At 66.4% G+C, this 56680-nt stretch carries 51 protein-coding genes (2 of these 51 running past the window's edge); 35 read left to right on the top strand and 16 right to left on the bottom strand.

All coding sequences use genetic code 11. The annotated features are described in order from the left end of the window. The 3 genes from RAM80_RS01790 to RAM80_RS01780 form a co-directional block, all read left to right on the top strand. Window positions 1–2327, top strand: partial view of a glucose/quinate/shikimate family membrane-bound PQQ-dependent dehydrogenase gene (locus RAM80_RS01790; RefSeq protein WP_416424521.1) — the 3' portion only. Its footprint begins 67 nt before the window's first position; 2327 of the gene's 2394 nt are visible here — the last part of the coding sequence; its start codon lies off the left edge, out of view; its stop codon occupies window positions 2325–2327. Between the two features lie 206 nt (window positions 2328–2533). Continuing rightward, complete coding sequence (locus tag RAM80_RS01785) at window positions 2534–2770, top strand: DUF2790 domain-containing protein (RefSeq protein ID WP_416424520.1); 237 nt, start codon at window positions 2534–2536, stop codon at window positions 2768–2770. A gap of 49 nt (window positions 2771–2819) precedes the next feature. Beyond that, complete coding sequence (locus RAM80_RS01780) at window positions 2820–3701, top strand: LysR substrate-binding domain-containing protein (RefSeq protein WP_416424519.1); 882 nt, start codon at window positions 2820–2822, stop codon at window positions 3699–3701. Here the strand turns inward: RAM80_RS01780 and RAM80_RS01775 are convergent. Beyond that, window positions 3695–4525 (bottom strand): oxidoreductase, encoded by an 831-nt coding sequence (locus RAM80_RS01775; RefSeq protein ID WP_416424518.1) that lies wholly within the window; start codon window positions 4523–4525, stop codon window positions 3695–3697. The genes RAM80_RS01780 and RAM80_RS01775 overlap by 7 nt on opposite strands. Before the next feature lie 259 nt (window positions 4526–4784). On the opposite strand from RAM80_RS01775, the gene RAM80_RS01770 reads away from it, so the two are divergent. The 5 genes from RAM80_RS01770 (at window position 4785) to RAM80_RS01750 (ending at window position 12232) form a co-directional block, all read left to right on the top strand. Continuing rightward, a complete protein-coding gene (locus RAM80_RS01770) occupies window positions 4785–5957 on the top strand; it encodes a GGDEF domain-containing protein (RefSeq protein ID WP_416424517.1) in 1173 nt (390 codons plus the stop codon). A gap of 543 nt (window positions 5958–6500) precedes the next feature. Beyond that, on the top strand, window positions 6501–7115 hold the full coding sequence (gene lexA / locus RAM80_RS01765) for a transcriptional repressor LexA (RefSeq protein WP_416424516.1): 615 nt from the start codon (window positions 6501–6503) through the stop codon (window positions 7113–7115). Continuing rightward, a complete protein-coding gene (gene imuA, locus RAM80_RS01760) occupies window positions 7115–7732 on the top strand; it encodes a translesion DNA synthesis-associated protein ImuA (RefSeq protein WP_416424515.1) in 618 nt (205 codons plus the stop codon). Before lexA ends, imuA begins: the two co-directional genes overlap by 1 nt. Window positions 7733–7739: 7 nt before the next feature. After that, window positions 7740–9155, top strand: a complete 1416-nt coding sequence (locus RAM80_RS01755) for a Y-family DNA polymerase (protein WP_416424514.1) — start codon at window positions 7740–7742, stop codon at window positions 9153–9155. Next, on the top strand, window positions 9131–12232 hold the full coding sequence (locus RAM80_RS01750) for an error-prone DNA polymerase (RefSeq protein ID WP_416424513.1): 3102 nt from the start codon (window positions 9131–9133) through the stop codon (window positions 12230–12232). The genes RAM80_RS01755 and RAM80_RS01750 overlap by 25 nt, the downstream gene beginning before the upstream one ends. A gap of 12 nt (window positions 12233–12244) precedes the next feature. Here RAM80_RS01750 and RAM80_RS01745 read toward each other — a convergent pair whose 3' ends face one another. Next, window positions 12245–13693 (bottom strand): NCS1 family nucleobase:cation symporter-1, encoded by a 1449-nt coding sequence (locus RAM80_RS01745; protein ID WP_416424512.1) that lies wholly within the window; start codon window positions 13691–13693, stop codon window positions 12245–12247. A gap of 358 nt (window positions 13694–14051) precedes the next feature. On the opposite strand from RAM80_RS01745, the gene RAM80_RS01740 reads away from it, so the two are divergent. Continuing rightward, the gene (locus RAM80_RS01740; RefSeq protein WP_416424511.1) at window positions 14052–14750 is read left to right on the top strand and encodes an AzlC family ABC transporter permease; all 699 of its coding nucleotides are present in this window, start codon (window positions 14052–14054) and stop codon (window positions 14748–14750) included. After that, complete coding sequence (locus RAM80_RS01735) at window positions 14747–15058, top strand: AzlD domain-containing protein (protein ID WP_416424510.1); 312 nt, start codon at window positions 14747–14749, stop codon at window positions 15056–15058. The genes RAM80_RS01740 and RAM80_RS01735 overlap by 4 nt, the downstream gene beginning before the upstream one ends. Window positions 15059–15277: 219 nt before the next feature. On the opposite strand, the gene RAM80_RS01730 is transcribed toward RAM80_RS01735, so the two are convergent. From RAM80_RS01730 to RAM80_RS01720, 3 genes are all read right to left on the bottom strand, one after another. Further along, entirely contained in the window at window positions 15278–15757 is a 480-nt protein-coding gene (locus RAM80_RS01730) for a DUF2938 family protein (protein WP_416424509.1), read from the bottom strand. Between the two features lie 58 nt (window positions 15758–15815). Then, on the bottom strand, window positions 15816–17771 hold the full coding sequence (locus RAM80_RS01725; protein WP_416424508.1) for a DNA topoisomerase III: 1956 nt from the start codon (window positions 17769–17771) through the stop codon (window positions 15816–15818). Between the two features lie 219 nt (window positions 17772–17990). Then, a complete protein-coding gene (locus tag RAM80_RS01720; RefSeq protein ID WP_416424507.1) occupies window positions 17991–18572 on the bottom strand; it encodes a TetR/AcrR family transcriptional regulator in 582 nt (193 codons plus the stop codon). A gap of 112 nt (window positions 18573–18684) precedes the next feature. Between RAM80_RS01720 and RAM80_RS01715 the strand changes: the two genes are divergently transcribed. Continuing rightward, window positions 18685–19845: an MFS transporter gene (locus RAM80_RS01715; RefSeq protein WP_416424506.1), complete on the top strand. Its 1161-nt coding sequence runs from the start codon at window positions 18685–18687 to the stop codon at window positions 19843–19845. Window position 19846: 1 nt separating this feature from the next. Here RAM80_RS01715 and RAM80_RS01710 read toward each other — a convergent pair whose 3' ends face one another. After that, window positions 19847–20896 (bottom strand): FUSC family protein, encoded by a 1050-nt coding sequence (locus RAM80_RS01710; RefSeq protein ID WP_416424505.1) that lies wholly within the window; start codon window positions 20894–20896, stop codon window positions 19847–19849. A gap of 532 nt (window positions 20897–21428) precedes the next feature. Here RAM80_RS01710 and RAM80_RS01705 point away from each other — a divergent pair. Continuing rightward, window positions 21429–21905 (top strand): Bro-N domain-containing protein, encoded by a 477-nt coding sequence (locus RAM80_RS01705; protein ID WP_416424504.1) that lies wholly within the window; start codon window positions 21429–21431, stop codon window positions 21903–21905. 240 nt (window positions 21906–22145) lie between these two features. Further along, window positions 22146–23072, top strand: coding sequence for a LysR family transcriptional regulator (locus RAM80_RS01700; protein ID WP_416424503.1), 927 nt, complete (start codon window positions 22146–22148; stop codon window positions 23070–23072). Here the strand turns inward: RAM80_RS01700 and RAM80_RS01695 are convergent. The 3 genes from RAM80_RS01695 to RAM80_RS01685 all read right to left on the bottom strand — a co-directional run bounded on the left by RAM80_RS01695 (window position 23063) and on the right by RAM80_RS01685 (window position 26041). Further along, complete coding sequence (locus RAM80_RS01695; protein WP_416424502.1) at window positions 23063–23506, bottom strand: GlcG/HbpS family heme-binding protein; 444 nt, start codon at window positions 23504–23506, stop codon at window positions 23063–23065. The two genes, RAM80_RS01700 and RAM80_RS01695, sit on opposite strands and share 10 nt — an antisense overlap. Then, entirely contained in the window at window positions 23503–24852 is a 1350-nt protein-coding gene (locus RAM80_RS01690; protein WP_416424501.1) for an amidohydrolase family protein, read from the bottom strand. The genes RAM80_RS01695 and RAM80_RS01690 overlap by 4 nt, the downstream gene beginning before the upstream one ends. A 265-nt stretch (window positions 24853–25117) precedes the next feature. Then, the gene (locus tag RAM80_RS01685; protein ID WP_416424500.1) at window positions 25118–26041 is read right to left on the bottom strand and encodes a LysR family transcriptional regulator; all 924 of its coding nucleotides are present in this window, start codon (window positions 26039–26041) and stop codon (window positions 25118–25120) included. Window positions 26042–26265: 224 nt separating this feature from the next. Between RAM80_RS01685 and RAM80_RS01680 the strand changes: the two genes are divergently transcribed. The 19 genes from RAM80_RS01680 (at window position 26266) to RAM80_RS01590 (ending at window position 46902) form a co-directional block, all read left to right on the top strand. Continuing rightward, window positions 26266–27204: a VOC family protein gene (locus RAM80_RS01680; protein WP_416424499.1), complete on the top strand. Its 939-nt coding sequence runs from the start codon at window positions 26266–26268 to the stop codon at window positions 27202–27204. A gap of 3 nt (window positions 27205–27207) precedes the next feature. Then, on the top strand, window positions 27208–27540 hold the full coding sequence (locus RAM80_RS01675) for a Rieske (2Fe-2S) protein (RefSeq protein ID WP_416424498.1): 333 nt from the start codon (window positions 27208–27210) through the stop codon (window positions 27538–27540). 108 nt (window positions 27541–27648) lie between these two features. Next, window positions 27649–28656: a fumarylacetoacetate hydrolase family protein gene (locus tag RAM80_RS01670; RefSeq protein ID WP_416424497.1), complete on the top strand. Its 1008-nt coding sequence runs from the start codon at window positions 27649–27651 to the stop codon at window positions 28654–28656. A gap of 32 nt (window positions 28657–28688) precedes the next feature. Then, window positions 28689–29819, top strand: coding sequence for an FAD-dependent oxidoreductase (locus RAM80_RS01665; protein WP_416424496.1), 1131 nt, complete (start codon window positions 28689–28691; stop codon window positions 29817–29819). 78 nt (window positions 29820–29897) lie between these two features. Continuing rightward, complete coding sequence (locus RAM80_RS01660; RefSeq protein ID WP_416424495.1) at window positions 29898–31571, top strand: DUF1302 domain-containing protein; 1674 nt, start codon at window positions 29898–29900, stop codon at window positions 31569–31571. A gap of 24 nt (window positions 31572–31595) precedes the next feature. Further along, window positions 31596–32945 carry a DUF1329 domain-containing protein gene (locus RAM80_RS01655; RefSeq protein WP_416427396.1) on the top strand — a complete coding sequence of 450 codons (1350 nt, stop codon included), beginning with the start codon at window positions 31596–31598 and terminating at the stop codon, window positions 32943–32945. 1 nt (window position 32946) lies between these two features. Next, a complete protein-coding gene (locus RAM80_RS01650) occupies window positions 32947–33990 on the top strand; it encodes a WD40/YVTN/BNR-like repeat-containing protein (RefSeq protein WP_416424494.1) in 1044 nt (347 codons plus the stop codon). Between the two features lie 4 nt (window positions 33991–33994). After that, window positions 33995–36460 carry an efflux RND transporter permease subunit gene (locus tag RAM80_RS01645; protein WP_416424493.1) on the top strand — a complete coding sequence of 822 codons (2466 nt, stop codon included), beginning with the start codon at window positions 33995–33997 and terminating at the stop codon, window positions 36458–36460. Next, a complete protein-coding gene (locus tag RAM80_RS01640; RefSeq protein WP_416424492.1) occupies window positions 36450–37634 on the top strand; it encodes an MFS transporter in 1185 nt (394 codons plus the stop codon). Before RAM80_RS01645 ends, RAM80_RS01640 begins: the two co-directional genes overlap by 11 nt. Continuing rightward, window positions 37631–38401, top strand: coding sequence for an SDR family NAD(P)-dependent oxidoreductase (locus RAM80_RS01635; protein ID WP_416424491.1), 771 nt, complete (start codon window positions 37631–37633; stop codon window positions 38399–38401). Before RAM80_RS01640 ends, RAM80_RS01635 begins: the two co-directional genes overlap by 4 nt. Window positions 38402–38416: 15 nt before the next feature. Further along, window positions 38417–38980, top strand: a complete 564-nt coding sequence (locus tag RAM80_RS01630; protein WP_416424490.1) for a cupin domain-containing protein — start codon at window positions 38417–38419, stop codon at window positions 38978–38980. After that, window positions 38977–39960: a fumarylacetoacetate hydrolase family protein gene (locus RAM80_RS01625; RefSeq protein WP_416424489.1), complete on the top strand. Its 984-nt coding sequence runs from the start codon at window positions 38977–38979 to the stop codon at window positions 39958–39960. Before RAM80_RS01630 ends, RAM80_RS01625 begins: the two co-directional genes overlap by 4 nt. A gap of 10 nt (window positions 39961–39970) precedes the next feature. Then, window positions 39971–40960, top strand: a complete 990-nt coding sequence (locus RAM80_RS01620; protein WP_416427395.1) for an NAD-dependent epimerase/dehydratase family protein — start codon at window positions 39971–39973, stop codon at window positions 40958–40960. Then, window positions 40950–41732, top strand: a complete 783-nt coding sequence (locus tag RAM80_RS01615; RefSeq protein ID WP_416424488.1) for a cyclase family protein — start codon at window positions 40950–40952, stop codon at window positions 41730–41732. Before RAM80_RS01620 ends, RAM80_RS01615 begins: the two co-directional genes overlap by 11 nt. A 9-nt stretch (window positions 41733–41741) precedes the next feature. Next, window positions 41742–42476, top strand: coding sequence for a glutathione S-transferase family protein (locus tag RAM80_RS01610; protein ID WP_416424487.1), 735 nt, complete (start codon window positions 41742–41744; stop codon window positions 42474–42476). A 434-nt stretch (window positions 42477–42910) separates the two neighbouring features. Beyond that, window positions 42911–43480 (top strand): hypothetical protein, encoded by a 570-nt coding sequence (locus RAM80_RS01605; protein ID WP_416424486.1) that lies wholly within the window; start codon window positions 42911–42913, stop codon window positions 43478–43480. Window positions 43481–43792: 312 nt separating this feature from the next. Beyond that, window positions 43793–44383, top strand: coding sequence for a hypothetical protein (locus tag RAM80_RS01600; protein ID WP_416424485.1), 591 nt, complete (start codon window positions 43793–43795; stop codon window positions 44381–44383). A gap of 130 nt (window positions 44384–44513) precedes the next feature. Next, on the top strand, window positions 44514–45869 hold the full coding sequence (locus tag RAM80_RS01595; protein WP_416424484.1) for a hypothetical protein: 1356 nt from the start codon (window positions 44514–44516) through the stop codon (window positions 45867–45869). Window positions 45870–45945: 76 nt separating this feature from the next. Continuing rightward, window positions 45946–46902, top strand: a complete 957-nt coding sequence (locus RAM80_RS01590) for a DUF2971 domain-containing protein (protein WP_416424483.1) — start codon at window positions 45946–45948, stop codon at window positions 46900–46902. 37 nt (window positions 46903–46939) lie between these two features. Here RAM80_RS01590 and RAM80_RS01585 read toward each other — a convergent pair whose 3' ends face one another. After that, window positions 46940–47071, bottom strand: a complete 132-nt coding sequence (locus RAM80_RS01585) for a hypothetical protein (RefSeq protein WP_416424482.1) — start codon at window positions 47069–47071, stop codon at window positions 46940–46942. A 213-nt stretch (window positions 47072–47284) separates the two neighbouring features. On the opposite strand from RAM80_RS01585, the gene RAM80_RS01580 reads away from it, so the two are divergent. Then, window positions 47285–48340, top strand: a complete 1056-nt coding sequence (locus tag RAM80_RS01580) for a diguanylate cyclase (RefSeq protein WP_416424481.1) — start codon at window positions 47285–47287, stop codon at window positions 48338–48340. Window positions 48341–48410: 70 nt separating this feature from the next. Here the strand turns inward: RAM80_RS01580 and RAM80_RS01575 are convergent, their stop codons facing one another. Further along, window positions 48411–50114 carry an amidase gene (locus tag RAM80_RS01575; protein ID WP_416424480.1) on the bottom strand — a complete coding sequence of 568 codons (1704 nt, stop codon included), beginning with the start codon at window positions 50112–50114 and terminating at the stop codon, window positions 48411–48413. 312 nt (window positions 50115–50426) lie between these two features. Between RAM80_RS01575 and RAM80_RS01570 the strand changes: the two genes are divergently transcribed. Next, window positions 50427–51776 (top strand): MFS transporter, encoded by a 1350-nt coding sequence (locus tag RAM80_RS01570; RefSeq protein ID WP_416424479.1) that lies wholly within the window; start codon window positions 50427–50429, stop codon window positions 51774–51776. Window positions 51777–51844: 68 nt separating this feature from the next. Here RAM80_RS01570 and RAM80_RS01565 read toward each other — a convergent pair whose 3' ends face one another. From RAM80_RS01565 to RAM80_RS01545, 5 genes are all read right to left on the bottom strand, one after another. Further along, window positions 51845–52168, bottom strand: a complete 324-nt coding sequence (locus tag RAM80_RS01565) for a hypothetical protein (protein ID WP_416424478.1) — start codon at window positions 52166–52168, stop codon at window positions 51845–51847. Then, window positions 52161–52409 (bottom strand): helix-turn-helix domain-containing protein, encoded by a 249-nt coding sequence (locus RAM80_RS01560; protein ID WP_416424477.1) that lies wholly within the window; start codon window positions 52407–52409, stop codon window positions 52161–52163. Before RAM80_RS01560 ends, RAM80_RS01565 begins: the two co-directional genes overlap by 8 nt. 24 nt (window positions 52410–52433) lie before the next feature. Then, window positions 52434–53588 carry a cysteine desulfurase family protein gene (locus tag RAM80_RS01555; RefSeq protein WP_416424476.1) on the bottom strand — a complete coding sequence of 385 codons (1155 nt, stop codon included), beginning with the start codon at window positions 53586–53588 and terminating at the stop codon, window positions 52434–52436. Window positions 53589–53759: 171 nt separating this feature from the next. Continuing rightward, window positions 53760–54917, bottom strand: coding sequence for a lactonase family protein (locus RAM80_RS01550; RefSeq protein WP_416424475.1), 1158 nt, complete (start codon window positions 54915–54917; stop codon window positions 53760–53762). A gap of 172 nt (window positions 54918–55089) precedes the next feature. Further along, a complete protein-coding gene (locus RAM80_RS01545) occupies window positions 55090–56073 on the bottom strand; it encodes an aldo/keto reductase (RefSeq protein WP_416424474.1) in 984 nt (327 codons plus the stop codon). Between the two features lie 156 nt (window positions 56074–56229). Here RAM80_RS01545 and aroA point away from each other — a divergent pair, with 156 nt between their 5' ends. Further along, window positions 56230–56680: the beginning of a 3-phosphoshikimate 1-carboxyvinyltransferase gene (aroA, locus tag RAM80_RS01540; protein ID WP_416424473.1), read on the top strand. Its footprint extends 809 nt past the window's final position; 451 of the gene's 1260 nt are visible here — the first part of the coding sequence; the start codon lies at window positions 56230–56232; its stop codon lies off the right edge, out of view.

Here is a 56680-nt window from a genome sequence, read left to right as displayed (position 1 = left end):
TGATGGGCCTGGCCCTGCTGGCGGGCGGCGTCAAGCTGGCCAGCCTGGGCGGGTCGTTGTATTACCTGTTGAGCGGCATCGGCATCGCCTTCACGGGCCTGTTGCTGCTGGCCGGCCGCCGCGCCGCCTTGCCGCTGTACGCGCTGGTGCTGTTCGCCAGCACCCTGTGGTCGTTGTGGGAAGTGGGCCTGGACTGGTGGCAACTGGTGCCGCGCCTGGCCCTGTGGTTCGTGCTGGGCCTGGTGCTGTTGCTGCCCTGGTTCCGCCGCCCGCTGCTGCAAGGTGCGCCGTATGCCTTGGGCAATGGCAGCTTGACCGTGGCCGTGGTGCTGGCCGGCGCTGCCGCCGTGGCCAGCCAGTTCACCAGCCCCGGCGAGATCAAGGGCGAGTTGAACCGCGAAACCGCCGGCACCACCAGCGCCGCCCCGGCCATGCCCGACGGCGACTGGCAGGCCTATGGCCGCACCGCGTTTGGCGACCGCTATTCGCCGCTGGCGCAGATCACCCCGGCCAACGTCGCCAAGCTGCAGCCGGCCTGGAGCTACCGCACCGGTGACATTCCCGGCCCGAACGACCCGGGCGAGACCACCGCGGAGAACACCCCGCTGAAGGTCAACGGCATGCTCTACGTGTGCACCCCGCACAGCAAGGTCATTGCCCTGGACCCCGACACCGGCAAGGAAATCTGGCGCTACGACCCGCAGATCAGCACCCAGAACGCTGCCAACTTCAAGGGCTGGGCGCACATGACCTGCCGTGGCGTGTCGTACCACGATGACGCCGCCTATGCTGCCAGCGAGCAAAGCCCGGCCGCCGCGCCGAACGCCTGCCCGCGCCGGCTGTTCCTGCCCACCGCCGACACCCGCCTGATCGCCCTGAACGCCGACACCGGCAAGGTCTGCGAAGGCTTCGGCGACAAGGGCCAGGTCGACCTGCGCGCCAACATCGGCAGCTTCACCGCCGGTGGCTACTACTCCACCTCGCCACCCGCGGTCACCAAGGACCTGGTGGTGATCGGCGGCCACGTCACCGACAACGTCTCCACCGACGAGCCGTCGGGCGTGGTGCGTGCCTATGACGTGCACGACGGCCACCTGGTGTGGAACTGGGACAGCGGCAACCCCGACGACACCACGCCCATCGCCCCGGGCAAGACCTACACGCGCAACTCGCCGAACATGTGGTCGCTGATCAGCGTCGACGAAAAGCTGGGCCTGATGTACCTGCCCATGGGCAACCAGATGCCTGACCAGTGGGGTGGCAACCGCAGCGCGGCCGCGGAGAAATACAGTGCCGGCGTCACCGCGCTGGACATCGCCACCGGCCACGTGCGCTGGACCTACCAGTTCACCCACCACGACCTGTGGGACATGGACGTGGGTGGCCAGCCGAGCCTGATGGACATCAAGACCGCCGACGGCCTCAAGCCTGCGGTAATCGCGTCCACCAAGCAGGGCAGCGTCTACGTGCTGGACCGAACCAACGGCCAGCCCATCGTGCCTATCGACGAGCTGCCGGTACCGGGCGGCACCGTGCCGGATGACCACGCCGCGCCGACCCAGCCCAAGTCGCAGCTCAACTTCATGCCGCCGGTGATGACCGAGCGTGACATGTGGGGCGTGACGCCGTTCGACCAGATGCTGTGCCGCATCGACTTCAAGAAGCTGCGCTACGACGGCCCGTTCACGCCGCCGTCGCTGCAGGGCTCGCTGGTGTACCCGGGCAACTTCGGCGTGTTCGACTGGGGCGGCGTGTCGGTGGACCCCGAGCGCCAGATCATGTTCGTCAACCCCAACTACATGGCCTTCGTCGACAAGCTGGTACCGGCCGCGGACGTGGCCGCCATGCCCGCGCGCAAGAGCGAGACAGAGGGCATCCAGGCCAACAAGGGCGCGCCCTATGGCGTGATCATGAACGCCTTCCTGTCGCCCATGGGCCTGCCGTGCCAGGCACCTGCCTGGGGCTACGTGGCAGCGGTGGACATGACCACCCACCAGGTGATCTGGAAACACAAGAACGGCACCGTGCGTGACAATTCGCCAGTGCCGCTGCCACTGACCATGGGCGTGCCCGCGCTGGGCGGCACCTTCATGACCAAGGGCGGCGTGGCGTTCCTGAGCGCCACCCTGGACCAGTACCTGCGCGCCTATGACGTGCGCAACGGCCGGCAACTGTGGGAAGCGCGCCTGCCTGCCGGCGCCCAGACCACGCCCATGACCTACACCGGCAAGGATGGCCGCCAGTACGTGCTGGTGGTCGCCGGCGGCCATGGCTCGCTGGGCACCAAACAGGGTGACTACGTGATGGCGTACGCGCTGCCGAAGTAACCCACCATCCCGTAGCAACAACTGTCCTGTGGGTGCTGGCTTGCCAGCGAGCTGTTGAGGCCCGAAAAGCTCGCTGGCAAGCCAGCTCCCACACAGCAAAGTTGCTGCTACGGGGTTTGTGTATGGGTCATGACTTTTTCGGTCATATTCGCAGCCCGGCCCGCTGCTTACTCTGTCTCCAAGGAAAAACCACTTGGAGAACAATCATGAACAAGCTGCTGACCCTCGCCGCCCTGACCCTGGGCTTCGCCGCCACGGCTGCCCACGCCGACCCCGCGCAAACCTACCGTTACGGCCAACAGCTGGACATCGCCAAGGTCATCGATGCCGGTGACATTCCCGACGTGTGCGCGGTGGTACCGGTGACCATGACCTACGAAGACAGCCAGGGCCAACGCCACTCGCTGGTGTACCGCGTGATGGGCAAAGGCTGCTCCAACTAATCCAGCGCTTCCGTTATTCTTGGCGCATTCCCCTAGCGCCGAGCCCTGCATGAATTTACGCCACCTGCTGTATTTCAAGACCATCGTCGAGCGTAAATCCATTGCCGCCGCTTCCGAGGCGCTGCACATCGCCCAACCGCCGCTCAGCCAACACCTCAAGGCCCTGGAGGCCGACTACGGCCTGCAACTGTTCGAGCGCCAGGGGCGCGGGCTGCTGGTGACCGAGGCGGGGCAACACCTGTACCGGCGCGCCTGCGAGCTGCTGAACCTGGCGGATGAGATCGACGGCGAAATGCGCGGCCTGGCCCAGGGCGTCAGCGGCAAGGTCAGCATCGGCACGGTGACTTCGGGCGCCGCCTTCCTGGCGCGGGTGGTGGGCCAGTTGCGGGTGCAACTGCCGGGCGTGCTGTTCTCGATTTACCACGCTGAGCCTGCGGTGCTGGAGGACATGCTGCAGACCCGCCAGCTGGACTTCGCCCTCAGCCAATGGCCGGTGACCAACCCGCTGCTGCACACCGAAGCCTTGCAGGCCCTGACCCTGGCTGCCGTGGAGGCCACGCCGGGGCTGTTGCCGGACGCCGACGCCTGCACCCTTGCAGACCTGGCCAAGGTGCCGCTGATCGTGGTGCGCCGGCGCCAGGGCCACGGCTTCTACGAGCGCGTGCAACAGGCGTTCAGCGAGGCGCAGCTGCGCCCCGAGGTGGCCTTCGAATGCTCCGACATTTCCGCCGCCCTGGCCTTGGCCAAGGCCGGGGCAGGGGTGGCGTTGCTGCCGGTGTGGCCGGGCGACCAGGCGCTGGAAGGGCTGCGCCAGCGGCGGGTCAGTGGTCTTGCCAGCGACGAGCGCCTGGTGCTGGCCTGGCTGGCCGAGCGCGACCGCCTGCCGGTGGTGGCGCAGGCGGTCAAGGCCTTCCAGCAGCTGCCTCAATAGCCGGTGCTGGCCGACAGGCTTTCCCACTCATCGATCTCCGCCTGCAACGCCTTGAGCTTGGCGCGCACCAGTTGCAGGGCGTCTGCACCCAGTAGCAGGTGGCGCGGCGGCTTGTCGGCGTTCACCAGGGCCAGCAGCGCCTGCGCGGCCTTGTCCGGGTCGCCCGGCTGGTGGCCGCTGCGCGCCTCGCGGGTCTGGCGGATGGGGTCGAACAGGGCGTCATAGTCTTTGATGCTGCGGTGCGTGCGCACCATGGAACGGCCCGCCCAGTCGGTGCGGAACGAGCCCGGCGCCACGGCTGTCACCTTCACCCCCAGCGGCTCCACCTCCTGGGCCAGGGATTCGGAGATGCCCTCCAGGGCGAACTTGCTGCCGTGGTAATAGGAGATGCCCGGCAGGGTCATCATGCCGCCCATGGACGTGACGTTGATGATGTGCCCGCTGCGCCGCTCGCGCATGCCCGGCAACACCGCCTTGATCATCGCCACCGCGCCGTAGACGTTGACGTCGAACTGGCGTTGCAGCTCGCTCAGCGGCGACTCCTCCAGCGTGCCCTCGTGGCCGTAGCCGGCGTTGTTGACCAGCACGTCGATGGCGCCGTGGCGGGCCAGCAGGCCGTCGACGATGGGCTCGATGGCGGCGAAATCGCTCACGTCCAGCACTACGCCGTGGGCGTTGTGCGCATGCAGGCGCTCGAAATCGGCCACCGCGTCGGCGCGGCGCAAGGTGCCGATCACGGTGTGCCCGGCGGCCAGCGCGGCCTGGGCGAAGGCACGGCCGAAGCCGGAACTGACGCCGGTGATCAGAAAGGTTTTATGGCTCATGGCAAGGCTCCTTCAGGGGGTTGCAACAGCCTAGCCCGACGCGGGCGGCCTGCGTAGCGCCAAAACTCCTGCGCTTTTGCCTGATCCTGCGGTGTAGCCGCTGCCGCAGGCTGCGCTGGACCTGCGCCGCACTGAAGATCCGGCCAGCGCAGCCTGGCGGCAGCGGCTACAGTTAGCTAAGTGCTTGCAAGCGTGATGGCTTCTTGCTATCTGTCGGTGAGGGATCCCCATCGAGGTACGTGTGAACCGGTTTGAAAGCTTGACCCAACTGGTCGACAACAATGACAACGTCTACACCCGGCAACGGCTGCGCGGGTTTCCCTGGTTGCGCTTCGAGCCGGCGCTGGAGCAGGAATACCGCGAGCTCAACTACCAGGGCTTCCAGCGCACCCGCAACGGCTCGGCGCTGTTGCTGATGGTGGCGTTGCTGGGCTTCCTGGCCCTGGACGTGTGGTACGGCTACACCGCGCATTTCCCGCCCGCGTCGTTCTTCGCCATTGGCGCGCGGCTGGCCACGGTGCTGTTCACCTGCCTGGGCTACCGCAAGGTGCGCCAGCAGTCCCAGGTGGCGGCGGGGCAGCGCTGGGTGGTTGCGGTGCTGGGCGTGACCTGTGTCAGCTCCATTACCATGATGCTGCTGTATGCCCGCTACCACAGCGAGTTCCAGCTGCCGTTGCTGCTGGACGCGGTGATCCTGCTGTTCATCACCGTGCTGTTCCCGGTGGGGCTCAGCGTGCACGTGGCCATGGCCATGGCGCTGCTGATTGCCCTGGCCAGCTGGAGCCTCACGCCCTGGGTGGCGGGCGACCTGCTGGACCAGCAGTTCGCCGCGTTCATGCCGTTCCAGGTGTCGTCGCTGGTGGCGCTGTTGGCGTTGCGCTACTACCACGAGCGTTCGTTCCGCACGCTGTTCCTGCTGCGCGGCTCGCTGCACGCCATGGCCAGCACCGACGCCCTGACCGGCCTCTACAACCGCCGCGCCTTCGAGATGCTCGGCCGCCGCGCCCTGGCCCAGGCCACCCGCGAGGCGCAGCTGTGTGCGCTGATGCTGGTGGATGTCGACCATTTCAAGCGCTACAACGACCTGCACGGCCACCCGGCCGGCGACCGCGCGCTACAGGCCATCGCCAGCCGCCTGGGGCGTTTCCCGCGCCGGCCGCTGGACCTGGCCGCGCGCCTGGGTGGCGAGGAATTCGTGCTGCTGTTCGCCGGCGTCGACCGCGACTTCGCCGCGCGCATCGGCGACGAAGTCCGCGCCGCTGTCCAGGCCCTGGGCATCGCCATCGACAGCGACGGCACGCCGCTGACCGTCAGCGTCGGCGTGGCCCTGGGCATCCCCGGCTGCGACCCGGACGAGCTGTACCAGCGCGCGGACCAGGCGATGTACAAGGCCAAGCGGGAAGGGCGGAATCGGGTGTGCGTGGGGGTTTAGGAAGGAGGGCTACGGTGTTGTGCCATACCACCAAGGCTGGCAACGCCAATCCATCAGGCAAACGCACAAAGGCTGGCAACGCCTATCTATCAGGCCATGGCACGGTGCAACAAATGTAGCACCGGCCGTGAGGCCGGGTCGCGCCGTGCGGACGGCGCTCGATCTCAAGGGCGCCACACCTCTCCCGACATGCACCTGCGCGCCGTGACGCAATCTTCATCCGAACCCACCGAACCCACCGAACCCAACCCGAAACCCGAAACCCGAAACCCGAAACCTGAAACCTGAAACCCGAAACCCGCGTAGCCGCTGCCGCCAGGCTGCGCTGGCCCAAACGTGCGCTGAAGATCTTCAGCGTGGCTTGCAGGTGCATGCCTGAAGCCTTGCAGCGCTTCCAAAATCGAGCGCCGCCCGCGCGGCGCGACCCGGCCTAACGGCCGGTGCTACATTTGTCGCACCGTGCCATGGCCTGATGGATAGGCGTCGCATCCCCCCCACCATTCGCCGGCCCACGCTTGCAGCCACCCTGCGCATAGAGTACAAATGTACTCCATGACTACTCTATCCCCCAAACGCAGCGCCATCCTCACCTTTATCCGCGATCGCATTGCCGATCACGGCCAGCCGCCGAGCCTGGCGGAAATCAGCGAGGCCTTCGGGTTTGCCTCGCGCAGCGTGGCGCGCAAGCATATCGTGGCCCTGACCGAGGCCGGTTTCATCGAAGTCACGCCCAACCAGGCGCGCGGCATTCGCCTGGCGCGTAGCCAGCGCCGGCCCGAGCTGCTGGAAATACCGGTGCTGGGCCGGGTGGCGGCGGGGCGGCCCATCGACCCCGACGTGGGTGTGCACGACCACATGGTGTTCGACGCGCGCATGTTCGCCCGCACGCCCGACTTCCTGCTGCAGGTGGCCGGTGACTCGATGATCGGCGACGGCATCCTCGACGGCGACCTGGTGGGCGTCAAGCGCCAGCACGACGCGCGCAACGGCCAGATCGTGGTGGCGCGCCTGGACGGCGAGGTCACCATCAAGCGCCTGGAACTCAAGAGCACCGGCGTGCGCCTGATGCCGCGCAACCCCGACTATGACCCCATCGTGGTGGACGCCGAGCAGGAGCTGGTGATCGAAGGCATCTTCTGCGGCCTGGTACGCCGCTGATGGGCGCGGTGGTCAGCCTCGAAGGCCTGCTCGACGAGCGACGGGTGTGGAAGGGCCGTGCCCAGGCCCAACCCGTGGCCGCCCAGCCTACCGGCCATGGCTGGCTCGACCGCGCCTTGCCCACTGGCGGCTGGCCGCCGTCGGCGCTCAGCGAAATCCTCATTCCCTGCGCCGGCAGTGGCGAGCTGCGCCTGCTGTGGCCCACCCTGGCACGCCTGACCCAGGCCGGCGAGCGCGTGGTGCTGGTGGCGCCGCCGTTCATTCCGTACCCGGCGGCCTGGGAGGCGGCAGGCGTCGACTTGCGCCAGCTGGCGCTGGTCGACGCCAAGGGCACCGAAGCCCTGTGGGCCGCCGAACAGTGCCTGCGCTCGGGCAGCTGCGCGGCGGTGCTGTGCTGGCCGCAGAGCGCCGACGACCGTGCCCTGCGGCGCCTGCAGGTGGCCGCCGAAACCGGCCAGACCCTGGCGTTCGCCTGCCGCCCGCAGCAGGCCGCGCACAACCCGTCGCCGGCGGCCCTGCGCCTGGCCATCGACCTGCGCCCGGCCCAGGTGCGCGTGCTCAAGTGCCGTGGTGGGCTGGCCCCGGCCGCGCCGCTGGCCTTCAGCGAGAGCGCCTGAGGTTGTCATGCTCTGGGCCTGCATCCTATTCCCGCAACTGGCGCTGGACAGCGCCCGCCGTCGTCGCGAAGACCCCGACGCGCCCCTGGCGCTGATCAGCGGCCCCACCCAGCGCCGCGTGCTGCAGGCGGTCAATCCGGCCGCCCGGGCCCTGGGCCTGCGCCCCGGGCAAACGCTGACTGCGGCCCATGCCCTGACGCGCGACTTCGCCACCCAGGAGCACGACCCGGCCGACATCGAGCAATGCCAGCAATTCCTGGCTGCCTGGGCCTACCGCTTCAGCTCCCAGGTCAGCCTGCATTACCCCCGCGCGCTGCTGCTGGAGGTGCAATCGAGCCTGGGCCTGTTCGGCCCCTGGCCACAGTTTGAGGCGCGGCTGCGCGCCGAGCTGCAAGGCCTGGGCTTCAGCCACCGCATCACCCTGGCGCCCAACCCGGCGGCCGCGCGCATGCTCGCCAACGCCCACGACGGCCTGGCGGTGCTGGCGCCTGCGCAGCTGCCGGCGGCCCTGGCGCCGCTGTCCATCGAGCGGGTGGGCCTGCCACGGGAAACCGCCACCGCGTTCGCGCGCATGGGCCTGCGCCAGCTGGGCCAGGTACAGGCGCTGCCGCGCGACACCGTGGCCCGGCGCTTTGCCGCCAGCGACCTGCAGCACCTGGACACGCTCGCCGGCCTGCGCCCGTTGGCCCTGTCGTTCTACCTGCCGCCGGACTTCTTCGAGCAGCGCATCGAGCTGAACTTCGACGTCGAGTCGCACCAGGCCCTGCTGTTCCCCCTGCGCCGGCTGATCAACGACCTGGCCGCCTACCTGGGCGGGCGCGACAGCGGCGTGCAGCGCTTCACCCTGCACCTGGAACATGCCGAAGGCGAGGACACCCTGGTGCCGGTGGGCCTGCTGGGCGCCGAGCGCGACGCCGGCATGCTCTTCGAGCTGGCCCGCGGGCGCCTGGAGCCGGTGCAGGTCAAGCGCCCGGTGCGCAACGTGCGCCTGGTGGCGCGCGACCTGCCGCGCTTCGTGCCCACCCACCAGACGTTGTTCGACCAGCGCCCGCAGCAGTCCCAGCCCTGGGAACAGCTGCGCGAACGCCTGCGTGCGCGCCTGGGCGACGACGCCATCAGCGGCATCGCCGCCCGCGCCGACCACCGCCCCGAGCGCGCCTGGCTGGCGGCCAGCGTGCCCAAGGCGCTGCTGGCGCCCGGCCTGGCGCCGCGCCCCGGCTGGCTGCTGGCCGAGCCCCAGGCCTGGACCGACTGCGACCTGCGCGTGCTGGCCGGGCCCGAACGCATCGAGTCGGGCTGGTGGGACGGTGGTGACATCCGCCGCGACTACTACCTGGTGGAAACCACCAGCGGCCAGCGCGCCTGGGCCTACGAAACGGTGGGCGAGCAGGGGCGGCTGTGGCTGCAGGGCTGGTTCGCATGAACGGCTACGCCGAGCTGCACTGCCTGTCCAACTTCAGCTTCCAGCGCGGCGCCTCCAGCGCCCAGGAACTGTTCGAACGCGCCAGGCGCCATGGCTACCAGGCCCTGGCGATCACCGACGAATGCACCCTGGCCGGCATCGTCCGCGCCTGGCAGGCCGCCAAGGCCTGCGAGTTGCCGCTGATCGTCGGCAGCGAGATGCGCATCCACGAAGGCCCCAAGGTGGTGCTGCTGGTGGAGAACCTGGCTGGCTACCAGAGCCTCTGCCAGCTGATTACCCTGGCCCGGCGCCGGGCCGCCAAGGGCGACTACCAGGTGCTGCGCGAGGATTTCGCCCAGGTGCCGTTGCATGGCCTGGTGGCCCTGTGGGTGCCCGACAATACCCACGACCTGGCCCCTGGCCACTGGCTGCGCGGGGTGTTCGGCAGCCAGCAACTGTGGCTGGCGGTGCAACTGCACCGGGGCGCCGACGACCACGCGCGGCTGGCGCAGCTGCAGGCCCTGGCCGCGCAACTGGGCCTGCGCGCCGTGGCCAGCGGCGACGTGCACATGCACGCCCGTGGGCGCCGGGCGCTGCAGGACACCATGACCGCCATCCGCCACCACACCACCGTGGCCGACGCCGGCCACCACCTGTTCGCCAACGGCGAGCGGCACCTGCGGCCCTTGCCGATGCTGGCCGAGCTCTACCCCCAGGCGTTGCTGGACGAAACGGTCTATATTGCCCGGCGCTGCACCTTCAGCCTCGACCAGCTGCAATACCAGTACCCCCGCGAGCTGGTGCCCGAGGGCCACACGGCCAGCCAGTGGCTGCGCACGCTCACCGAGCAGGGCATGCACTGGCGCTGGCCCCAGGGCGCCACGCCCGCGGCGCGGGCGCAGATCGACAAGGAACTGGCGCTGATCAGCGAGCTGGGCTACGAAAGCTATTTCCTCACCGTGCACGACATCGTTCGCTTCGCCCGTGACCAGGGCATTTTGTGCCAGGGCCGCGGCTCGGCGGCCAACTCCGCCGTGTGCTTCGCCCTGGGCATCACCGAGCTGGACCCGGGGCGCATGAACATGCTGTTCGAGCGCTTCATCTCCAAGGAACGCAACGAGCCGCCGGACATCGACGTCGACTTCGAGCACGACCGCCGCGAAGAGGTGCTGCAATACGTGTTCAACCGCTACGGCCGCCGCCGCGCCGCGCTCACCGCCGTGGCCAGCAGCTACCGTGGCGCCGGCGCCATACGCGACGTGGCCAAGGCCCTGGGCCTGCCGCCGGACCAGGTCAACAGCCTGGCCGACTGCGTGGGCCGCTACAGCGACCGCGTGCCGCCGGTGGGGCGCCTGGGCGAGGCCGGCTTCGACGTCGACAGCCCGGTGCTGCGCCGGGTGCTGACGCTCACCGCCGAACTAATGGGCTTCCCCCGGCACCTGTCCCAGCACCCCGGCGGCTTCGTCATCAGCGAGCACCCGCTGGACACCCTGGTGCCGGTGGAAAACGCGGCCATGGCCGAGCGCACCATCATCCAGTGGGACAAGGACGACCTCGACGCGGTGGGGCTGCTGAAAGTCGACGTGCTGGCCCTGGGCATGCTCAGCGCCTTGCGCCGCAGCTTCGACCTGCTGCGCCGTTATCGGGGCCGCGACCTGACCCTGGCGAGCATTCCGGCGGAGTGCGCGCGCACCTATGAAATGATCAGCCGCGCCGACACCGTGGGCGTGTTCCAGATTGAATCGCGCGCGCAGATGGCGATGCTGCCGCGCCTGCGGCCGACGAAGTTCTACGACCTGGTCATCCAGGTGGCCATCGTGCGCCCGGGGCCCATCCAGGGCGACATGGTTCATCCCTACCTGCGCCGGCGCAACAAGGAAGAGCCGGTGGTGTACCCGTCCGAGGCGCTGAAGAAGGTGTTCGAGCGCACCCTGGGCGTGCCGCTGTTCCAGGAACAGGTGATGGAACTGGCCATCGTCGCCGCCGACTACAGCCCCGGCGAGGCCGACCAGCTGCGCCGCTCCATGGCCGCCTGGAAGCGCCACGGCGGCCTGGAACCGCACCAGCTGCGCCTCACCGAAGGCATGCTGCGCAACGGCTACAGCCTGGAGTTCGCGCAGAAGATCTTCGAGCAGATCAAGGGCTTTGGCAGCTACGGCTTTCCCGAGTCCCACGCGGCCAGCTTCGCGCTGCTGACCTACGCCAGCTGCTGGCTCAAGTGCCATGAGCCGGCGGCCTTCACCTGTGCGCTGATCAACAGCTGGCCCATGGGCTTCTACAGCCCCGACCAGCTGCTGCAGGACGCCCGCCGGCACCAACTGCAGACCCGCGCCGTGGACGTGCGCCACAGCGACTGGGACTGCACCCTGGAGCCGTGCGGGGCAGGGCAGCCGGCCATTCGCCTGGGCCTGCGGATGATTCGCGGCTTTCGCCAGGAAGACGCCCTGCGCATCGAACAGGTGCGGGCGCTGCAACCCTTCGCCGACGTCAGCGACCTGTGCCTGCGCGCCGGCCTCGACCAACGCGCCCGCGCGCTGCTGGCCGACGCCGACGCCTTGCAGGGGCTGGCGGGCGACCGCTTCCGTGCGCGCTGGGAGGTGGCCAGCGTCGAGGCGCAGCTGCCGCTGTTCGCCGACCTGCCCAGCCGCCGCGACACGCCGGTGGCGTTGCCGGTGCCCAGCGTTGGCGAAAACCTGGTGGCCGACTACGCCACCGTCGGCACCACCCTGGGCCCGCACCCCCTGACCCTGCTGCGCCCCGGCTTGCAGCGCCTGCGTTGCCGCAGCTCGCGGGAGCTGGCCGGTATCGACCATGGCCGGCACATCAGCGTCGCCGGCCTGGTCACCGGCCGCCAGCGCCCGCAGACCGCCAGCGGGGTGATCTTCGTCACCCTGGAAGACGAATTCGGCATGATCAACGTGGTGGTCTGGAACGACCTGGCCGAGCGCCAGCGCAAGCCGCTGGTGAGCGCGCGGCTGCTGCAGGTGCATGGGCGGCTGGAGTCCGAAAGCGGCGTGCGCCACCTGATCGCCGGCAAACTCACCGACCTCACCCCGATGCTGGCGGGGCTGGACATTCGCAGCCGCGATTTCCGCTGAGCCGGGTGCGCCTTACAGCGGCGCGGGCTGGGCAGCGCCGGCCGGCGTGCGGCGGGCCGCCAGGCTCAAGCCGTAGAACACCGCGCCGCCCAGCGCGCAGCCGGTGAACCAGGCGAAGTTGGCCATGGGCTGCAGCCACGGCACGAAGGTGATGCACAGGCCCGCGCCGGCCGCCAGCACCAGGGCTTTCACCGCCACCCAGTTGACGCCGTTGCTGTACCAGTAGCGGCCGCTGGGGCCGTCGTTGAACAGCGCGTCGACGTCGATGTGCTGGCGCTTGATCAGGTAGTAGTCCACCAGCAGGATGCCGAACAACGGCCCGATGCAGGCGGCCAGCACGTCCAGGGTGTAGTGGATGACCTGGGGGTTGTTGAACAGGTTCCAGGGGGTGATGAACACCGACAGCACCGCGGCGATCATGCCGCCCATGCGCCAGCTGATGCGGCTGGGCGAGACATTGGCGAAGTCGAAGGCCGGCGAAACGAAGTTGGCGACGATGTTGATGCCCACGGTGGCGGTGACAAAGGTGAAGGCGCCCAGCAGCACGGCGGTGGTGTTGTCGATGCGCGCCACGGTGGCGATGGGGTCGTGGATCATTTCGCCGAAGATCGGCAGGGTGCCCGAGACAATCACCACGGTCACCAGGGAGAACGCCAGGAAGTTGATCGGCAGGCCCCAGAAGTTGCCGCGCCGTACATCGGCCATGCTGCGGCAGTAGCGGCTGAAATCACCGAAATTCAATGTTGGGCCAGAGAAATACGAGACCACCAGGGCCGTGGCCATGATCACCTGGCCCACGGCCTCCCAGCCGGCCAGGTGTTTCTCGGCCAGGGTGAAGCTGATGTTGCTCCAACCGGCGCGCCAGACGATCCAGCCGGCCAGGGCGAACATCACCGCGTAGACGGCGGGGCCGGCCCAGTCGATGAAGCGGCGGATGGACTCCATGCCGGTCCAGAACACCAGCGCCTGCACCACCCACAACGCGAGGAAACCGAACCAGCCCAGGTACGACAGGCCGGCGAAGGTCACTTGCTGGTAAGGGGCCAGTTCAGGGAAGAAGCGCAGCACCACGATGACCAGCGCACTGGACGCCAGGTACGTCTGCACCCCGTACCAGGCCACGGCGATCAACCCGCGAATCACCGCGGGAATGTTCGCGCCAAACACCCCGAACGCCAGGCGGCAGATCACCGGGTAGGGCACGGCCGCCTGCTGGCTGGGCCGTGCCACCAGGTTGGCGATCACCTGGACGATGCAGATGCCCGCCAGCAGCGCGATCAGCACCTGCCAGCTGGCCAGCCCCAGGGCAAACAGGCTGGCGGCGAACACATAGCCGCCGACGCTGTGCACGTCGCTCATCCAGAACGCGAAGATGTTGTACCAGCTCCAGGTTTGCGCCGTGGGGCCCAGGTCGTAGTTGTAAAGCCTGGGGCTGTAGTGGGTAGGGTGGTTATCCGACATGCCTTGTCTCCCTCGTTCTGGTTTTTTGTATACGAGGTAATAGGCAGAATGTGTGCCAAAGCGGTTTTGGCTCTAGATTGCGGGGTTCAGGGCTTTGGCGGGAGTGCAATGCCACGCATGAGTGCATACCCGCCCAAACACAGTGCGCCGCGATGGGTCGCGTGCGCACCACCCGTAGCAGCTGCCGCAGGCGGCGTCCGGACCCGGCGCGGTATGGCTGGGATCCGCGTTGCGTTCGGACGCGGCCGTCGGCCGCTGCTACGGGGTGAGGCGATGGCAACTGCGCAATATCGTTCAAGACAGGCCCGCCGCGCTCTGGCACAGTCGCTGTCCGTTTCCGCAAGCCTTCAATAAGAACATGCCCAATACCCTTTTGCCGCGCCAGGCGTTCCTGCGCGGCGCCGCTGCCATCATGCCGCTGTCCCTGGCCACCGCGCCCTGGGGACTGCTGGCCGGTTCCATGGCCATCGAGGCCAACCTCACTCCCTGGCAAGGCCAGGGCCTGTCGACCATCGTCTTCGCCGGCGCCGCGCAACTGGTGGCCATCGGCATGCTCAAGGGCGGCGCCGGGGTGGTGTCGATCCTGCTGACCACCTTGCTGCTGACCTCCCAGCACCTGCTGTACGGCATGAGCATGCGCCCGATGATTGCCGGCCTGCCCGGGCGCTGGCGCGTGGGCCTGGGCTTCCTGCTCACCGACGAACTGTTCGCCCTGACCAGCCGCTACGACCAGCAGACCTTCAGCCGCTGGTACGCCCTGGGCGTGGGCCTGACCTTCTACGTGGCGTGGAACCTGTTTACCCTGGCCGGCATCCTGCTGGGCAGCAGCATTCCGGGCATCGAGCACCTGGGCCTGGACTTCTCCATCGCCGCCACCTTCATCGCCCTGATCACCCCGGTGGTGCGCAACGTGCCGACGCTGGTGTGCGTAGCGGTGTCGCTGTGCTGCTCGGTGCTGTTCAGTTATTGGCACTGGGGCTCGGCGTTGGTGCTGTCGGGGCTGGCGGGCATGAGTGCCGGCTTTGTCTGCAACAAACTGTGGGGGAGCCGTTCATGATCTGGGTCGTCATTATCGGCATGGGCGTGCTGGTGTTTCTCAACCGCTACGTGTTCCTGGAGCCGCGCCTGCCGGTGCGCCTGAGCAGCAACGCGCGGCAGTTCCTCGGTTTTGCGGTGCCGGGCATGCTCACGGCCATCTGCGGGCCGATCGTGTTCATGCCCGACAAACAGCTGAACCTGCACTGGGACAACCCCTACCTGATCAGCTCGGTGGTGGCGGTAGGGCTGGTGCTGTTTACCCGCAACACCTTGCTGAGCATGATCCTCAGCATGGCGTTCTTCTTTGCCCTGCGTTGGTGGCTTTAAGCGCTTGACCGCGATCGATATCGCGCAAGGAGCCGACGTCGCAGCAACTGGCTTGAAATGGCGTCGCCTGCATCGCGACTAAAGTCGGCTCCTACACCGTTCGGGGTAGGAGCCGGCCTTGGCCGCGATGCAGGCGACGCGATCTTCGCGTAGCACCAACTGCCTGGTGGGAGCTGCCGCCAGGCTGCGTCAGCGACTGGCCTGCAAAGGTTACAAGGGTTACACCAGCAGCGCCGTGCCATACAGGCCGATGGCGAACACCACGTGCCCCACCACATTCAGCAAGCGCGCCAGCGCCGGCTTCGGCGCGCCGGAGCAGGCGATGCCCACGCCCATGCCCGGTTGCAGGATGAACCAGCCGGCGCCCACGGTGACCAGGCCCACGATCAGCGCCGGGGCGAAGCGTGGTTGCGCCGCCCAGTCCAGGCCCCAGATCAGCAGCAGCGCGGCGGCGAAGACCATGCCGGTGACGTAGTGCATGGCCCAGCCGATGGCCAGTTCATTGGGCACGGGCGCGGATTTGCCGATGCCCTGGCGGTGCACGAAGTGGCCGCGCGGCAGGCCGGCGAACCAGCGGCCCACGAAATGCCAGGCCGGAATCGGCAGGCCCAGGGTTCTGTTCAGCAGCAGGTTCCACAGGTCCAGCAGGGCGGTGGCGCCGGCGCCGATGACCACCGACAGCGCGAGAAAAGCGAGCATCTGGGGGGTATCCTTTCCAAGAGTCGAAGGCCTGCGACAATAGCAGTTTTGCGCCGTTTCAGGTGGCTGCGGCCTTGGGTTTGCGCGCACGCGGCGCCGCGCCCTGGGCGGCTGGCTTGCGCGGTGCGCCCTTGCGTTTTTTCTTCCATGGCGCGCCGCGCCCCGGTGGGCTGGCGGGGCCGCTGATGGTCAGGCTCAACCCGGCGCAGCGCTCTACCTGGCGGCTCATCCAGGCCGACTGCTTGGCCACGAACTCCTCCAGGCTCATCTCGCCGCTTTGCACCATGTCCAGCGCCTGCTCCCAGATGGCCGTGGTGCCGGGGTCGGCGATGGCCCGCGGCACCGCGTCGATCAGGCTGAAAGCGGCGGGCGTGGCGTTCAGCGCCTTGCCGTTCTTGTTCAGGTAACCACGGTCGATCAGGCCCTGGATGATGCCGGCACGGGTGGCCTCGGTGCCGATGCCGGTGGTGTCCTTGAGCTTCTGCTTCAGGCGCGGGTCTTCCACCAGCTTGGCGACGTTCTTCATGGCCTTGATCAGGTCGCCTTCGGTGAATGGCTTGGGCGGCTGGGTCCACAGGTCCTTGAGGTTGACGTCGCCCACCTCGTAGTCGGCGCCTTCGCGCAGCGCCGGCAAGGCCTGGGGGGCTGGCGCCTCGCGGCCTTTGGCGGGCGTGAGGGCCTCGGGCAGGGCGCGGCGCCAGCCCGGCTCGACGATGCGCTTGCCCACCGCGCGCAGGCGCTGGCCGGCGCAGTCGAAGTCGGCCTGGGTGCGGTCGAATTCGTGGTTGGGCAGGAACTGCGCCAGGTAGCGCGCGCGAATCAGCGTGTACACCGCGCGCTGCTTGCCGGCCAGGCGGCCCAGGTCGGTGCCGGCGGCCGTGGGGATGATGCCGTGGTGGGCGCTGACCTTGGCGTCGTTCCAGGCCCGCGAGCGGCGGCTGGGGTCTATGTGCGGTATCAGCTCGGCCAGGGCCGGGTCGGCGCGGCCCAGGGCGGCGATGATGCCCGGCGCCTCGCCGTGCTGGCTGTTGGGCAGGTACCCGCAGTCGCTGCGCGGGTAGGTGATGACCTTGTACTGCTCATACAGCGCCTGGGCGATGTCCAGGGTTTCCTGGGCGCCCAGGCCGAGCTTTTTCGAACACACCTCCTGCAGCGTGCCGAGGTCGAAGGGCAGGGGCGCCACCTCGCGCATGCGCTCGGTGCGCAGCTTGACCAGCCGCGCCGGGGCACCGCTGCGCAGCGCCGCGGCCGCCGCCTGGGCCAGGGGTTGCTGCAGGCAGCGGCCCTGGTCGTCGCAGGCGTCTTCAGGCGGGCACCACTGGGCGGTGAAGGGCAGGCCGCGTGGGTCGAGCTGCACGTCGATGGCCCAGAACGGCGCCGGCACGAACGCGGCGATGCTGCGGTCGCGGTCCACCACCAGGCGTAACGTAGGCGTTTGCACCCGGCCCACGGGCAGCACGCCCTGGTAGCCGGACTGCCGGCCGAGCAAGGTGAACAGCCGGCTCATGTTCATGCCGATCAGCCAGTCGGCACGCGAACGGCCCAGGGCCGAATGGTACAGGCTGAAGGTTTCTGCGCCCGGCTTCAGCGCCGCCAGGGCCTTGCGAATGGACGCGTCGTCCAGCGCCGACAGCCACAGGCGCTGCACCGGGCCGCGGTAGCGGCAGTGCTCCAGCAGCTCACGGGCAATCATCTCGCCCTCGCGGTCGGCGTCGGTGGCAATGACCAGCTCGCGCGCCTCGCCCAGCAGGCGCTTGACCGCCTTGAACTGGCTGGCGGTCTTGGGCTTGACCAGCATCTTCCACTTTTCCGGCACGATGGGCAGGTCGGCCAGCACCCAGCGCTTGTAGCGCTCGTCGTAGGCGTCGGGCGGCGCGGTTTCCAGCAGGTGGCCGATGCACCACGTCACCGTCACGTCCGTGCCCACCCAGCAGCCATCCCCGCGCCGGTTGGCGCCGAGCACCTTGGCGATATCCTTGGCCTGAGAGGGTTTTTCGCAGAGGTAGAGGCGCATGGCCGTGGGTGTCTTCAGTGGTGGTCGAGTTGCATAGGATGAGGAAACCCTGCGCGCCAGGCAAGCAAAATCTGTATGGATATACAGCATGTTGTTGCCGTGCCTCTGAGCAGGCGATGCGAATCCCTCAGGCCATGGCACGGTGCTACATTTGTTGCACCGTGCCATGGCCTGAAAGAGCGGCGTTGCCAGCCTTGGTGGTTCGCCCATGAATAGGCGTTAACCCTTCACCCACAACCCCTCGCACAACAACCCCGCGCAATACCGCGCATTCGCCCGGCGCGTTTCGGCATCCACCGTCTCCCGCGCCATCTGGTCGACCATGCCGACAAAACATTTGCCGATCATGTCCGCCGGAATATCGGTGCGGAACAGGCCTATCTGCTGCTCCTTGGCAATGTTGCTGCCGATCCAGCTGGCCATGCCGGCCTTGGTCTGGGTGCAGCCGGGCGGCTGGAAGAAGCCGATCTGGGTCAGGTCCGGGTCCTGGGCCAGGAAGTCGAAGAAGCGCAGGAAGCTGGTGGCCACGCTGTCCAGCAGCTCGGCGGGGTGCAGGGCGGTCTTGATCAGCAGGGTGCTGATCAGCGCCTCCAGGCGGCGGCGAAACTCGCCCACCAGTTCTTCGTAGGCGGCTTCCTTGCTGTCGAAGTAGCTATAGAAGGTGGGCTGGGTCAGGCCGCTGGCCTTGACGATGTCGCTGACCTTGGTCTCGTGGAAACCCCGCCGGGCGAACTCGGCGGCGGCGGCGCTGCGCAGGCGGGCGTGGGTCTGTTCGCCCTTGGTGAGGGTAGGGGTGGACATGGCGGTTCCGGCAGGGAAATTTTACTTGTGAGTAATGTTACTCAAGAGTAGCCTTTTTGATCAAATGCTACTGGCGAGTATGTTTTCGCCCCTGTGACCTGGAGGTCCACCCATGAAGTTGATCCTGTTCGCCCTGGCCCTGGCGGCCTTCGCCATCGGCACCACGGAGTTTGCGCCCATGGGCCTGCTGCCGGTGATCGCCGATGGTGTGCACGTGTCCATCCCCACCGCCGGGCTGCTGATCAGCGCCTACGCCATTGGCGTGATGGTGGGGGCGCCGCTGATGACCCTGCTGCTGGCACCGTACCGGCGCAAGGCCGCGCTGTTGCTGCTGATGGCGATTTTCACCGTGGGCAACCTGCTCTCGGCGCTGGCGCCGGGCTACGACACCTTGGTGCTGTCGCGGGTGGTCACCAGCCTGGCGCACGGGGCGTTCTTCGGCATCGGTTCGGTGGTAGCGGCCAGTCTGGTGCCGGCGGAAAAACGCGCCAGCGCGGTGGCCACCATGTTCCTGGGCCTGACCATCGCCAACATCGGCGGCGTGCCGGCAGCTACGTGGCTGGGGCAGAACATCGGCTGGCGCATGGCGTTCGCCGCTACCGCCGGGCTGGGCGCGTTGTCCATGCTGGGCCTGGCGCTGTGGCTGCCACGTGGCGAGAGCGGGCAGAAGCCCGACGTGCGTCGCGAGCTGCAGGTGCTGGTGCGCGGTGACGTGCTGCGGGCCCTGTTGACCACGGTGCTGGGCGCCGGCGCCATGTTCACCCTGTACACCTACATCGCCGCGGTGATGCAGGACCTGATCCACGCCACACCGACCTTTGTGACCTTGTTGCTGGTCATGATTGGGATCGGTTTCACCGCTGGTAATTATATCGCCGGCAAGCTCGCCCACCGTTCGCTGGAAGGCACGCTGATCGGCGTCCTGCTGGTGATGGCGGCGCTGATGCTGGGCATGCCCGCGCTGCTGCAAGGGCAGGTGAGTGCGGTGCTGGTGATGGTGGTGTGGGGCGCGTCGGCCTTCGGGCTGGTGCCGCTGGTGCAGGCGCGGGTGATGCAGTCCGCCCACGACGCGCCAGGGCTGGCGTCGTCGGTCAACATTGGCGCCTTCAACCTCGGCAATGGCCTGGGGGCTGCCTTGGGTGGCGGCGTGTTGGCCCTGGGCCTGGGCTACCAATGGGTAGCCCCGGCGGGTGGCGTGCTGGCGCTGGCGGGGCTGGTGCTGGTGGGCTATGGCCACTTCCGCGCGCCGGCCCGGGTGCCTCAGCAGGCCTGAGTCAAAGGTTCCAGCGCTTGGACGTCTTGTGCAGGCGCAGGCGCATGGCTTCCAGGTTGCTGGCCAGTTGCAGGGTCAGCAGGCGGAAGCCCTGGGCGTCCTGGCTGGCCGGCACCACGGCGTGCTCGATCTCGGCGCCGCGCTCGGCCTGGCGCGCCAGGCGGTCGGTGGCGCCGGTCTCCAGGGCGCGGGCCATGGCAATCAGCTGGCGGTTGATCTGCCGGTGCTCGGGGTGCAGCCAGGCGTGCCAGTCGCCGTGGTCCTTGGGGCGCAGGTTGGACAGCAGCTCCAGGGTGCTCAGGCACAGGCGGAATTGGCCCTGGATCACCTCAAGCTCGGTGAGCGGAATGCGCACCTCCTTGGACACCGACGGCATCAACGAGCGCAGTTGCACCATGATGCCGTTGAGTTGTGCGGCCAGCTTCAGGTGCTCGTCGTCGGTCACCGAGTGGCCGTTGAGAATACGCCCGTACGCCTTGGCGCAGCCGCGCAAGCCCTTGGCCAAACTGAAGCGCCACGAGTACACCGCGTACAGCGGGATGGCGAAGGAAAACGCCAGCGCCAGGGCGATGCCGATCAAAATGTCCACCAGCCGCCACAGGCCATCGCTGATAGGGTTGTCGCCGTGCCCGGCGACGATGAACACCGTAATGGCCGACAACAACGCGATATAGCCGCCCTTGCCGATGGCGTGGTAGGCAAAGAACCCGCACACCGTGGACATGGCCACGTACGTCAGCCACTGCTCGTGCAGGTAGCTTTGCTGCAACACCAGCGCCAGGCCAATGGCCGCGCCGATCAGCGTGCCATAGGCGCGTTCCAGCGACTTGCGGCCGATGTTGCCCTGGTGCTGCAGGCCGCCGATCACGATCAGCAGCGTCACCGACGCCCATTCGCCATGGGGCAGGCTCAGCCCTGTGGTCAGCAAGATGGACGCCAGCAGGCCCACCGCCACGCGGCCGGCGTGGATGTAGCGGGCGTAGAGGTAACGGCGGTGCGGGTCGAGCAGGGGGCGCAGGAACGGTAAGCGGCTGGGGCGCAGTGCCTTCATGAGGGTCCGTGTAGGGCGGTGGGTCGGGGCGCCCATTATGCACGCTCGCAGCCCAATTGGGTCCACTGCAAAACCCGTAGCAGCGGCCGCCGGCCGCGTCCGGGGCCCCGCGTTACACCTGTCACACCGCTGACGCAGCCTTCGGCAGCTGCTACCTCCTGTGGGAGCTGGCTTGCCAGCGAGCTGTTGGGGCCATAAAAGCTCGCTGGCAAGCCAGCTCCCACAAGACAGTTGTTGCTACGCCGGGCTCGACACAACCCTTAACACTCCTTTGATTGCCACTTCCCAGGTACGCCCTTACCCTGCGCACCGTCTCCGAAGCCTCGGAGATCAGGTTTAGCGACCTGCATGGGAACGCCGCAGCACCATACCGCTTGTTTCAGGCAACCTTGCCTGCGATAAGTGTTATGGCAGCTGCGTGTGGGAGACTTTCGAGTCTGCCGGTCGTCCCACCGGTTCGCTAACCTGCACGCAGCTGCCACCTCAATCCCCAACCACCGTGGCAGCCCTTCACCTGCAAGGAGCTTCCACCATGGCCACCTTCGTCGCTACCACCTTTTTCCGCCACCAACTGCCCTTGCGCGCGCTGATGATCGAGGACCAGGCCTGGCTGTGCCTGCACGACCTGGGCCGGCTGATGGGCGTGCACTTCGTGGAGCGGCGCATCCGCAGCCTGGACGCCGACCAGCACCGCGAGGCGTGGGTGCAGCTGGACGGGGAGTGGGGCCGGCACCTGCTGGTGAGCGAGACCGGCGCGGTGACCTTGATCATGCACAGCCAGATGCCGGAGAACCGCGCGCTGCGCCAGTGGCTGACGCTGGAAGTGGTGCCGACGCTGCGGCGCATGGGCCCCGGCGAGGTGCCGGCGGTGACGGCCATGTGCGCCCATGGCGGGCAGGTGAAGGTGCTGTATTGGCAGGATGAACCGTGGATTCGCCTGCGTGATATGCCCGAGGTGCTGCCCATCAACCGCCCGCACAAAGCCCCGTGGTGGCGAGTATGGGCCTGACCCCATTCTCCCGGCCATGCGCAACTCTCGTAGCCGCTGCCGAAGGCTGCGCTGGCCTTGAGCCACGCTGAAGATCTTCAGTGTACTCAGGGGCCAGCGCAGCCTGGCGGCAGCGGCTACGGGGCGTGTGGGATCAATGAGCTATCGATGTTGGCAATACCTGGCCTGCGCCTATCTCGATTGGTTCGCTACCACACCCCTTCGCTAAGGTATCCACTGGCCTAACACCCAGGATGCCCCATGCGCTACCAACGTCTCGACCTCAACCTGCTGGTGGCCCTCGAAGCCCTGCTCAGCGAATGCAACGTCACCCGCGCCGCCGAGCGCCTGAACCTGGGGCAGTCGGCCACCAGTTCGGCCTTGGGGCGGTTGCGTGAACACTTCAACGACCCGCTGCTGGTGGCCGTGGGCCGGCGGCTGGAGCCCACGGCGCGGGCGCAGGCCTTGTTGCCCAAGGTGCGCGAGGCGCTGGCGCTGACGCGCGAGGTGATCGAAGCGCCGGCCGCGTTCGACCCCGGCAGCTGCCAGCGGCGCTTTACCGTGGTTGCCTCGGATTACGTGGCGGCGGTGCTGATGCCGGCGGTCAGCCGGGTGCTGGCGCAGGTGGCGCCGCAGGTGCGCCTGGCCCTGCGCGACCTGCCGCTGCCGCGCGGCGGCGACGTGGTCAGCGAGGCGCTGGACTACCGCCGCAGCGATTGCGTGATCGTGCCCCAGCGCCGGCTCAACAGTGACTACCCCCATGCGCCGCTGCTGGTGGACCAGTGGTGCTGCATTGTCTGCGCCCGGTCGGTGCACGCCCAGGGCCTGAGCCTTGCCGCCTACCGCCAGGCGGAACACGTGGTGCGCGAGTTCGCCGACGGCCGCACCCTGGGCATGGACGCGGCGTTCCTGGCCGAGCAGGGTATCGAACGCAAGGTGGGCATCACCGTGGAAAGCTTTGCATTGGTACCCGCGTTCGTGGCCGGCAGCCAGCGGGTGGCCACGCTGTTCCGGCGCCAGGCCGAGCCGTTTGCCGACGCCCACGGGGTGAAGGTGGTGCCGGCGCCGCTGGCGTTTCCCCAGGCGTTGCAGGTGCTGCAGTGGCACCCTTACCAGCAGGACGACCCAGCGCTGGCCTGGTTCCGCGGCCTGCTGGTGGCGCAGGCCGCGGCGCTGGGTCAGGCCTGAGCGTCGCCGGTGTCGGCCACCAGGCCCGCGCTGTCGATGGCGGCCAGGGCGCAGCGTTCGTCGTTGTCGGAGGTGTCGCCGCTGATGCCGATGGCGCCCAGCAGCACGCCCTGGGCGTTGCGAATCAGCACGCCGCCGGGCACCGGAATCACCTGGCCGTCGGTGAGGCTGTTAATGGCGTCGAAGAACGCCGGCATGGCCTGGGCGCGGCGCGCCAGTTCGCGCCCGCCCAGGCCCATGCCCAGGCAGCCGCGGGCCTTGCCGGTGGCGATTTGCGGGCGCAGGAAGCTCGCCTGTTCGTGGCGCAGCACGGCCAGCGGGTGGCCGGCGGCGTCCAGCACGGCGGCGGCGAGTGGACGCAAGCCCAGCTCGCGGCCGCTGGCAATGGCCTGGCTGGCAATGAGGGTGGCGGTGTGCAGGTCGAGGTGGTTCATACGGTCCATTTCCCCAGTTGGGCGACGCGGTCACGGGTGTACAGGTCGGTCCACTTCAGCGAGTTGAAGTCCGAGACCTGCTTGGGGTTGTAGGGGCTGCGCGCCAGGTTCACCGGCTGGCCACCCTTGTACACCGCCTTGAAGCGGCTGCGGTCCTGCAGCAGGCGGATGTCGTCCAGCGGCGAGCCATCCAGCACCAGGAAGTCGGCCTGCTTGCCCACCTCAAGCGTGCCCAGGGTGTTGCCCTTGGGCATGCAGCGCGAACCCACGTTGGTGGCGGCGAACAGCGCCTCGGCGGGGGTGAAGCCCAGGCGCGTGACCAGCAGCTCCAGTTCGCGCGCGTGCCACTCGCCGTAAGGCGTGACGGCAAAGCCCGAGTCGCTGCCGCAGGCAAACGGGATGCCCGCCGCCTTGGCGCGCTTGAGCACCGCCGAGCCCACCTCCAGGGTGCGCGCGCAGTAGCCGGCGTAACCGGTGGTGATGGCCGGGTCGTGGGGCTGGCAGAAGTCCACGGTGTTCTGCGGGAAGGTCATGGTCGGCGCCAGGATGCTGCCCGATTGCAGCAGCGCCTCGATGCAGTCGTCGTCCATGTAGAAGGCGTGGAACACCAGGTCCACCCCGGCCTTGGCGGCGTACAGCACGGCTTCGCGGCCGTAGGCGTGGGTGGCCACCTTGCAGCCCAGGCGGTGGGCTTCGTCGACCATCTCCCGGGTTTCATCGGCGGTGAAGGCGGCGATGATCGAGCCGTCGGGGCGGCGGTGGGTGCCGTCCATGGCGATCTTGATCAGGTCGACGCCGTCCTTGGCCTGGGTGCGGATCTCGGCGATGGCTTCGCTGCGGCTGGTGACCAGGCGCGCAGTAAAGAACTCCGGGGCGCCGACGCGGCTGGGGAACCAGTCGTTGAGGCTCTGGCGGTTGGTGATCACCCGGCTGCTGGCGGCCACGCGCGGGCCTTCGAACAACCCGGCGTTGATGGCGTTGCGCACCGAGATGCTCAACTGGCCGCTGTCACCGGGGCAGACCATGCTGGTGACGCCGGCGGCCAGCACGTGCTGGGCGAAGAACATGCCGCGCAGGGCGCGGAATTCGTCGCTGGTCCACAGGTCGATGTCTTCCTCGCTTTGCGCGTTGCCGAACGCAAGGTGAGTGTGCACGTCCACCAGCCCCGGCATGACGAAGTGCGTGCCGGCGTCCACCAGGGTATCGCCCGGTTGCGGCGCGGGGGCCTGGCTGGTGGGGCCGACGTAGGTCAGCACGCCGTCTTTGGCGATCAGCGTCTGCTGGGTGCGTGGGGCCAGGCTGGTGCTGTCGAACAGGGTCTTGCAGTGCAGGTGAAGGGCGCTCATCGGGGCGGCTCGCTGTTGTTATGAGTATGGGGCGAGGCTAGCGAGCCTGGGGGGCGTGGGGAAACAGATTGGGTTGATGGCCAGGTATTGAGCGGTTCAATACCTGGGTTGGCGCGGAGTTGCCAGACGCGGCCTGGCGGCAGCGGCTACAGAGCCCACCAAAGCAGTCGCCGCGAAGACAGTTGCTACATCCTGTGGGAGCTGGCTTGCCAGCGAGCTGTTGGGGCCATAAAAGCTCGCTGGCAAGCCAGCTCCCACAAGACGCTCACGCCGCCAACGGCTGCTCCAGGCCCTGGATAATCCCGCCGATCTGCTCGCGCAACCAGCGGTGCATCGGGTCGCCGTCCATGGTGCGGTGCCACAGCATGAACTCGCGCATCAGCGGGATTTTCACCGGGGTGGGCAAGATGCGCAGCGGCAGGTGCTTGGCGTACAAGCGCGCCAGGCGGCCGTGCATGGTGGCCACGCGCTGGGTGCCGATGACCAGCTGGGGCAGGGTGTTGAAGTCGTTGGTGATGACTTCCAGGCGGCGGCTGACGCCGTACTGGTTCATGAACCACTCCTCGATGCTCATGTGCCGGGTGCGGCCGAAGCCCACCGACACGTGACCCAGGTTGATGTACTGCTCCAGGGTCAGGCTGTCGCCGACCTGGGTGTTGCCGTTCCACACGGCGCACACGTGTTCTTCCTCGAACAGCAGCTGGGAAGGGTGGTCTTCGAGCACGTAGCGCTCGGGCACGATCATCAGGTCCACCTCGCCGCGCACCAGCAACTCGCTGGAGTTGTCACCCGGGCCGAGCATTTCGAAGGTGATGAACGGTGCTTCCTGGCTGATTTTCTCGATCACCTGGGCCAGCAGCACGCTGATCAGGTAGTCGGAGGTCACCAGGCGGAAGTGGCGCTTGCTGGTGGACGGGTCGAACGCCGGCTTGCTGGTGATGGACGAGCGAATTTTCAGCAGCACGTCGCGCACCGGCTCCATCAACTCCAGGGCATAGGGCGTGGGCTGCATCTTGCGCCCCACCTGCACCAGCAGTTCGTCCTCGAAATAGCTGCGCAGGCGCCCCAGCACGCCGCTGGTGGCGGACTGGGTCATGTGCAGGCGCTCGGCGGCGCGCGTGATGTTCTGCTCCTCGAGCAGGATGTCGAGGGCGACCAACAGGTTCAAGTCCAGGTGGTTGAAGCGCATGGCGAGTGCTCACGGTTTCTTGTAGTTGTTTTCTCGATACCTTCGCGGCAAACCATCAGCGCGTCAAGCCTGGCCACAGGTATCGCGAACGCCGATACATGCCATCCCCACACACGATTAGTCAGCTGCCAAGACGGGCGCCACTCTGTGCCGCATCCCGGTCTGCCGGGCATGCCACCGGCCGCCGAGCGCGGCCCAATCATAATTTCAATGGAGTGGTCTGCATGAATATCCTTGGCCTTGATGCCGTGGTTTTTGGCGTCGACGACGTGCCCGCCTGCACCGCTTGCCTCACCGACTACGGCCTGGCGCCGGTGGGCGTCAGCGAGCAGGGCGGGCGCTTTGAAGCGCTGGACGGCACGGCGGTGGTGATCCGCCGCTTTGACGACCCGACGCTGCCGGCGGCCATCGGCCCGGCGCCGTCGTTGCGCGAAACCGTGTACGGGGTGGCCAGCGCCGCCGACCTGGATGCCATCGAGGACGAGCTGGGCCGCGACCGCGCGGTGCACAAGGACGCCGATGGCACCCTGCACAGCGTCGACGACATGGGCTTTGCCATCGCCTTCCAGATCAGCGTGCGCCGCCCCTACAGCGCCAGCGCGGACCTCACCAACGCCCCCGGCAGCGCGCCGCAGCGGCCGCTGAACCAGATCGGCATCAGCCCGGACATGCCCGCCGCGCCGCGCAGCCTGTCCCACGTGGTGTACTTCGTGCCCGATTCCGCCAAGGCCGAGGCGTTCTACCAGCGCCTGGGCTTCCGCACCACCGACCGCTTCGTCGGCGTGGGGCCGTTCATGCGCCCGGCAGGCTCGGACGACCACCACAGCCTGTTCATGATCCAGACCCCGCCGCACATGAAGGGCTGCGAGCACTTCACCTTCCACCTGGGCAGCGGCACCGAAGTGCTGCTGGCGGGCACCCGCTTCGCGGCCAAGGGTTGGACCAGCTTCTGGGGCCCGGGCCGCCACCTGCTGGGCTCCAACTGGTTCTGGTACTTCAACAGCCCGCTGGGCTGCCACATCGAGTACGACGCCGACATGGACAAGCACGACGACGCGTGGGCCGCGCGCCAGGCGCCGATGTCGGCCGACAACTCGCAGCTGTTCCTGTTTGCCGGCCGCGAAAAGTGGGCGCCCGGCGGCCCGCCGGCCAAGCAGGGCTGAGCCATGGCCATCGCCCTGTGCCCGGCCGGCCAGTTGCTGGAGGGCCAGGCCCGCGGCTTCGACCCCCACGGGGTGGGCAGCGACACCGTGTTCGCCCTGCGCCACGCAGGCCAGGTGCGGGTGTACCGCAACAGCTGCCCGCACCTGGACGTGCCGCTGGAATACCGCAAGGACCGCTACCTGTCTGCCGATGGCCAGCGAATCATCTGCTACGCCCACGGCGCGCAGTTCGCCCCGCACAGCGGCGAATGTCTATACGGGCCGTGCCGTGGCGAGCACCTGGAGGCCCTGGCACACCGCATCGAAGACGGCTGGCTGATGCTTGAACAGTTTTGAAAACGTGGGCGGCCAGGTATCGCGATTGGCGATACATCGCATCCGAACATGCGATTAGTCAAATCCCTGCCCAGCCCCGAACCTGATTGCACGACCTTGGAGACAATAATGACTCATCCATCGATCGAAACACCGTTTGCCCTGGGCACCTTTTCCGCTGCCGGCAGCCCGCGCTTCGCCGGCCTTGTGGTCGCCGACCAGGTGGTTGCCGTGGCTGCCCTGGCGCACCTGGCCGAACTGCGCGGCGCCCACAGCGTGCTGGGCCTGCTGGAACACTGGGAGCACAACTTCGCCCAGCTTGACCGCCTGGCGCGCCAGCTGGCGGCGGACAAGCAGGGCCTGCCGTTCCTGGGGCTCGACCAGGTGCACTACCACGCCCCGGTGGACCTGCCGCGGCAGATCTTCTGCTCGGGTGCCAACTACCACAAGCACGTGGTGGACCTGATCGTCGACGACCCGCAGTTCGAAACCGACGGCATGGACAACACCCAGCGCCGCGCCTACGCCGTGGAGCTGATGAACAAGCGTGCCCGCGAAGGCAAGCCGTTCGTGTTCAACAAGGTGGCCTCCAGCGTCACCGGGCCGTTCGACCCGATCATCATTCCGGCCGGCAGCAAGAAGCCTGACTGGGAGCTGGAGCTGGGCGTGGTCATCGGCAAGCCGGCGCGCCGCGTCAGCCGCGAAAACGCCCTGGACCACGTGGCTGGCTACGTGGTGGTCAACGACCTCACCGAGCGCACCAAGGTGTTCCGCCCCGACATCCCGCAGATGGGCATGGACTGGCTGAGCAGCAAGAACGCGCCGACCTTCCTGCCCATGGGCCCGTACCTGGTACCCGCCGCCTACGTCGGCAACCCCCAGGAGCTGCAACTGACCCTGCGCCTGAACGGCCAGGTGATGCAGGACGAAAGCACCGCCGACATGATCTTCGACGTGGCACGCATCATCGAATTCATCTCCCAGAGCGTGCAACTGCTGCCCGGCGACCTGATCTGCAGCGGCTCGCCCTCGGGCAACGGCACCCACTACAACCGCTTCCTGCAAGCCGGCGACCTGATGGAAGGCACCATCGCCAAGCTGGGCACCCAGCGCAACCCCTGCGTCGACGAACGCTGATACCCCCAATAAGAACAAGACGGAGCATAACCATGACAGCAGTGAGCAAGGTCCTGATAGTGGGCGGTGGCATCGGCGGCCTGTGCGCAGCCATCGCCCTGCGCCGCAAGGGCATCGACGTCGACCTGGTGGAGCTGAAGGGCGAGTGGACGGTGTACGGCGTGGGCATCATCCAGCAGTGCAACGTGGTGCGCGAGATGGCCCGCCTGGGCGTGCTCGACGGCTACCTGGGCGCGGCGTTCCCGTTCGAGGACGTGGCCCTGTACAACGCCGACGGCCACACCCTGGCGCGCATTCCCGGCCAGCGCCTGGCGGGCCCGCAGTACCCGGCCAACGTCGGCATCTCGCGCCTGGCCCTGCACCAGGTACTGAGCAGCACCGCGCTGGAGCTGGGCACGCGCATTCGCCTGGGCACCAGCGTCGAGGCGCTGGTGCAGGACGCCAGCGGCGTCGACGTGACCTTCACCGATGCAAGCCAGGGCCGCTACGACCTGGTGGTGGGCGCCGACGGCCTGTTCTCCAAGGTGCGCACCCTGCTGTTCGGTGACACCTACACGCCGCGCCACACCGGCCAGTCGGTCTGGCGCCACAACTTCAAGCGCGACCCGGCCATCGACCACCTGGCCAACTACCTGGGCCCGGACGGCAACGCCGGCCTGTGCCCGCTGGCCGATGACCTGATGTACCTGTACCTGACCAGCTACGAGCCGGGCAACCCGTGGATGGACAACGCCACCCTGGCCGTCGAGATGCGCAAGCGCCTGGCCGGCTTCAATGGCCTGATCGGCGAGCTGCGCGAGCAGATCACCGACAGCAGCCAGGTGGTGTACAAGCCCATGGAGGTGGTGTTCGTCAGCGAGCCCTGGTACCGCGGCCGCGTGCTGCTGATCGGCGACGCCGCCCACGCCACCACGCCGCACCTGGGCCAGGGCGCTGGCATGGCCATCGAGGACGCCGTGGTGCTGGGCGAGCTGATGGGCGCCCAGGGCGGGCAGGGCGTCGAGGCCTTGCTGCAGCAGTTCATGGAACGCCGCTACGAGCGCTGCAAGTTCATCAGCGAGAGCTCGATTCTGGCGGGGGACAAGGAAATCGAGCACGACCACGGCTTCGACCGCGTGGGCCTGGTGCGCACGATGCTGGCGCTGACCGCCGAAGAGATCTGAGCGCCGCCTTGTGACACGACCGCGCCCCACGCTGGGCGCGGCGAACCTGATAACAAGAACAACAGATGAGGTTTTCCCATGGTACGTCTGCACTTCACCGTGCCGCGCGGCGCGCACCCGCCGTTCGCCTTGAGCCTGATGATGTTCGGCCTGCTGGCGGGCAACGCCCAGGCCTTTCAGTTCGACACCGGCAACCCCGACATCACCACCCGCTGGGACAACACCCTCAAATACAGCGCCGCCTGGCGCACCGAGGGCCGCAGCGACAAGCTCACCACCGGCACCACCGCGGTGAACGGTGATGACGGCGACCGCAACTTCAGCGGCGGCATGATCTCCGACCGCCTGGACCTGCTGTCCGAGTTCGACATCAGCTACCAGAACGTCGGCGCCCGGGTCAGCGGCGCGGCCTGGTACGACGACGTCTACAACAAGAGCAACGACAACAATTCGCCGGGCACCAACAACAGCACCTCGGTGGACTACGACCACTTCACCGACCAGACCCGCAAGCTGCACGGCCGCGAGGGCGAGATTCTCGATGCCTTCATCTACGGCAAGGCCGACTGGGGCGACATGCCGGTGTCCGGGCGCATCGGCCAGTACGCCATGCAGTGGGGCGAAAGCCTGTTCTACGGCATGAACGGCATCGCCGGCGGCATGGCGCCCATCGACGTGGTCAAGGGCCTGTCGGTGCCCAACACCCAGTTCAAGGAGCTGATCCGCCCGGTGCGGCAAATGTCCGGGCAGTTCCAGCTGACCCCGGACGTGTCGGTGGGCGCCTACTACCAGTTCGAGTGGGAGGCCAACCGCCTGCCGGCGGCCGGTAGCTACTTCTCCAGCTTCGACAGCATCGGCAACGGCAACGAGCGCCTGTTCGCAGGCGATGCGGTGATCCCTGGCGGCCAGCCGCTGGCGTTCTACAGCGGCGGCAACAAGAACGCCCAGGACTCGGGGCAGGGCGGCGTGCAGATCAAGTGGCGCACCGAGACCGTGGACTACGGCGTGTATGCCATCCGTTACCACGACAAGAGCCCGCAGCTGCTGGTGCGCCCGGACTTCGCCAACCTCAACCCGGTCACCGGCCAGGCCGGCGAGTACTACTGGGTGTACCCCGAAGGCATCGAGGCCCTGGGCGCCAGCTTCTCCACCACCGTCGAGCAGTTCAACATCGCCGGCGAACTGTCCACCCGCTGGCACCAACCGCTGGCGTCCACCAACCAGCGCACGCTGCTGGCCGGTGAAAGCATCTCCAACGACGCCGATGACGCCCTGTACGCCACCGGCCACACCCTGCACGCCAACCTGTCGTGGCTGGCCAGCTTCGGGCCCACCGTGGTGGCCCAGGAGTCGAGCTTCATCGGCGAGCTGGCGTGGAACCGCACCCTGAGCGTCACCCGCAACCCCGACGCCGTGGACCCCAACGCCACCCGCGACGCCTGGAGCCTGCGCACCGTGTACGAGCCCATGTACCGGCAGTTCTTCCCCGGCATGGACGTGAGCATCCCCGTGGGTATCAGCTACACCCACGGCGCCTCCGAGGCCCTGGGCACGCAATTCGGGACCAACCGCGGTGGCGACATGAACATCGGTATCAAGGGCAACTACCTCAACACCTGGAACCTGGGCCTGACCTACACCCACTACTACGGGCCGGCCAACACCTTTCTCGATGAAAACAACAACTACACCTTCGAACAGTCGCTCAAGGACCGGGATTTCGTGGCCTTCAGCGTCAGCCGTACTTTCTGAACCGAGGATCAGTCGATGAAACCCATGACCTTGCTGCTTACTGCCCTGGCGTCGTCGTTGCTGCTGGCCCAGGGCGTGATGGCCGCCGTTCCCGCCAGCGAAGCCGACACCCTGAAGACCACCCTCACGCCCCTGGGCGCCACCCGTGCCGGCAACGCCGACAACAGCATCCCGGCCTGGAACGGCGGCCTGACCCAGGCCGACCCGGCCTACAAGGACGGCGGCAAGCGTGGCGACCCCTTCGCCACCGAAAAGCCGCTGTTCACCATCACCGCGCAGAACGCCGCCCAGTACGCCGACAAGCTCTCGGCCGGCACCCTGGCGATGTTGAAGAAGTACCCTGACAGCTACCACCTCGACGTGTACCCCACCCACCGCACCGCCGCCGCGCCACAAGCGGTGTACGACGCCACCTACAAGAACGCCATCAACGGCAAGCTGGTGGACGGCGCTGCCGGGCCCATGCCCCAGGACGCTTCGGGCGGCATTCCGTTCCCGATTCCGAAGAATGGCGCCGAGGCCATCTGGAACCACCTGTTGCGCTGGCGCGGGGCGTCCTGGCACGCCGACTTCACCCAGTACCTGACCACCGCCGACGGCAAGCATGTGCTCACCAACGATTCCAAGGCCGACCTGCAGATGCCCTGGTACCTGCCTGACGGCGGCCAGAAGGACGGCGTGTTCTGGACCATCCGCATGACCAACGACGGCCCACCCCTGCGCGCCGGCGAGGCCATCACCGGCCGCGAGAACCTCAACGCCAACAACGCCGGCGTGTGGACCTACCTGCCCGGTCAGCGCCGGGTGCGGCGCCTGCCCAACGCCTGCTGCGACACGCCGACACCGGCCACCGCCGGGGTGATGAGCTTCGACGAGCTGTACGTGTTCAACGGCCGCATCGACGGCTTCGACTGGAAGCTGGTGGGCAAGAAGGAGCTGTACATCCCCTACAACTCGAACAAGGTGTTCACCGCCGCCAAGCCCACTGACCTGCTGGGCGAACACCACCTCAACCCGGCGGACATCCGCTGGGAACTGCACCGCGTGTGGGTGGTGGAAGCCACGCTCAAGCCCGGCAAGCGCCACGTGATGCCGCGCAGCACCTACTACCTGGACGAGGACACCTGGGCCGCCGTGCTCGGCGAGCGCTACGACGCCCAGAACCAGCTGGCCAAGGCCCTGTGGACGACCCCGGTGGTGCTGCCCGACATGCCCGGCGTGGTGACCCTGACCAACGGCTTCTACGACCTGCTGTCCGGGGCCTGGTTCACCGGTGACATCTTCGCCGGCAAGAACGAGCAGTACCGCGTGGTGCAGGCCTACAAGGACTCGGTGTTCACCCCCGATGCCCTGGCCGGCGAAGGTGTGCGCTGAGATGAACCGCACCTTGTTGATCAGCGCAATGTGCCTGGCGCTGGCCGGGCAGGGCGCCCACGCCGCCGACGTGCTGGCCCAGCCGGCCGTGCAGTCGGCCCAGGCGCTGCACGCGGTGCTGCTGGGCGTCGCCCGGGCCGGTGCGCGGCTGGTGGCGGTGGGCGAACGCGGCACCGTGCTGCTGTCGGACAACAACGGCGCCAGCTGGCGCCAGGCCCAGGTGCCGGTGAGCACCAGCCTGGCTGCCGTGCAGTTTGTCGACGGCCAGCAGGGCTGGGCCGTGGGCCACGGCGGCGTGGTGCTGCACAGCCAGGACGGCGGCGAGCACTGGCAGTTGCAGCTCGATGGCCGCAAGGCGGCGGCGCTGGAACTGGCTGCGGCGGAGCAGGACGGCAACCCCCAGCGCCTGGCCGCCGCGCAACGGCTGGTGGCCGACGGCGCCGACAAGCCGCTGCTGGCCCTGAGCTTCAGCGACGCGCGCCATGGCCTGGTGGTCGGTGCCTACGGCCTGGCCCTGGCCACCGATGACGGCGGCGCCACCTGGAGCAGTTGGGCCGGGCGCCTGCCCAACCCGCAGGGCCTGCACCTGTACGCCGTGGCCCAGCGCGGCGGCGAGCTGTGGCTGGCCGGCGAGCAGGGCCTGGTGCTGCACTCGGGCGACGGCGGCGAGCATTTCGCGGCGCTGCCCAGCCCCTACGACGGCAGCTTCTTCAGCCTGGCGCTGTTGCCCGGTGGCGAGGTGTTGCTGGGCGGCCTGCGCGGCCACCTGTTTAGCCTCAAGGGCGACAGCTTCAATGCAATCAGCAACCCGCTGCCGGTGTCCATCAACGCCGCCTGGGCTGGCGAGCGGCGCTTGCTGCTGGTCAACCAGGCCGGCGCGGTGCTGCAGGGTCACCTCGACGGCAGCGGCCTTGCGCCCTTGCCACAGGCGGCCGGTGCGCCGTTGGCGGCAGTGGCCGAGGCCAGCGACGGCAGCCTGGTGGGCGTTGGTTTTGCCGGCCCGTTGCGCCTGAGCGCGGCGCCCACCCAGTCTTTAGCGGAGTAAGCCCATGCATGCCCCCAGCTCTTCCCAGGCGGCGCCGCACAGCGGGCGCCTGGCCGATTTCGACAGCCGTTCCGGCTCGCTGCTGGAGCGCGCGCTGTTCAACCACCGGCGCATCGTGCTGCTGTTGTGCCTGCTGGCCACTGTCGTGCTGGGCTGGCAGGCCACGCGCCTGACCCTGAACGCCAGCTTCGAGAAAATGATCCCCAGTGACCAGCCTTTCATTGCCAACTACCTGGCCCACCGCCAAGAGCTGTCGGGGTTGGGCAACGCCGTGCGCATCGCGGTGATCAACCGCCGCGGCAGTGTGTACGACAAGGACTATCTGCACACCCTGCAGCAGCTCAACGACGAGGTCTACCTGCTGCCCGGCGTCGACCGCGCCTACATGAAGTCGCTGTGGACCCCGGCCACCCGCTGGGTGGGCGTGACCGAGGAAGGCCTGGAAGGCGGCCCGGTGATTCCCGACAACTATGACGGCAGCGCCGCCAGCCTCGAGGCGCTGAAGCGCAACGTCGAGCGCAGCAACGAGATCGGCCAGCTGGTGGCGTTCGACCAGCAGTCGAGCATCCTTTATGTGCCGCTGCTGGCCACCACCGCCGACGGCAAGGCCCTGGACTACAGCGCCCTGGCCAAGCGCCTGGAGGCCCTGCGCGCCAAGTACCAGGGCCAGGGCATCGAGATTCGCATCACCGGTTTTGCCAAGGTGGTGGGTGACCTGATCGACGGCCTGCGCCAGATTCTGCTGTTCTTCGCCGCCGCCATCGCCATTACCGCCGTGGTGCTCTACGGCTACACCCGCTGCCTGCGCAGCACCGCGCTGGTGATGAGCTGTTCGCTGGTGGCGGTGGTGTGGCAGCTGGGGCTGCTGCCGCTGCTGGGCTTCGAGCTGGACCCGTACTCGGTGCTGGTGCCGTTCCTGGTGTTCGCCATCGGCATGAGCCACGGCGCGCAGAAAATGAACGGCATCATGCAGGACATCGGCCGCGGCATGCACCGCCTGGTGGCGGCGCGCTTCACCTTCCGCCGGCTGTTCATGGCCGGGCTGACGGCGCTGCTGTGCGACGCGGTGGGCTTTGCGGTGTTGATGATCATCAAGATCCAGGTCATCCAGGACCTGGCGCTGATCGCCAGCCTGGGCGTGGCGGTGCTGATCTTCACCAACCTGATCCTGTTGCCGGTGCTGCTCTCGTACGTCGGCGTCAGCGCCACGGCGGCCAAGCGCAGCCTGCGCGGTGAGGCCGCCGATGCGGCGGGGGCGGTGCGCCACCCGGCCTGGCGTTTTCTCGACCTGTTCACCCAGCGCCGCTGGGCCAGCGCCTGCGTGCTGGTGGCCGCGGTGCTGGCGGTGGGTGGCTACCTGGTCAGCCTGCACCTGAAGGTCGGCGACCTCGACGCCGGCGCGCCGGAGCTGCGCGCCGACTCGCGCTACAACCAGGACAACGCCTACCTGACGGCGCACTACGGCGCCAGCAGCGACGTGTTCGCGGTGATGGTCAAGACCCCGCCGGGCGGCTGCTCCAGCTACGACACGCTGCAGCGCGTGGACAACCTCGACTGGCAGCTGCGCGGCCTGGCGGGCGTGGACTCGACCAACTCGCTGGCGTTGCTCAACCGCCGGGTGCTGGTGGGGCTGTCGGAAGGCAACCCGCGCTGGTACGAGCTGCTGCACAACCAGGCCACCCTGAACATGGTCACCGCCGGCGCGCCGCGTGGCCTGTACAACGAAGACTGCAGCCTGCTGACCGTGTACGCCTACCTCACCGACCACAAGGCCGACACCCTGGGCCGCGTGGTGGACAGCGTGCAGGCCTTCGCCAAGGCCAACGACAGCGACCAGGCGCAGTTCCTGCTGGCGGCCGGCAGCGCCGGTATCGAGGCGGCCACCAACATCGTCGTCAAGCAGGCCAGCCATGAAATGCTCTGGTGGGTGTACGGCGCCGTGGTGCTGCTGTGCCTGATCACCTTCCGTTCCTGGCGCGCGGTGCTCTGTGCGGTGCTGCCGCTGATGCTGACCTCGATCCTGTGTGAGGCGCTGATGGTGGCCCTGGGCATCGGCGTCAAGGTCGCGACCTTGCCGGTGATTGCCCTGGGCGTGGGCATCGGCGTCGACTACGCGCTGTACGTGATGAGCATCGTGCTGGCGCAGATGCGCGCCGGCGCCAGCCTGTCCCAGGCCTATTACCAGGCCCTGCAGTTCACCGGCAAGGTGGTGATGCTCACGGGCGTGACCCTGGCCATTGGCGTGGGCACCTGGATGTTCTCGCCCATCAAGTTCCAGGCCGACATGGGCGTGCTGCTGGCCTTCATGTTCGTCTGGAACATGGTCGGCGCGTTGATCCTGCTGCCGGCGCTGGCGTACTTCCTGTTGCCCCACAAGCGCCAGCCACAAGCCCTGTCCGCGGCCCGGCCGGTGGCGGAAAGCGCCGAGAAACCCCGCCCGTTGAGCCTGGAGGTGGTGCATGAACGCTGATCGCCAACCGCGTTTGCCGCAGTCGCTGCTGTTGCTGCTGGGCAGTTGCCTGCCGGTGCTGGGCGCGGTGCTGCTGGCGCCGGTGCTGCCGCGCATGCAGGCGCATTTTGTCGATACCCCGGGGGTTGCGGTGCTGGTGCCCATCGCCTTGACCCTGCCGGCGCTGGTGGTGGCGCTGCTGGCGCCGTTCGCCGGCATTATTGCCGACCGGGTAGGGCGCAAGCCGCTGCTGCTGTGGGCCATGGCCCTGTACGCCCTGTGCGGCACGCTACCGCTGTGGCTGCAGTCGCTGCCGGCCATCGTCGCCAGCCGCGCCGGCATCGGCCTCGCCGAGGCGGCGATCATGACCGGCTGCACCACGCTGATGGGCGACTACTACAGCGGCGCCCGCCGCGAGCGGCTGTTTGCCCTGCAGATGGTCGCCACCTCGCTGTCCGCAGCGCTGTTCATGGGCCTGGGCGGGCAGTTGGGCCAGGACAACTGGCGCGCGCCGTTCGCCCTGTACGCGGTGGGGCTGGTGTTCCTGCCGCTGATGGCCCAGTTGCTGTGGGAGCCCGTGGCCCCGGCGCAGGCCCAGCGCACCGCCGCGCGCCTGCCGTGGCGCGCCCTGGGCCCGCTGTACCTGCTGGCGCTGCTGGCCGGCGCCAGCCTGTTCATCGTGCCGGTGCAGGCCGGCTTCATCCTCAGCCTGCTGGGCATCGACGCCCCGCAGCAGATCGGCCTGACCATGGGCGGCAACCAACTGGGCGTGGTGGCCGGCGCCTTGAGTTTCCGACTGATCGGTCGTATTGCCCCGGCGCGGCTGTTGCTGCTGGCGTTCGTGCTGGCCGGCTGCGGCGGCGTGTTGATGGGCAGCGCCAACAGCCACCTGCACGTGGTGGTGGCGGTGGTCATTAATGGCCTGGGCATCGGCCTGATGCTGCCCACCCTGATCACCTGGATCATGGCCCAGGTGGGCTTCAGCCAGCGCGGGCGGGCGACCGGCTTGTTCACGGCGGCGATCTTCGCCGGCGAGTTCGTCAGCCCCTTGCTGGTGCTGGCCATCAGTGGCGGCAACCTGGCGGCGGTGCCCCATGCGGTGTTGCTGGTGGGGGTGTTACAGGGATTGGTGGCGTTGGGCTGCCTGGCGGTGCCGCGGTTCAGTGGCGCGTGTTTGCAAGGAGAGCATGCATGAACCTGTTCGACCTCAGCGGCCAGGTGGCCCTGATCACCGGCGCCACCCGTGGCATTGGCCTGGCCATTGCCCGCGCCTATGGGCAGGCGGGCGCGCGGCTGGCCATCAGCAGTGAAAACCCCGAGGACTGCCGCCAGGTGGCGGCGCAACTGGCCGAGGAGGGCATCGACGCCTGGCCCCTGCCCGCCGACATGGGCCAGCAGGCCCAGGTGCAGGCGTTGGCCGAGGGGGTGCTGGAGCATTTCGGCCAGTTGGACATCCTCGTGTGCAACGCCGGCATCGCCCCGCACATGGGGCCGCTGGCCAGTGCCAGCGAAGCCCAATGGCAGGCCACCCTGACGGTGAACCTGCAGAGCGCCGTGTGGCTCACCTCGGCGCTGATCCCGGCGCTGGTGGCCCGTGGCGGTGGCAGCGTGGTGCTGATGGCCAGCATCGCCGGCGTGCGCGGCAACCGTGGCCTGGGCCTGTATGGCCTGTCGAAGGCGGCGCTGGCGCAGCTGGCGCGCAACCTGGCGGTGGAGTGGGGGCCAAGCAACGTGCGGGTCAACGCCATCAGCCCCGGGGTGGTGCAGACCGCCTTTGCCCGGCCGCTCACCGACCAGCCGACGGTGATGGACAAGCGCCTGGCGCTGACACCCCTGCGCCGCGTGGGCCGGCCCGAGGAAATTGCCGCCGTGGCCCTGCTGCTGGCCGCCCCCGGCGGCGCCTTTATCACCGGCCAGAACCTGATTGTCGACGGTGGCACCACCATCGGCGACGGCAACTGAACAAGGAATTTGTGCATGCAGACGCTTCCCAGCTTCAAGCGCGTGGTTACCGGCCACGACGCCAGCGGCAAGGCCACCGTGGCCATCAGCGGCCCTACGCCCAGTGTGTTCGCGCTGCAGGCGGTGCCCGGCACGGTGTTCCATGAGATCTGGAACACCGGCGCTGCGCCCGCGCCGATCGACAACGGCGACGACGCCACGCTCAAACCCCTGCAGCTGAGCCCCAGCGCCCTGGGCAGCCTGATCCGGGTGGTGGATATCCCGCCCGACAGCGTGCAGAACGCCGTGACGGCCGAAGCCGCCGCCCAGGCCTTCGCCGAGATCGGCCAGGCCCACGCAGGTACCGGCAGCGGCGACAGCCGCCACCGGCTGATGCACTGCACTGAAACCGTCGACTACGGCATCGTCACCGAGGGCGAGGTGTGGCTGGTGCTCGATGACCAGGACGTGCGCTTGAGCCGCGGCGACGTGGTGGTGCAGCGCGGCACGAACCACGCCTGGAGCAACCGCACCGAGCAGATGGCGCGCATGGTCTTCATCCTGTTGGACGGGCAATTTGCACAAGGAATCGCCCCATGAAGCTGGCAACCCTGAAAGATGGCAGCCGCGACGGCCGCCTGGTGGTGGTGTCCCGCGACCTGCGCCGCTATGTGTGCGCCAGCGCCATTGCCGCCACCCTGCAACAGGCGGTGGACGCCTGGGCCAGCTGCGCGCCGCAGCTGCAAGCGCTGGCCTGGCTGCTGGAGGAAGGCCGCGCGCCTGGCGCGCAGCCGTTCGACCCGGGCCAGGCCATGGCGCCGTTGCCACGTGCGTATCAGTGGTGCGACGCCTCGGCGTTCCTCAACCACGGCACGCTGATGCAGAAAGCGTTCAACCTCGACCCCATCGAAGGTGTGGAGCATATCCCCTTGATGTACCAAGGTTCCGGGGACGACTTCCACGGCGCGCGCGATGACCTGCGCCTGCCCACTGAAGCCCAGGGCATCGACTTCGAAGGCGAGTTCGTGGTGCTGGTGGACGACGTGCCGCTGGGCTGCCCGGCCGAGCAGGCAGACGCGCACATCAAGCTGGTGCTGCAGGTCAACGACGTCAGCCTGCGGGCGTTGGCGCCACGGGAGATGCTCACCGGTTTTGGTTTCCTGCAGGCCAAGCCATCCTCCAGCTTCGCCCCGGTGGCGGTCACCCCCGATGAACTGGGTGACGCCTGGGCCGAGGGGCGGGTGCAGCTGCCGTTGCAGGTGCAGCGCAACGGCGAGTGGTTCGGCCACCCCCACGGCGGCGAGATGAATTTCAGCTTCGGCCAATTGGTCGCCCATGCTGCGTTGACCCGCCGGCTGGGGGCGGGCACCCTGGTGGGCTCGGGCACCGTGTCGAATAAAGACCGATCGGTCGGTTCGGCCTGCATCGCCGAACGCCGGGCCATCGAGATGATCGAGCACGGCAGCCCCTGCACCGGTTTCCTGCACTTTGGCGAGCGGGTGCGCATGGACGTCGTCGGCCTGGACGGCCGGTCGGTGTTCGGCGCCATCGACCAGCGCGTGGTAGCGGCCCATGAGTGACGGCAACGGCCTGCGCGTGCTGGTCACCGGCGCCAATGGCTTCCTGGGGCAACTGCTGGTCAAGCGCCTGCTGGCGGCGGGCAGCCTGCGCGGGCAGGCCATCGGCACCTTGCTGTTGCTGGACATGAACCTGGAGGGCATCGCTGCGGATCCGCGCCTGCGCCTGCACCCCGGCAGTGTCACTGACCCGGCGCTGCTGCGGCGGGTGCTGGCCGATGGCATCGACGTGGTGTTCCACCTGGTGAGCATCGCCGGGGGCGCCGCCGAGCGCCAATACGAGCTGGGCTACGAGGTGAACCTGCAAGCCAGCCTGGAATTGTTGCAGCAACTGCGCAACCGCGCGCGGCCGCCGGTGCTGGTGTTCGCCAGCAGCGTGGCGGTGTACGGCGCGGACCTGCCGCCGCGGCTGGACGAGCAGGCGCCCGCGCAACCGCAGCTGTCCTACGGCGCGCACAAGCGCATGGTCGAGATTGCCCTGAGCGACCTGGCCCGCCGTGGCGAGGTGGACGGCCGCGCGCTGCGCCTGCCCGGCATCGTCGCCCGGCCCCAGGCGGGCCAGGGCCTGCGCTCGGCGTTCATGAGCGAGCTGATGCGCTGCGTGGCGGCCGGCCAGCCGTACCAATGCCCGGTGTCGGCGGCGGCCACGGCCTGGTGGATGTCGGCGCGCTGCTGCGTCAACAACCTGCTGCGCGCCGCCGAGCTGCCGCTGGCCCATGACGCGCCGCGGGTGTGGCAGCTGCCGGTGCTGCACCTGTCCATCGGCCAGGTGGTGGATGCCCTGGCCGAACGCTTCGGCGAGGCCAGCCGCGCGCTGGTCAGCTACCACCCGGACGCACAGCTGGAGGCCCAGTTCGGCCGCCAGCCACCGCTTAAAACCCCACAGGCGCGGGCCCTGGGCCTGCGCCATGACGGCAGCGCCACCGCCCTGGTGCGCAACGCCCTGGAACTGACCCCTGCGGTGCGCCGCCCCGCACAAGGAAGCCCTTGCCATGAAGCCTGAACGCCGCCTGATCGACCTGTCCGTGACCCTGGAGAACAACCCTTACACCGACCCGCCGCCGTTGCTGCCGCGCATCGAGTACACCGACCACCAGCAGGGCTGGCCGGAAATGGCCGCGATGTTCCCGGGGCTGACGCTTGAGGACATGCCCGGCCAGGAGGCCTGGGCCGCCGAGCGCCTGTTCATCACCACCCACAGCGGCACGCACATGGACGCGCCCTGGCACTACGCCTCCACCACCGACGGCGGCAAGCCGGCGTGGGGCATTGACGACCTGCCGCTGGAATGGTGCCTGCGGCCGGGGGTGAAGCTGGACTTTCGCGGTTTTGCTGACGGCCACGTGATCACCGCCGCCGAGGTCGAGGCCGAGCTGGCGCGCATCGGCCATGTGCTGCAACCGCTGGACATCGTGCTGGTGAACACCCGCGCCGGCAGCCTGTTCGGCCAGCCCGGCTACCTGGACGCCGGCGTGGGCATGGGCCGCGAGGCCACCCTGTACCTGCTGGACCGCGGCGTGCGCGTGGTGGGCACCGATGCCTGGAGCTGGGACGCGCCGTTCAAGTACACCCGCGAGCGCTTCGCCGCCACCGGCGATGCGGCGCTGATCTGGGAAGGGCACAAGGCGGGCCGCGACATCGGCTACGGGCAGATGGAAAAGCTGGCGAACCTTGAGCAGCTGCCGGCCAGCGGCTTCGAGGTGTCGTGCTTCCCCTACAAGATCAAACACGCTTCGGCCGGTTTCGTCCGCGCCGTGGCCATTATCACTGACTGAGTATTTCCCATGACTGAACTCGTACTGTTCAACGCCGGCGTGTCCACCTGCAGCCAGCGCGTGCGCTTCGTGCTGGCGGAGAAGGGCCTGGCCTACACCGACCAGCGCCTGCGCCTGGACCAGGGCCAGCACCTGACCCCCGAATACCTGGCCATCAACCCCAACGGCCTGCTGCCAGCGCTGACCCATGACGGCCAGGTGGTGGTGGACTCCAGCGTGATCAACGAATACCTCGACGAGGTGTTCCCCGCGCCGCGGCTGGTGCCCGCCAAACCGCTGCAGCGGGCGCACATGCGCGCCTGGGTGCAGTACCTGGACGAGGTGATGACCCCGGCCATTCGCTACCCCTCGTTCCAGCAGTTCTTCGGCGGTGGCTTGCGCAACATGAGCGCCGAGCAGCGCCAGGGGTTTGCCAACCGCCTGCCGCTGCGCAAGCATTTTGCCCTGGAAGTGGGGCCTGACGGTTTTGCCCAGGAGAAGCTGGACGCCGCCATGGAGCGTATCGTGCAGTCCCTGGACCGCATGGAACAGGCGCTGGCCGACACGCCGTGGATCGCCCATGAACAGCTGACCCTGGCCGACATTGCCATGATGCCAAGCATCGTGCGCCTGGAGGACCTGGGCCTGGCCCGCCTGTGGGACCAGCGCCCCAACGTCGCCCAGTGGTACGCCCGCCTGCAGGACCGCCCGGCCTTCGCCGCCGCCTACGGCCCCGGCACCCGCCTGGGCGTGGGCGCCAACTGAGGCGGCCTGCGGTCGCTGCTACGACGCTCCCACAAAGACAGGTGCTGCTACAGGAATCGCGTAGCGTTTAACCACGTTGTCCGCATCGCGACTATAGTCGGCTCCTACGCCGTGCGTGGTAGGAGCCGGCCTTGGCCGCGATGCAGACAAATCGATCGGCAGGTTGCGCGCGTCCCTGTAGCAGCTGCCGAAGGCGGCGTCCTTGGTCTACACCTGCCCAGCGCGAAGGGCGCTGGTGCGCGACAGGGCGGCCCAGTCCAGGTGGCCTTCGCCGTGGACCAGCGCTTCGATATAACGTCGAGAAGACTGCTGAGGAATACTACATGCAGGTTGCTATAGAGGCCTTCCTAGACACTGATGATATGGTGGGTGAAAACCTATGGGCACAGGAAGATAACGATAACCTACGTTTGCAGTATCAATAAGGGGCGTCAATGTTTGATGGATTGGGATGGTGCACTGTAGTTGCTATGTCTAACCCTATGCCTATGTCTAGTACAGCGTTGACTGTCAGCATTGCAGCAACACTAGTGGCATTTGCGGGGTTTGTCGTCGCCTACTTTCAGATGAAAATAGCGAGTGCCAAGGTAAAGCTGGATTTGTACAATAGGCGGTGGGGTATTTACTTGGCTGCGCTCGACTACTATCAATCGGCCTACGACAAGACTGAAGAGAGTATGGAGGTTAAGGCGATGGGTTTCATAAAGGCCTTCAGGGAATCCGTTTTCCTATTTGATTCCAAGGATGGGATAACAAAGACTTTAGAGAAAATCAAAGACAAAGGGGCGATAGTCCTAGCTAGAAGACAGGCGGCTGAAGACAAAAACTGGCCCATGAGTTATGACAAAAAGGCTATGAGTATTCTGACTGAAAAGAGCGCCGACGCTCTTACGGGGTTTGAAGCTGATCTACTATCCCTAGAGCAGCAGATGGCAAAATACATCAACTTCAGGGCAGTTGAAGGCTGGGCGTTCATGAGCAGGTGTAAGGTCAAGTCTGCGTAGCAGAACAGGCACGAATATATCACTTCTAGCCAAAAAATATGTGTTGTATAAATGTAATCATGCCCACAGGCATACTGGAGTGGCACCGGGTAGTGGCACCTCTGGTTTGTCATCTATTTTCCAATGTCCACACTGTGTCGATATCATTGGTCTTCATCCAGTTTTTGATTTTTAATGTCTCATATAAATCGGCTCGTTGTTAGCCGTAATGCACGGCGTACCTGTCAAGTTGGGGCTGAATGGTGGCTTTTCAGTAACATCATTGCGTTCTCAGCATGGTACAGTCTGCCTACGATCAATCTGGACACCTACATGGACGATGAAGGTCACGAAGTAGAAGCCCTTGAGCGGTTTGTCGCCCGAGCAGAGCGCATCGTCTCCAGTGCGTTCTGGGGCTGGCTAACCCGGAAGAGGGGGCAGGCGGACATGGCCCGCATTATCGGGGGAGACTGGCTTGCTCACGATGGCCTCAACATTGATGAGTTCGAGGCTTTCTGCCTGAATCTCCGTTTACTTATCCAAGGTAGGGATGGCATCTCAATCCAGCAGATCGCGGCGATAGCTGATGGTTGGGCGCCTGAATACGACGACCTTAAGGCTGAGATCGCAGAAGCTCGGGCAAAGCTGAAGAAAAACCTTGCTGCTAACTGTCTGGTGAATATCAAAGATGGGACCGATAAGACTACTAACGCCGAGGTGTTCGATGTGGTGTTCTACGGCCGCATGGTGCATGAGGATAGGGTGAAGCGTAAGGAGTTTGATCGACTGGCGAAAGCTGGGCTCTTCTCGTTCTTCCTCTTCCAAGCCTTCACTGGAATTCTACTCCACTACCGTAACTGCACTCTCCGTGTGGGCTGGGCTTCTGAGCAGTGGCTTAGACGTGAAGGCCACATCCAGCCATAAACATGACTCAACAAAGCCCCACCTGTTCTATTTTCTGCTCGGCAGCGGGGCGAACGCGTGAGTATTTGCTAGTAGGCGTCATCATGTGTCACTCTGATTCCACCCCAAACAAAGCTCAAAGGAAATCGCATTGTTAGCCGGAAACCTAACCCTAATTGAACGCGTAAAGGATTCTAGTGCTCGCTGGAATCCTTTGAGGAAGGTTGATACGTTAGGTCAGTTTGATTTCAATACTGGCGTTGTCATGCTTGACTCTTTACTGATCCAGGATGTCCAAGGGGTCTCGCTTCCTGAGCTAGACTCAAATCAGCCTATTGATATGGAGTCCTTCCAAAAGTTAAGCAAGGTGCTGCCGCTCGCTGTTCATGAGTACACTCATTTTGTCGAGGCTACTTCCACTGTTTGGGGGTTGAGGCATCTAAAAATGTTGGATAAGGCGTACAGTTGCGATTTTGCAGATGAGTCAAAGTTTCATGTTGTGCGGACTTATTATACGCACCTCAGGCGTTTGAAGTTCCCAGATTACTACACCGCAGTGCCAAATTTGTATGACGCTACAAGGCCTTGGCAATGGCGGCCCTCGGCCGGTCGTGAATTTAGGCATGACGGTAAGCCCAGCGAACGCCCGATAATTTTCATAAGGTTTTCTAACACTGCCGGGCAGCTGGTAGCGAGGTCACCAATATCTTTGATTTCGCTTCTCGAAACTAGTGCCATGTCCGCTGAGATTGAAGCCAACCTTGCTTTGATTGCCCGGATCCAGGACGAGGGCGAGCGGACGGTTCAGGCAGCCATCTATGAGGATGAGCTGTTCAGCTACCTATATGATGTCACTTTAACTGAGTACTCTGTGTGTGCACATTTGGTTGCGAATCGCTTCAACATGCCAAATGCAAGAGTCTCATTTTTGGCGTCATCCGTGATAGCGCGAACAGTCTTGAATTCAAGCAAGGATGTATACAGTGTTGTGCTCAAAAATTTCAACGTTTATTTGGCTAGGGTCGGTCTTAGTGGTAGCGATCAAGAGTCTAAGATGCTTCGCAGATCGCTTGCGAACTCTGATCCTGGAGCTTTGTTTTATATCATCTGTTTGCAAATGGATAGGGGGGCTCTGAGTAGTCTCCCTGCATTCGCAAGCGGGTTAGTGGTGGCTATGCGTCAGCTAGGTGTCAAATTCGAATTTTATATTGAGACGGCTTTAAGGGAGGCCGGCGGCTTGCATGCTGACCTCATTGGGAGTTCGCTTAATTCGGTTGTGGAGTTTGCTGCTGCAGGGTTTGAGAACCTCGCATGTATGCTAGGCGCCTACGGGATGTTGAAGTTGAGTGACATGAATCTACCACCGGTTCTTCTTGGTGACGACTCCGAGTGGAGGCTCCATGATGCTACAGCTAACCGGCTTCGTGGTTTTGGGGTTCCTGACTCTTATTTCGAATTGGTTGAAGGTCAAATAAAAATGGAGGCATTTGGTGATGCCTGCCTTTAGATGTAGATAGTCAGCCACTGACGACCCAGTGATTGACAGATAATGGGTTACCTTTTGTATAAGGATGATTGTGAAGATGAGTATCGTAGAGCAAGTCCATACGGTGGTTTGGGGTGACTTAGAGCAAGATAGCGACTTTCCCGCACAGCGCCCTCTGCTAGCTCACTACACTTCTGTTGCTGTGCTAGACATGATGATGGGTAATGACGAAATTTGGTTCTCTAATCCACTCTACATGAATGATTTGGAAGAGTTGCGTTTTGGCATGATTCAGGGAGCAAGCGCTTTCAGAAACAGTCCTGAGCTACGGGCTGCATTTACTGATGAAGGCCTTTATGAAAGCTTAGTGAGGCATTTCGATCATTTCTTCTTTGAGTTCGATGCCAAGCACGCATTTGATACGTATGTCATGTGCTTGGCAAGGCACGATACTGAGAATAACGATGGTCTTTTGTCCATGTGGAGAGGCTATGGTGCTGGAGGAAGTGGTGTGGCCATTGTGTTTGATACTGCAAAAATCAATGCCGCCGATAATTCTCCATTGATAATTGGAGCTGTGAGATATGCATCGACTCAAGCGCGGTTGAAGTGGATTAGAGACAAGCTGGCTGAGATTGCTAACCTCATACGCGGAATCACGCCTTCAGACGAAGAGCTTTCTCATATTGCATATCACTGGATTGAGCGTTTGAAAGTTTTCTCACTCTTCACGAAGCATGAAGGTTTTCATGAAGAGCGGGAGTGGCGGATTGTGTACATGAGCGAGCGGGACACAGAGAGTAAGCTCAAGGAAATGCATGGATACGCTGTCACCCCGCGTGGGGTGGAGCCAAAGCTCAAGTTTAAGGTGAGGCCGCTTGAGGGAATGTTTGATGAACAACTTTCCCTAGAGGGTATTGTTGACAGGATCATACTTGGTCCAACCACCTCTACAGCCATAGCCGCAAACTCGGTAAAGCGACTGCTGCAACAAAAAGGCAAACCGAGTTTGGCTGAGAAAATTGTGCCCTCCACGATTCCATTTAGACTGTAACTGCTAGTATCGGAGGGCAGGGTGATGCCTGGGATTTTCACATGGACGAATTGTTTGGCTGGCAACCTTCGGAATAGCAGGTGTCGGTTTCCAGGCTCGACACCCCGGAGCAGGCGCCCAGCAACAGCGCGCCGGCGATGACCAGCAGTGTGCAGACGGTCGATTTCATGTTCGATTCCTTTGACAGTGCACCCAGGGAAGCAACCTCCCCATGCTAGGCGCTGGCGATGAAGAACGGATGAAAATCCGCCGCCCGGACAGCGTTCGTTCAGCCAGCGAGCAACGAATTAAACTTGCCGACAGGCAGCATCAAGCGTGGCTTGGCGCAGCCGACATCAGTCTCATTACAAGACCGATTTCCCACCCCCTGCGAGCCCCCTTGATGACCAGCCTTTCTGCGGATGACCGCGCCCAGGTATTGCAGGACGCAACCGTACAATTCTGGCGACATATCATTGCCATTGTCTGGATAGCCTTCGGTATCCACATCGTGCTGTTCGCGCTGTTCGTGGCCCTGCGCATCCCGGCGCTGTGGGCCGCCAACGCGGTGAGCGTGCTGATGTACGTGGGCTGCCTGTTCGCCATTCGCCACCAGCGCTACCACCTGGCCGGGCTGTTGTTCAGCGTGGAGATCATTGCCCACGCCATCATCGCCACCTCCATGCTGGGCTGGGACAGCAACTTCCACTTCTACCTGTTCTGCCCGATTCCGATCATCGCCTTCTGCTTCCAGACCGCGCCCTGGCGGCGCCTGGGCCTGAGCCTGGCGATTGCGGTGGTGGCGGTGGGCGGCTATGCGCTGCGCCACCTGATCACGGTGGCGCCAGGTATCAGCGACGAGATGATCGACGTGTTCGGGATTATCAACGCCCTGACGGCCACGGCGTTGCTGATGTATGCCACGGCCTTGTCGGTGCGCTTTACCCTGTCGATGCAGCTGCACCTGTTCCACACCGCCCACCGCGACAGCCTCACAAGCCTGTACACCCGCCGCCGGGTGCTGCAGCGGCTGCGGCAGATGGGCCCGGCGCGCCAGGAACAGCCCACGGCGATCGTGCTGCTGGACGTGGACCACTTCAAACTGTTCAACGACCAGCACGGCCACGACCTGGGCGACCTGGTGCTGCAACGGGTGGCCGACAGCATTGCCGGCTGCGTGCGCGCGACCGACATTGCCGCGCGCTGGGGTGGTGAGGAGTTCCTGGTGCTGATGCCCAACACCGCGCTGGCCGAAGCCCAGCAGGTGGCGGACCGGGTGCTGGCGCACATACGCGCGCAGGCGGGCTTGATAGAGGGCAGGGCGTTGGTGGTGACGGCCACGCTGGCGGTGACGGTGATTGCCCCGGACGAGGCGTTTCGCGATGCGCTGAACCGCGCGGACCAGCTGTTGTACCAGGGCAAGCAGGCGGGGCGGGACCGGGTGATGTTGGCGGGGTGAGGTGAGTGGGACGCGGCCTGCGGCCGCTGCTACGGGGGTAGCAGCGGCCGCAGGCCGCGTCAGGGAACGATCACTTCAACGGCGGGGTGCGCGGCGGGATCTGCCGCAGGTTGCCGGTGGCCTCGAACGCCGCCGCCAGTTGCAGCAGGCTCGAGTCGTCATAGGCACGGCCAGCGAAGGTCAGGCCCGCGGGCATGCCGATGTCGGCCATCACGCCCATGGGCACGGTGACGGTGGGCACGCCCAGGTGGCGGATGGCGAGGTTGCCGTTGGCCACCCACACGCCGTTGCTCCAGGCGATGTCCGCCGAGGCCGGGTTGACGTCGGCGTCCGCCGGGCCCACGTCGGCCACGGTGGGGAACAGCACGGCGTCGAGCTTGAGGCGGTCCATCCAGTCTTCCAGGTCCAGCCGGCGGGTCTGCTCCAGGCCGCGCAGGCCATCGGGCAGGGTGCTGATCTGGTCCCAAGGGGTGATGCCGCGCTCGGCCATGCGCACGTACTCGTCCATGCCAGCCGCCAGGTCGCCCTCGCGGTTAGGCAGGGTGCCCGGGTCGTGGGGGAAGATCTGCGGGCCGTCGACGTCCACCAGGCGGTTGAGCTGCGGGTCGCCGTTGGCCTGCAGGAAGTCGTCGAACGCCCAGGCGCTCAGGTCCCACAGTTCATGGTGCATGAACTCCTTGGACACCAGGCCGCGGTTGAACACCGTTGGCGCGCCCGGGCGGTCGCCCTCGCAGTTGGACACCAGCGGGAAGTCCACCTCGACCACCTCGGCGCCGGCGGCTTCCAGGGCCTTGCGTGCTTGCTGCCACAGCTCGATGACGCTGTCACGGGTGTTGATACGCTGGCCGGTCGGGCCGCCGATGCCCGGGGCTTCGGCGGTGCCGGCTTCGTCGTCGGCATTGATGTACATGCGCGGCACGCCCAGGCGCTTGCCGGCCAGGGCGGTGCTGCCGGCGGCCAGTTCCAGGTAGGAGGCCGGGCGCACCGAGGCGACGCTGGGGATCGGCACCCAGGGTTGCAGGCGCCACAGGTCGCCGCGGGTGTCCGGGTCTTCGGCCACCACCACGTCCAGCACTTCCAGCAGGTCGGCCATGGTGCGCGCGTAAGGCACCACCACGTCCATGGTCGGCGTCAGCGGCCAGTTGCCGCGCACCGAGATCACCCCGCGCGACGGCGTGTAGGCGCACAGGCCGTTGTTGGAAGCAGGGCCACGGCCGCTGGACCAGGTTTCTTCGGCCAGGCCGAACGCCGAGTAGCTGGCAGCGGTGGCGGTGCCGGCACCGTTGGACGAGCCCGAGGCGAACGGCGCGGTGAGGTAGTTGGCGTTGTAGGGGCTTTCGGCACGGCCGTAGACGCCGCGCTGCATGCCACCGTTGGCCATGGGCGGCATGTTGGTCTTGCCCAGGCAGATGGCGCCGCCGGCGCGCAGGCGCTCGATGGTGAAGGCGTCGCGCTGGGCCACCAGCTTGGCGAATGCCGGGCTGCCGGAGGCGGCCGTCAGGCCCTTGACCAGGTAGCTGTCCTTGGCGGTGTAGGGGATGCCATCCAGCGGGCCCAGGGTTTCACCACGGGCGCGACGGGCGTCGGAGGCACGGGCTTCTTCCAGCGCCTGGGGGTTGCGCGCCACCACCGCGTTGAGCGCGGTGGCCGTGGCCGGGCCGTCGTAGGCGTCGATGCGCGCCAGGTAGGCCTGCACCAGTTCCACGGCAGTGGTCTGGCCTGATTCAAGCGCAGCACGCAGCTGGGCAATGGAAACTTCGGTGACCTCGATCATGCTGCTACCGCCAATGGCTGAAGGTAAATAGAGAGGGAAATGGGGTGACTGTAACCTGGCGCGCCAGGGGTATCACTTCTCGTCGTGGAGGTGTTCATAGGGTTCTCGTTGCGTCGCCTCAGGGGACGGTGCTGAATTTACCCTGTGAGCATTATATTGAACAGTGCGAAAAACATTCTTCACAGCGAAATTCGCCCGCACACCACTTCCGGGAGGGCATTTGACACCTCCCAAAACACGTCATACGATGTCCTACAAATCCATCGTGCCGCTGTCGACTGGGTTCAATAAAAACAAAAAGGAAGCCACAGCATGACTATCGATATCGGGCCCGCTCCCCCGGGCCGCGCCGTTCCCCCGCAAGCCGCCGCCGTCCCCCGCACCCTCACCAGCCGCTACCGCTGGACCATCTGCGCCCTGTTGTTCGTGGCCATCGGCATCAACTACATCGACCGCCAGATGATCGGCATCCTCAAGCCCACCCTGGCCGCCGAATTGAAGTGGTCGGAGAGCGACTACGCCTCCATCGTGTTCTGGTTCCAGTGCGCCTATGCCATCGGCTTCCTGACGTTCGGGCGGGTGATCGACAAGGTCGGCGTGCGCATCGGCTACGCCCTGGCCTTCACCCTGTGGACCATCGCCAGCGTCTGCCACGGCCTGGTGAACGGCGTGACGCAGTTCGCCATGGCGCGCTTTGCCCTGGGCTTCGGCGAGTCGGGCAGCTTCCCGGCCAGCCTCAAGGCCGTGTCGGAATGGTTCCCGCAGAAGGAGCGGGCCCAGGCCACCGGTATCTTCAACGCCGGCACCGCCTTCGGGCCCATCGTCACGCCACTGCTGGTGCCAGCCATCACCCTGGCCTGGGGCTGGCGCGCGGCGTTCATTTCCATTGGCATCGTCACCGCCCTGTGGCTGATCGCCTGGCTGCTGATGTACCGCAGCCCGCAGGAACACAAGCGGGTCAGCGCCTCGGAGCTTGAGTACATTCAATCCGACACCGACCCGTCGCTGCCGGTGGACGCCACTCCTGCCAAGTTCTCCTGGTTCAAGCTGCTGACCTTCCGCGAAACCTGGGCGTACGCCGCCGGCAAGTTCCTCACCGACCCGATCTGGTGGCTGTACCTGTTCTGGCTGCCGGACTTCCTCGGCAAGACCTACGGCCTGGACCTGAAGTCCTTCGGCCCACCGCTGATTGCCGTGTACCTGTTGGCTGACGTGGGTTCGGTGCTGGGTGGCTGGGGCTCGTCGCGGCAGCTGAAGAACGGCCGCGGCGCCAACGCCGCGCGCAAGACCACCATGCTGATCTGCGCCCTGGCGGTCATCCCCATCGTCACCGCACAGTTCGTCTCCAACCTGTGGCTGGTGGTGGCCATCATCGGCCTGGCGGCGGCCGCGCACCAGGCCTGGTCGGCCAACCTGATGACCCTGCCATCCGACCTGTTCCCCAAACAGGCCGTGGCCTCGGTGATCGGCATCGGCGGCACCGCCGGCGCCATGGGCGGCATGCTGATGACCACCTACAACGGCTATATCCTTGACGTGTTCAAGTCCTACCAGCCGATCTTCATCGTGGCGGGCAGCGCGTATTTGGTGGCGATCGTGGTGATTCATGTGCTGACGCCACGGCTGAAGCCGGTGGCGGCGGAGCGGTTGCTGAAGCTTTGATGGGTTTGCATCAAATACAATGCGTTTTGTAGATTAAGGCAGATATGCATTGTATTTGATGCAATTTGTTAGGCTGTGAGGCTTCGGCGCATGCCTGTTTTCCACTCATCCAGCATGGCAGTGCCAATCGCCTCGAAATGCCCATGTTCCGCCAAATAAAGCTGCATCTCATCCATTGCCTGCTCCATTCCTTGGTTCATCTCGAAAATCGGCGCTACCCTCCGTTCCCATTTATAGCTTTCCAGACGGGCAGGTATGGGCAAGGAACCCGACTGGCTCGTACCGGTGCCGGGGGTATAGGCGATTACCGAGTGCTCACCGTTTCGGCAACACCGTTCACCTTCGCGATGTGCCAGTACATTCACATGCAACACGGCATTGCTTTCAGTCATGGAAGCCGCCTTGCTTGAGGTCGTCCAAGGTAGGACGGCCGCCTCGTTTCGGGACGGCAAGCAGTTCATAACCAAAACCAGCGAGCAAAGCTTCTACCTTGCGCAGGCCGATCTCGGTAAGGGTGCCATTTTCCAGGCCGGAAATGGTGGAGCGGCTCATACCGTATTTCCGCCCCAGGGTTTCCTGCGTGAGGCCGCTGGCTTTGCGCAATTGCTTGAGGACTTCGCCGATGCTATCCATGGTCCACCTGCATCATATACCCGCCTACCACAACGGCGGCGGTGCGCTCACGGCCTGGCCAATCACTTCGATGGCACGTTCTACGTCGGCTTCGCTGGTGTAGCGGCCCAGGCTCAGGCGTACGCTGCGCAGGGCTTGCTCGGGGCTCAGGCCCAGGGCCAGCAACACGTGGGAGGGGCCGGCGCTGGCGGAGTTGCAGGCGGAGGTTGAGGACAGCGCCAGGTCGTTGGCCAGACGGGCGCTGTTGAAGCCGGGCACGTCGATGCACAGGTTCAGGGTGTGGGGAATGCGTTGGCGTGGACAGCCGTTGAGGCTGACGCCTGGCAGTTGCAGCAGGCCGTCGCGCAGGCGCGCCGAGAGGGCCTGGATGCGTTGCTGTTCTTCTTCCAGGTGGGCGCTGGCCAAGGCGTAGGCGCTGCCCATGCCGACGATCTGGTGGGTGGCCAGGGTGCCCGAGCGCAGGCCCTGTTCATGGCCGCCGCCGTGAATCTGCGCGCGCAGGGCAGGGCGGGCGCGTTCGCCCACGTACAGGGCGCCGATGCCCTTGGGGCCGTAGCTTTTGTGCGCCGAGATGGACAGCAGGTCCACCGGCCATTGGTTGAGGTCGATGGCCACCTTGCCGGTGCCCTGGGCGGCGTCCACGTGCATCAGCGCGCCGTGGTCGCGGACGAGCTGGCCGATGGCGGCGACGTCGGTGAGCGTGCCCAATTCGTTGTTCACCAGCATCAGCGAGACCAGCAGGGTGTCGTCGCGCAAGGCGGCGCGCACCGCTTCGGGCTGGATCAGGCCCTGGGCGTCGGGCTGCAGGCGGGTGATCTCGAAGCCCTGCTGTTCCAGTTCATTGGCGGTGTCGAGGATGGCCTTGTGTTCCAGCACGCTGGTGATGATGTGCCGGTGCGTGGGGCTGGCCGCGGCGGCCACGCCCTTGAGCGCCAGGTTGTTGGATTCGGTCGCGCCGCTGGTCCAGACCAGGCTGTCGGCAGGTGCGCCGATCAATTCGCCCACCTGGCGGCGGGCCGACTCCACGGCCAGTTTGGCGCGCTGGCCGAAGGCATGGGAGCTGGAGGCCGGGTTGCCGAAATTGCCGGCCTGGCCCAGGCACTCGACCATGGCGGCGATCACGCGGTCGTCGACGGGGGTGGTGGCGGCGTAGTCGAAATACAACGGGGTGCTGGGCATGGGGCGTCCCTTTCTTCCTGCGGGTCAGTGATGGAGAAAGCTTACCCGCAGGAAGGGGGAAAATTATTGATTTATGCGCGTCAATATTGCCTGTGCGTAGAATATTTTTCGCTGTTTGGCTGGGTTGTTGGAATAAGGCTGCGGACGCGGCCTTGCGGCCGCTGCTACGGGTTAGAGGGTGACGATTTCGACCCAGTTGGCGCCGTTGCCGGTGGGGTAGCGGCCGTTGAGGCTGAGGCGGCCGGTGGCCGGGTCGATGTCGAACACCGACAGTTGCGTGGATTTTTCCCCGGTGCAGATCAGGTGGCGGCTGTCGGCGCTGATGGCAAAGCCGCGCGGCTGCTTCTCGGTGGCAAAGGTGCCGATCAGGCTGAGGGTGCCGTGGGCCTTGTCCACCTTGAACGCCGACAGCACGCTGCTGGTGCGCTCGCTGGTGTACAGGTAGTTGCCGTCGGGCGTGACGTGGATGTCGGCGGCCCAGATGTCCTGGCTGTTGTCGGAGTGGGCCTGCATGGCGGGCGTGCCTACCCGCGACGGGCCACGCGGCGCGCCCGGCTTCAAGCCGTGGTCGGCGGGCAGGCTGCTGCTGACGGCCACTTGGGTGAGCTGGCCGCTATTGGCGTCCAGGGCGTAGCTGATGACCTTGTCCTGCAGCTCGTCCAGCACGTAGACGAAGCGGTTGTCCGGCGCGAACGCCAGGTGGCGCGGCCCCAGGCCCTCGGGTGCGGCCAGGTGGGCGGGGGCGTAGGGGGTGACGGCGCCGGTGTGGCTGTCGAAGTGGTACTGCAGCACGCGCTCGCCGCCCAGGTTGGCCACCAGCAGGGTGCGGTTGGCCTTGTCGATGCGCACCGAGTGGGCGTTCTGCGCGGTCTTGAGGGTGTGCAGCGGGGCGTCGGCGACCTTGGCCTGGTCGACGCGGGTGACGGTCATGATGTCGTTGTCGTACGAGGCGCCAAACAGGTAGTGGCCGGTCTGGTCCAGGGAAATATAGGCGTAGCTGTCCGGGGCCGGGCTTTCGCTGACCTGGGTCAGGTGGCCGTCGCCCGGGGCGATGCTGAAGGTCTGCACCCGGTAGGGCTGCGAGCGCACGGCGGCGTACAGGCGGCTGCGGTCGGGGCTCACGGCCATGGGCATGACGTTGGCGCCGGCCTTGGCGACCTGGCCGGGGATGAGCGTGCCGTTGGCGGCGTCCAGCTGGTAGGTGGACACAGTGCCATCGGCGGCGTTGGAGACGTAGACGAAGGTAGAGGCCATGGTTACCTGACTGGCTAGGGTGGCGAAAAGGAAGGGAATGGCCCGGCGGGCCAGGCGTGGAAGCGGGGAGGGCATGGGCACGACTCCTTGTTATTGTGCCTTGAGGTTATCAGACGTCGTATGACAATGGCTAGCCTTCGCCTCGCCGTGTAGCCGCTGCCGCAGGCTGCGCTGGACCTGTGCCTCACTGCAGATTTGCAGCGGACACCAAGCCCAGCGCAGCCTACGGCAGCGGCTACAGATCGCGTTAGGTAAACCCAACCACCGCGTGGGGAATATACGGCGCCTGCAGTTGGTCGATCTCCTCGGGCTCAAGCTTCAGCGCCAATGCTGCCACGGCGTCGGTCAGGTGCTCGGCCTTCGAGGCGCCCACCAGCGGCGCGGTCACGCCCGGGGTCTGCATCACCCACGCCAGCGCCACCTGCGCGCGTGGCACGCCACGGGCCGCGGCCACCCTTGCCACGGCCTCGACGATCTGCCGGTCGCTGTCCTCGGTGTGGGGCTGGTACAGGCTCTTGCCGTAGTCGTCGGTCTCGGTGCGCGCGGTGCCCTGGTGCCAGTCGCGGGTCAGGCGGCCACGGGCCAGCGGGCTCCAGGGCAGCACGGCGATGCCGGCGTCGCGGCACAGCGGCAGCATTTCGCGCTCTTCCTCGCGGTTGATCAGGTTGAGGTGGTCCTGCATCGACACAAACTTCGTCCAGCCGTGGCGCTCCGAGGTGGCCAGGGCCTTGGCGAATTGCCAGGCATGCATGGACGAGGCGCCGATGTGCAGGGCCTTGCCGGCCTTGACCACGTCGTGCAGCGCTTCCAGGGTTTCCTCGATGGGCGTGTCGTAGTCCCAGCGGTGGATCTGGTACAGGTCGACGTAGTCGGTGCCCAGGCGGCGCAGGCTGTTATCGATCTCGGTGAAAATGGCCTTGCGCGACAGGCCGCCGACGTTGGGCGCCGCGCGCATCGGGAAGTACACCTTGGTGGCGATGACGATCTCGTCGCGCCGGGCGTAGTCGCGCAAGGCGCGGCCGACGATCTCCTCGCTGGTGCCGTCGGAGTAGCTGTTGGCGGTGTCGAAGAAGTTGATGCCCAGTTCCAGCGCCTGCTTGATCAGCGGGCGGCTAGCCTGTTCGTCCAGGGTCCAGGGGTGTTTGCCGCGGTTGGGCACCCCGTAGGTCATGCAGCCCAGGGCCAGGGGGGAAACCTTGAGGCCCGTGCTGCCCAGGTTGACGGTCTTCATGCAGCGCTCCTGTGGTCGAAATGGTCCATTTTGCGTCTTCAGCCTAGTCCCGGGCCCCGCCGGGGTGCAACTGGCGGCGCATAAATGGCATGATGGGAATCTTTATTGCTGGGGTTGTACCGTCGGCAAGGTTTTCGAGTGGGGAGTGTTGAACAAATGGCTGCGCAACAAACAATCACGGTGATCCCGCCTGGCTTTGCCCTGAACGGACAGGTTTCGCCACCCGGGTCGAAATCGATCACCAACCGTGCGCTGCTGCTGGCCGCCCTGGCCAAGGGCACCAGCCGCCTGGATGGCGCGCTGAAAAGCGACGACACACGGCACATGTCCAATGCCCTGCGGCAGATGGGCGTGGTCATCGACGAGCCGGACGACACCACCTTCGTGGTCACCAGCAGCGGCCAGCTGCAGGTGCCGGCCGAGCCACTGTTCCTGGGCAACGCCGGCACCGCCGTGCGCTTCCTGACCGCCGCCGTGGCCACGGTCAACGGCGACGTCACCCTGGACGGCGACCACTACATGCAGAAGCGCCCGATTGGCCCGCTGCTGGCGTCGTTGCGCGCCGGCGGCGTCGATGTGCACAGCGCCACCGGCTGCCCGCCGGTGC

It is taken from the genome of Pseudomonas sp. App30, assembly GCF_047947025.1.
Lineage (GTDB): Bacteria > Pseudomonadota > Gammaproteobacteria > Pseudomonadales > Pseudomonadaceae > Aquipseudomonas.
Note: the sequence above shows the minus strand (reverse complement) of the source record. Positions and strands in the feature narration are given on the sequence as shown.

Excerpts from the sequence above, each read along its gene's own strand:
- RAM80_RS01785 (WP_416424520.1), top strand. The coding sequence starts at position 2,534 with ATGAACAAGCTGCTGACCCTCGCCGCCCTGACCCTGGGCTTCGCCGCC.
- RAM80_RS01780 (WP_416424519.1), top strand. The coding sequence starts at position 2,820 with ATGAATTTACGCCACCTGCTGTATTTCAAGACCATCGTCGAGCGTAAA.
- RAM80_RS01775 (WP_416424518.1), bottom strand. The coding sequence starts at position 4,525 with ATGAGCCATAAAACCTTTCTGATCACCGGCGTCAGTTCCGGCTTCGGC.
- lexA (WP_416424516.1), top strand. The coding sequence starts at position 6,501 with ATGTACTCCATGACTACTCTATCCCCCAAACGCAGCGCCATCCTCACC.
- imuA (WP_416424515.1), top strand. The coding sequence starts at position 7,115 with ATGGGCGCGGTGGTCAGCCTCGAAGGCCTGCTCGACGAGCGACGGGTG.
- RAM80_RS01755 (WP_416424514.1), top strand. The coding sequence starts at position 7,740 with ATGCTCTGGGCCTGCATCCTATTCCCGCAACTGGCGCTGGACAGCGCC.
- RAM80_RS01745 (WP_416424512.1), bottom strand. The coding sequence starts at position 13,693 with ATGTCGGATAACCACCCTACCCACTACAGCCCCAGGCTTTACAACTAC.
- RAM80_RS01740 (WP_416424511.1), top strand. The coding sequence starts at position 14,052 with ATGCCCAATACCCTTTTGCCGCGCCAGGCGTTCCTGCGCGGCGCCGCT.
- RAM80_RS01735 (WP_416424510.1), top strand. The coding sequence starts at position 14,747 with ATGATCTGGGTCGTCATTATCGGCATGGGCGTGCTGGTGTTTCTCAAC.
- RAM80_RS01730 (WP_416424509.1), bottom strand. The coding sequence starts at position 15,757 with ATGCTCGCTTTTCTCGCGCTGTCGGTGGTCATCGGCGCCGGCGCCACC.
- RAM80_RS01725 (WP_416424508.1), bottom strand. The coding sequence starts at position 17,771 with ATGCGCCTCTACCTCTGCGAAAAACCCTCTCAGGCCAAGGATATCGCC.
- RAM80_RS01720 (WP_416424507.1), bottom strand. The coding sequence starts at position 18,572 with ATGTCCACCCCTACCCTCACCAAGGGCGAACAGACCCACGCCCGCCTG.
- RAM80_RS01715 (WP_416424506.1), top strand. The coding sequence starts at position 18,685 with ATGAAGTTGATCCTGTTCGCCCTGGCCCTGGCGGCCTTCGCCATCGGC.
- RAM80_RS01710 (WP_416424505.1), bottom strand. The coding sequence starts at position 20,896 with ATGAAGGCACTGCGCCCCAGCCGCTTACCGTTCCTGCGCCCCCTGCTC.
- RAM80_RS01705 (WP_416424504.1), top strand. The coding sequence starts at position 21,429 with ATGGCCACCTTCGTCGCTACCACCTTTTTCCGCCACCAACTGCCCTTG.
- RAM80_RS01700 (WP_416424503.1), top strand. The coding sequence starts at position 22,146 with ATGCGCTACCAACGTCTCGACCTCAACCTGCTGGTGGCCCTCGAAGCC.
- RAM80_RS01695 (WP_416424502.1), bottom strand. The coding sequence starts at position 23,506 with ATGAACCACCTCGACCTGCACACCGCCACCCTCATTGCCAGCCAGGCC.
- RAM80_RS01690 (WP_416424501.1), bottom strand. The coding sequence starts at position 24,852 with ATGAGCGCCCTTCACCTGCACTGCAAGACCCTGTTCGACAGCACCAGC.
- RAM80_RS01685 (WP_416424500.1), bottom strand. The coding sequence starts at position 26,041 with ATGCGCTTCAACCACCTGGACTTGAACCTGTTGGTCGCCCTCGACATC.
- RAM80_RS01680 (WP_416424499.1), top strand. The coding sequence starts at position 26,266 with ATGAATATCCTTGGCCTTGATGCCGTGGTTTTTGGCGTCGACGACGTG.
- RAM80_RS01675 (WP_416424498.1), top strand. The coding sequence starts at position 27,208 with ATGGCCATCGCCCTGTGCCCGGCCGGCCAGTTGCTGGAGGGCCAGGCC.
- RAM80_RS01670 (WP_416424497.1), top strand. The coding sequence starts at position 27,649 with ATGACTCATCCATCGATCGAAACACCGTTTGCCCTGGGCACCTTTTCC.
- RAM80_RS01665 (WP_416424496.1), top strand. The coding sequence starts at position 28,689 with ATGACAGCAGTGAGCAAGGTCCTGATAGTGGGCGGTGGCATCGGCGGC.
- RAM80_RS01660 (WP_416424495.1), top strand. The coding sequence starts at position 29,898 with ATGGTACGTCTGCACTTCACCGTGCCGCGCGGCGCGCACCCGCCGTTC.
- RAM80_RS01655 (WP_416427396.1), top strand. The coding sequence starts at position 31,596 with ATGACCTTGCTGCTTACTGCCCTGGCGTCGTCGTTGCTGCTGGCCCAG.
- RAM80_RS01650 (WP_416424494.1), top strand. The coding sequence starts at position 32,947 with ATGAACCGCACCTTGTTGATCAGCGCAATGTGCCTGGCGCTGGCCGGG.
- RAM80_RS01645 (WP_416424493.1), top strand. The coding sequence starts at position 33,995 with ATGCATGCCCCCAGCTCTTCCCAGGCGGCGCCGCACAGCGGGCGCCTG.
- RAM80_RS01640 (WP_416424492.1), top strand. The coding sequence starts at position 36,450 with ATGAACGCTGATCGCCAACCGCGTTTGCCGCAGTCGCTGCTGTTGCTG.
- RAM80_RS01635 (WP_416424491.1), top strand. The coding sequence starts at position 37,631 with ATGAACCTGTTCGACCTCAGCGGCCAGGTGGCCCTGATCACCGGCGCC.
- RAM80_RS01630 (WP_416424490.1), top strand. The coding sequence starts at position 38,417 with ATGCAGACGCTTCCCAGCTTCAAGCGCGTGGTTACCGGCCACGACGCC.
- RAM80_RS01625 (WP_416424489.1), top strand. The coding sequence starts at position 38,977 with ATGAAGCTGGCAACCCTGAAAGATGGCAGCCGCGACGGCCGCCTGGTG.
- RAM80_RS01615 (WP_416424488.1), top strand. The coding sequence starts at position 40,950 with ATGAAGCCTGAACGCCGCCTGATCGACCTGTCCGTGACCCTGGAGAAC.
- RAM80_RS01610 (WP_416424487.1), top strand. The coding sequence starts at position 41,742 with ATGACTGAACTCGTACTGTTCAACGCCGGCGTGTCCACCTGCAGCCAG.
- RAM80_RS01605 (WP_416424486.1), top strand. The coding sequence starts at position 42,911 with ATGTTTGATGGATTGGGATGGTGCACTGTAGTTGCTATGTCTAACCCT.
- RAM80_RS01600 (WP_416424485.1), top strand. The coding sequence starts at position 43,793 with ATGGACGATGAAGGTCACGAAGTAGAAGCCCTTGAGCGGTTTGTCGCC.
- RAM80_RS01590 (WP_416424483.1), top strand. The coding sequence starts at position 45,946 with ATGAGTATCGTAGAGCAAGTCCATACGGTGGTTTGGGGTGACTTAGAG.
- RAM80_RS01585 (WP_416424482.1), bottom strand. The coding sequence starts at position 47,071 with ATGAAATCGACCGTCTGCACACTGCTGGTCATCGCCGGCGCGCTGTTG.
- RAM80_RS01580 (WP_416424481.1), top strand. The coding sequence starts at position 47,285 with ATGACCAGCCTTTCTGCGGATGACCGCGCCCAGGTATTGCAGGACGCA.
- RAM80_RS01575 (WP_416424480.1), bottom strand. The coding sequence starts at position 50,114 with ATGATCGAGGTCACCGAAGTTTCCATTGCCCAGCTGCGTGCTGCGCTT.
- RAM80_RS01570 (WP_416424479.1), top strand. The coding sequence starts at position 50,427 with ATGACTATCGATATCGGGCCCGCTCCCCCGGGCCGCGCCGTTCCCCCG.
- RAM80_RS01565 (WP_416424478.1), bottom strand. The coding sequence starts at position 52,168 with ATGACTGAAAGCAATGCCGTGTTGCATGTGAATGTACTGGCACATCGC.
- RAM80_RS01560 (WP_416424477.1), bottom strand. The coding sequence starts at position 52,409 with ATGGATAGCATCGGCGAAGTCCTCAAGCAATTGCGCAAAGCCAGCGGC.
- RAM80_RS01555 (WP_416424476.1), bottom strand. The coding sequence starts at position 53,588 with ATGCCCAGCACCCCGTTGTATTTCGACTACGCCGCCACCACCCCCGTC.
- RAM80_RS01550 (WP_416424475.1), bottom strand. The coding sequence starts at position 54,917 with ATGCCCTCCCCGCTTCCACGCCTGGCCCGCCGGGCCATTCCCTTCCTT.
- RAM80_RS01545 (WP_416424474.1), bottom strand. The coding sequence starts at position 56,073 with ATGAAGACCGTCAACCTGGGCAGCACGGGCCTCAAGGTTTCCCCCCTG.